Below are 57,671 nucleotides of genomic sequence, written 5' to 3'. Positions count from 1 at the left end.
GCAACGCCGTCTTTGCCCGCACGCGCAGTACGGCCAATACGGTGCACATATTGCTCTGGCACATTGGGCAGCTCGTAATTGATGACGTGGGATACGCCCGGAATATCAATCCCGCGCGCGGCCACATCGGTCGCAATCAGAACGCTGGTCTTGCCTCGGCGAAACTCGTCCAAGGCACGCTGGCGCTGTGGTTGGGATTTGTTGCCGTGGATGGCGTTTGATTCAATCCCGCTCTGGCGAAGTTTCTTCACTACGCGGTCTGCGCCGTGCTTCGTACGGGTGAAAATCAGGATACGCTCAAAATCGCCCGGGACCCTGTGACGGCCCGACAGGATCATATCGAGAAGCGCTTGCTTTTCATCCTTTTGGACCATGAAGATATATTGCTCGATCCGTTCAGCCGTCGTGCTTTCTGGAGTGACGGAAACCTGCACCGGATTGCGGCAATAGTTTCGCACAAGCTCCTTGATCGCCTTTGGCATAGTGGCAGAGAAGAACAGGGTCTGGCGCTCTTTGGGCACCAGTTCGTTGATCCGCTTCAGCGCATGGACAAAGCCTAAGTCCATCATCTGGTCTGCTTCATCCAGAACGAGCACTTCGACGGCGTTCAGGTTAAACGCTTTCTGGTCGATGAGATCGAGAAGACGCCCGGGTGTCGCGATCAGAATATCGGTGCCGCGGTGGAGTTTGTTGCGGTCCTTATTGACCGAGGTGCCGCCAACAATGTTCTGGACCTTCAGCCCTGCAAGCGAGCCATAATCTTTGGAAGCGGTGGCAATTTGCTGCACCAGTTCGCGCGTTGGGGCGAGCACCAGCATACGGCAGGATTTGAACGGGATCTGCTTGTCGCTTTCGCGCAGGCGATCAATCGCAGGCAGCATAAAGGCCGCCGTTTTACCGGTACCCGTCTGCGCAATACCGAGTAGATCGCGCCCTTCAAGAACCGGCGGAATGGCCTGTTCCTGGATCGGTGTAGGAGTGGAATAGCCCTTGAGATCAAGAGCTTGAAGAATGGGCTGTGACAGCCCGAGTTGGTCAAAAGTTGTCATTGTGACTCGCATAAAGTGCGATGCGCAACGCCAAAAACGGGCGTCACGAAGCGCGGGTTCAAGGAACCGCCCGCGTGAATTGGGAAGCTGTAAGAGGTCGGAATGAAACGCTTAGCCGGGGCAGTGCTCAAACGAGCGGCCGCTTCACGCTGGCTTAGGTGTGCGTTTCGTGTTCGGGGTTCAGATGGGGGTTCGCGCGCCGAAAGTCAAAGACTATTCTGCGGGTGTCTTTCCAAAGGTAACTTCTTTGGTGATTATCTTTAGCGGATTGTCAATGTTGGATTAGCAAGATAGATCCCAGTGCAAGTAAAAGTAAGGGCGAGTTTGTTGAAACGATTTTTCTGGGTACCGCTATTTTACACTGCATTGACCTCCTGTGGTGGAAGTGGAGGAAGCGGGTCACCACCGCCCTCGGTGATCTCTCCTACACCCACACCTTCTCCAACTCCAACTCCAACTCCAACTCCTGCTGCATGGACGTTTGAGCCGATTCATACATTCGGCGTCGATCTACCCGACGGAGGTCAGCCCGCATTCGAGTTATTTCAGGCAAGTGATGGCAACTTGTATGGCACCACTCTTTCTGGAGGCAGGGGAGACTGTGGTCCGGAGGCAAATCGCGGTTGCGGCGTCATCTACCGATACACCATTGGCGGTGAAGTAGAACTCGTGCACGTCTTCTCTCCCGATAACAGCGGAGGTTATAGCCCCTCTGGTCCAGTGATACAGGGTAAAGATGGTAAGCTGTACGGATTAACGAGCACTGGCGGAGCAGCCGGGGGTGGAGGCATTGTCTATCGGATCAATTTGGATGGATCAGAATTTGAGACTCTGCATGATTTCGGCGTGCAATCAGGAGACGGTTTCAATCCAATTGGCTCCTTGGTCGAGGGTCCTGACGGTTTCTTTTACGGCACTACTTCAAGCGGGGGAGACAATGTCTGCGTGCAGATACCCACTTCAACCCCCAATTGCGGAACGATCTTCAAAGTCGCACCAGATGGCAGATATGAAAAGCTCCATTCGTTTGGGAACTCGATAACTGACGGAGTTCAACCAGAAGGAGCTCTTTTGCTCGCAAGTGATGGCTTCTTTTATGGGATCACGGAAAGCGGTGGAGAGAACCTTTGCCTTGGTCGGAACATATGCGGGACACTATTCAGAATGTCTCAAAACGGCGAGGTTACAATCGTCCACTCATTTGGCGGTGGTGAAGGATTGCCGAGAGGCCCTTCTCGTGGACTTATCGAAGCGCGCGACGGCGTGATTATTGGGGTAGCAAGCGGTGAGAGAGGGAAAAATGGAACAGTCTACACTTTCACGCCAGAAACTGGCGTTGAGGTTTTATACCTGTTCGACAGTGCCACTGATGGAAGTGGGTTACTTCCAGTATTCGAAAGCGATAATGGTACGCTATATGGTGCAACTATTTCAGGTGGGGTCAATGCAACTACCGGTGGTGTGGTCTACGAACTAACACGTTCAGGTCAATTCACTGTGCTGCACTCCTTTGGGCCGTTTCCTGATTTCCCGTATGAGCCGTTAGGGGGCGTAACGCTGGCGAGCGATGGCGCATTGTATGGAGTAACTAGAAATAACGGAAACATCGGTTCGATTGGAGCACTTTCTGGCGCGGGTCTCTTGTACAAGCTGAGCCGTGAGCCATGAATGGAGCCGTTGGCTGATTTACCAAAACATCTACTAAGTCGCGTCTACCCCAACCCAGCCGCTTCCATCAGCGCTTTGGTACTTGCATCAAAGTTCCCCTCGCCGCTTTCCACCTCTTTCGCCATTTTCTTGCCCAGTTCGACGCCGAATTGGTCGAAGGGGTTGATGCCCATCAGGACGGCTCCGGCAAACACGCGGTGTTCGTGGAAGGCGATGAGGGCGCCCAAAGTTGCCGCATCCAAGTCATCGACCAAGATCGTCGCCGAGGGTCGGTCGCCTGCAAAGCCTCTCGCGGGGTCTTTCCCGTCCGCACTCATATTGCCGCCTGCCATTAGGGCCGCACCTTGGGCGAAACAATTCGCCAACAGCGCCTTGTGGTGCGCGGGGTCTAGCTCGTCGCCGGGCGCTATGCTGGCGATGAAGTCGACTGGGATCAAGTGCGTGCCTTGGTGGAGGAGCTGGAACACGGCGTGCTGTGCATCGGTCCCCACCCCGCCCCATGTGATGGAGGCTGTCGGCGCATCGACCGGCTCGCCCGTGGTAGTCACAGACTTGCCATTGCTCTCCATCTCCAACTGCTGGAGATAGTCAGGAAAGAGGCCCAGACGCTCATCATAGGCGAAAACCGCGCGGGTCTGGCATCCCCGCAGCCTCGAATAATAGAGGTCGCCGAACGCTGCGAGCAAAGGGCCGTTGGCGCGGCCCTCTGCCTCGCGGAAGTGCGTGTCGATCCCTTGCGCGCCTGCAAGAAACGCGGTGAATTCCTCCATGCCGACGGCCAGAGCAAGCGGGAAACCGATGCTGGACCAAAGCGAATACCGCCCGCCGACGCTTTCAGGGAATGGCAGAACGCGGGTCTCATCAACGCCCCATTCGACCGCTTTTTCCGGGTTCGCGGTCATAGCAATAACGCGGCCCGAGGGGTCATCGACCTTGTTATCGGACAGCCATTTGAGCGCTGAGGCAGCGTTGGTCATCGTCTCTGTTGTAGTAAAAGTCTTGGACGCGACCGCGATCAGGGTCGTCTCTGGATCACACGCGGCAAACGCCTGCTCCAAAGCCAAGCCATCGATATTGGAGACGACATGCACATCCACCAGCGCCAGGTCGCGGGTGAGCGCATCGACTGCCAGTTGAGGCCCGAGGGCTGAGCCGCCAATGCCGATATGGATAAGGTGCTTCACCTCTCCCAAAGCGCCCTGATGGATCGCCTCGACCAGCATGCCCATGCGGCGCAGCAATTGGTCAGCCTCTTCGACATCCGCCTCGGTCCCGCTGCCGCGCATTGCGCCGTGGGTGGCGGGACGCCCTTCGGTGGGGTTCACGATGCCGCCACCAAAAAGAGCCTCTCGCGCCGCGCCAAAACCCATCACATCGGCAAGTTCTTCAAAAGCGGAAAGCTCCGCATCTCCCAGATGCGTCTTCGACCAATCGAGCAAAATGCCCATGGGACCCGCTTCTCCAAGGTCAAACTCCAACCGCTGGCTCATCTTTTCAACGCGCGTTTCATCACCTTGAAACAGCTCGGCCAGTGTTTTGCGATCAAGCTGCGAGAGCTTCTGCCAAATCAGCTTTGCTGTAGTTAGTGAGCTTGGGGACGTTTTCATTGGGCAAAACCTCTATGCGCGAAGGAACCGTGCGAGTAAGGGGGTCGCGATGGATGGTAAAGCCCATAGACAACAAAGCGCAAGCGATGCTGCCCTTGGTTCCTCCGAGGACGGCGCGAATACGTCTGCAAACCCGCAAAAGAAGGAGACGCCCAAAAGCTTCACGCTCTTCTTGTTGCAGCTGCTTATCGCGGTTTTGTTCTTCCGCAGCTTTGTCTTTGCCCCCTTCTCCATACCATCCGAGAGCATGTTGCCGCGATTGATGAACGGCGATCTCTTGCTTGCGGCCAAATGGCCTTATGGTTTTTCCAAGCACTCCATGCCCTTTGACGCGCCTCTCATTCCGGGCCGTATCCTCACAAGCGAGCCGGAGCGCGGCGATATTGTGATCTTCAAACATCCGGTCGATGGGCTTGATTACGTAAAGCGGGTGATTGCTCTTCCCGGCGACCGCATCGGGATCGAGGACGGCACTGTCATCCTCAATGGTGAACCCCTGCCGCGCGAACCTTTATCCGATTTTGCGGTTGAGTTGTCGCCAAATACCGGATGCGCATGGGGCGGACGTGAAGAACGCGATGCAGATGGCGACGTCCTGTGCCGTTACTCCCAATATCGCGAGACGCTCCCTGGCGGACGCAGTTTCAACACGCTCGATTTTGGCATGACGCCGGGCGACAATTACCGCGCCGTCACCATTCCCGAAGGCCAAATGTTCGTCATGGGCGACAGCCGCGACAATTCACGCGACAGCCGCTTTCCAGCGCGCAGCGGCGACGCGGTGGGAATTGTTTCACAAGACCTGCTAGTAGGCGAGGCTGCGATCATCTTGTGGTCGAGCGATGGCAGCGCGGTTTGGTACAATCCCGTGAGCTGGTTTTCGACCGTTCGTTGGGGAAGAATTGGAACATTGCTATGAGTGATCTTGCAGCTGAAACTCTTGGCTGGCTCAAGTCCTCGGGCTTCACAGTCAAAACGCAAGCGATTTGGCTTGAGGCTCTCACCCACGGGAGTTTCAATTCCGGCAGTCCGGCGCAAGCAGACCATGCCCGCGATTACCAAAGGCTCGAATTTCTCGGCGACCGTGTGCTTGGGCTTGCGGTGGCAAGCTGGCTTTACCGCGAAAGTGACAGCCACGAAGGCCAGCTCTCCCAACGATTGAACGCTCTGGTAAGCGGACGAACCTGTGCCCGGATTGCCCGTAAAATCGGGATGCCCGACCACGTGCGCCTTGGCAAGCAGGCGCGCGAGGATGGCGGCGCGGATAGCGACAACATCCTTGGCGATGTTATGGAAGCGGTGATTGGCGCAAGCTTTCTCGACAACGGCTTTGACGTGACGCGCGATGTGATCCTGGCCCTTTGGGAAAGCGATCTTTCGGGCGATGCGGGCAAAGCCAAACACCCCAAAAGCGCTCTGCAAGAATGGGCCGCTCACAACAAACGCGCTATGCCGCATTATGATGTGACGGGGCGCAGCGGCCCTGACCATGCCTCGCGCTTTACGGTCAAGGTTCGCATCCACAATGTCGGCGAAGCAGAAGCAGAGGCCACGAGCAAAGGCGAAGCCGAAAAGCTTGCGGCCAGAGCCTTCCTCAAGAAATTTGGTTGAGACACTTTATGCTCCCAAGGCAGGGGCGAACGGAATTTATGACAAATACAAATCCTTCCAAGACTAAATGCGGCGTTGTTGCCGTCATTGGAGCGCCCAATGCGGGCAAATCGACACTGGTGAACCAGCTCGTCGGCCAAAAGGTCGCGATTACGAGCGCCAAGGCGCAGACGACGCGCGCCCGGATGCTGGGCATTGCGCTATTGGATCAGGTGCAGATGATCCTGGTCGATACGCCCGGTATCTTTGCGCCAAAGCGTCGCCTCGACCGCGCGATGGTTTCAGCCGCCTGGGAAGGTGCGGAAAGCGCCGATGCGATCCTGCTGATCGTTGATCCCATCAAGCAACGCCGACATGAGCTTTTGCCTTTGGTTGAGGCCTTGGAGCACCGCAAAGAGCGCAAGATCCTTGTCCTCAACAAGGTCGACAAGGCCAAGAAAGAGCCGCTTTTGGAACTCGCCCAAGAGCTTGGCGAACGCATCGCGTTTGAAGAGGTGTTCTTCGTGTCAGCCCTCACCGGCGACGGCGTGCCGGAGATGAAACAGGCGCTCGCAGACCTCATGCCCGAAGGCGTGTGGATGTATCCCGAAGACCAGGTTTCCGATGCCTCAGAACGCCTTCTCGCCGCCGAAGTGACCCGCGAACAGCTCTACAAACAGCTTCATGAAGAGCTTCCCTATGACAGCGCTGTGCGGCCCGAAAGCTATCAGCAACGCCCCGACGGGAGCGTGGAAATCCGCCAACAGATCGTTGTCGCCCGCGAAAGCCAGAAAGGCATCGTCCTTGGCAAAGGCGGCACGCGCATCAAGGAAATCGGCGCAGCAGCGCGCGCAGAGTTATCCGAAATTCTGGGCGTGAAAGTGCACCTGTTCCTCCATGTGAAGCACTCCGAAGGGTGGTCCGATGACAAGGAAGTGTTCGAGGAAATGGGGCTGGATTGGGTGAAATAGGCAGGCGTCCGAAAGAACTACCTATTACCCTTAGGCCAGCTGTCGAAGCTGGGCCCCCTCAGTGCTTCTTGGCGATCTTGATCTTTTGCTGTTTGGCAAAGGTTTTGGCCGACTCTTCGCTACGCCCCAGCGCTTTCGCAATCTGTTTGAGGCCCTGCCCCTTGGATGCGAGCAAGCGTAGGCGGCCCGCTTCTTCGGCGTTCCACGGTTGCTTGTGGCGTTCGAATTTCTCTTTGCCCATTGCGGCTTAAGTCTCGTCCGACTTTGCGGGCGCTTTCTTCTTCGCTGGTGCCTTCTTCTTGGCCGCAGGCTTCTTCGCCGCTGCCTTTTTGGCCGGAGCTTTCTTCTTAGCAGGAGCCTTCTTGCGGGTTTTCTTCTTCGCAGGCCCCTTAGCCGCACGCGCGTCGATCAGCTCGATGGCTTTTGCTGCTTCGATGTCCTCAGGCTTGATGTCCTTAGGGATCGTCGCGTTGGTGGTGCCATCGGTGACGTATGGGCCATAACGCCCCGGCATCACCTTGATTTCGCCCCCGCTTGTGGGGTGTTCGCCAAGCGTCTTGATCGGTTCGGCCTTCGCACGCCCACCTTTGCGGTTGGCAGCCTCAGCCAGCAGCGTCACCGCGGCATTCATGCCTGTTTCAAACACATCAATAGTGTTCTTCATATTGGCATATTTGCCATCGTGGCGCAGATACGGGCCATAGCGGCCAATCGCAGCCTCAATGTCCTTGCCGGTCTCCGGGTGCGGGCCGATAACGCGCGGCAGATCGAGCAGTTTCACCGCCCATTCGAGGTTGAAATCATCCAGATCCTTGGGGATCGAAGCGCGAGATTTCTTCTCTTCATGCTCCATCTCAACATAAGGTCCGAAACGACCACTTTTGCGATGAATTTCCGCGCCCGTTTCGGGGTGGACGCCCATAAGGCCATCATCTGATCCATCATCCCCGCCCGGCTGTGCAAAGCGGCGGGTGAATTTGCATTCGGGATAATTCTGACACGCGATAAACGCGCCGAATTTGCCGCCACGCAGCGAAAGGCGCCCGTTTTTGCGCCCTTCCGTCTCGCACAAGGGGCAATGGCGCGCATCTTTTCCATCTTCGCGCGGCGGAAAGAGGTAGTCGGAGAGATATTCGTCGAGCGCCTCGGTCACTTCCGAAGGCAGTTTTTCCATGACCTCATCGGCCTTGGGTTTGAAATCGGCCCAGAATTTCGCCAGCAGCGCCTTGTAATCTTCACGCCCGTCGGAAACCGTGTCGAGTTCATCCTCCATACCGGCCGTGAAGTCATAGGCGACATAGGTTGGGAAGAACCGCTCGAGGAAGGACGTCAAAAGCCGTCCGGATTCCTCGGCAAAGAACCGCTTGCTTTCCACCCGGACGTAGGCGCGATCGCGCAAGGTCTGGATGGTGGAGGCATAGGTCGAAGGGCGGCCAATTCCGAGCTCTTCGAGACGTTTGACCAGCGAGGCTTCGGAGAAACGCGGTGGCGGCTGAGTGAAGTGCTGGGTGGCTTCAACAGACTTTTTGGCCGGACAATCGCCTGCTTTCAAAGCGGGCAGCAGGCCATCCTCGTCCTCCTCCTTATCGTCAAAGCCTTCCTGATAGACGGCAAAGAAGCCTGGGAAGACCACAACCTGACCCGTGGCGCGCAGTTCATGCTGGCCAGTGGCGTCGAGCATGGAGACCGTGGTGCGCTCCAATTGCGCGGTTGCCATCTGGCTGGCCATGGCGCGTTTCCAGATCAGCGAGTAGAGCTTGCCCTCATCGCCGCTGCCAACGCGGTCTTTCGCGAAATTCGTGGGGCGAATGGCTTCGTGCGCTTCTTGAGCGTTCTTGGCCTTGGTCGCATAAAAGCGCGGTTTTTCAGGGCAGTATGCCGCATCATACCGATCACCGATTTCGTGGCGGCACGCAGCAATCGCGCCGCCGTCCATCTGCACGCCGTCGGTCCGCATGTAAGTGATCGCGCCTGCTTCATAGAGCCGCTGCGCCGCGCTCATGGTCTGGCTCGCGGAAAAGCCGAGCTTACGCGCGGCCTCTTGTTGCATGGTCGATGTCGTGAACGGAGGCGCTGGATTGCGTTTGAGCGGCTTTTTCTCAACGTCCTCAACCGTAAAGCGACCACCCTCGACAGCGGCCTTTGCCTCCATCGCAATGCCTTCTTGGCCAAGGCTGAGCTTTTCCAGCTTCTCGCCCTTGAAGCGCACCAGCCGGCCATCAAATTCGGTCCCGGCATGCTCCAGCTTGGCAAGCACCGACCAATATTCGTCAGGCTTGAACGCCTCAATCTCGCGCTCGCGCTCAACAATGAGGCGCAGCGCCACCGATTGCACCCGGCCAGCTGACTTTGCGCCAGGAAGCTTGCGCCACAGTACCGGCGACAATGTAAAGCCGAACAGATAGTCGAGCGCGCGGCGGCCCAAATAGGCGTCAATCAAAGGCTGATCGAGCTCGCGCGGCTTTGCCATCGCTTCGGTCACGGCCTTCTTGGTGATCGAGTTAAACGTCACCCGGTCGACTTTAGTGGGCAATGCTTTGCGCTTTTTCAGCACGTCCATCACATGCCAGCTGATCGCCTCGCCCTCGCGGTCAGGGTCGGTTGCAAGCACAAGGCGCGATGCGTCTTTGGCCGCGTCCGAGATTGCCTTGACCTGTTCGCGGTTGCGCTTGTCGGAATAAACCTCCCAGCTCATGGCGAAATCATCATCGGGCACCACGCTGCCGTCCTTAGGCGGCAGATCGCGGATGTGACCGTAGGAGGCGAGCACTTTGAAGTCGCCGCCGAGATATTTCTCAATAGTCTTCGCCTTCGCGGGCGATTCAACAATGACAAGCTGCATGAGAGAGGGTTCGTTTTCCTTACACGTGCCAAAGCACCTTACGCGTACGCGCGAGGGTGTGGCCTCGTTCGCTGCTGCGTCAAGTAGGTTTATGCAGGCCTAACGGCAAGAGCCCTCTTCGAAGGGTACCTTTGAAAACACCTTATTCGAATATGTCGGCAAGCTCTTCCTTGTTGCTCCCGAGCTGCCGGTACACGGTCACGGTAAAGCCAGCGAAGATCAACGATGACACATTCTCCAGCAGTGATGCTGACAAAGCCGTACCAAACGAGCTCAATCCGACGAGTATAAAACCGATCCCTTCCGTGATCGTCGCAAAAACAATCAAGGCGACAAACAAGATCAGCCCAGTGCCGAAGATTGACCAGCCATAGCCCTGGGTTAGCTGATTGCTTTCACCAAAGGCATCCATCGCCTTTTCTTCGCGAGTGAGCACCAGAGGCAGAACCGCGACCCAGCGCACGGCAAGGTATATGCCGGGAATAAGAAACAACACCATGCCAAAGCCAATGCCGATCCACGACAGGATCGAAATGCCAAGAAACGGGAAGATACGTTCAAAGCCGGGCGAAGGGGTCTGGCGGACCATTGCTGCTATCAACCAGTAATAGGCGACTAGACCCACCGCAAATGCCCCGATCACCGACATTACGGCAAAGGCACCTTGCGCGAGCAGTGCTTCATCAATCATCAGCCCAAAATCAAAAAATTCATTCGCGTCACCCGGATTAAAAAATCCCGCCAACGCGCCCATCGGAACCATGATCGCAAGATAAATTAGCGCTATTGCGCTGTTGGCGCGCAGCTCATCAACAGTGCCGTTGAGAAAGCTTGAAAGGCTTGCTTTGTCGTTCACGGTGTCCCCTTACGTTTTAGCCAAGCTGCTCGCGAGCTAGTCGCTCTGCAACCGGCTCACCCCGCCATCAGAATGCCGTTCTAGCTCACCTGAAAGCTCCAATTCGAGAAGGACCATATGCACGGCCGCTGCTTGAGCGCCAGATTGACGGATAAGCTCATCCACACCAATCGGAGCTTTGGTAAGGAGCCGTGCAATCGCATCTGCCTCATCCCCGCTTGGTACAGCTTCTCCCCATTCCAGCTTGCTGAGTTCCGCATAGTCAAAGTCGGACGCGTCCTCTGCCACGCGGTAGGTGGAGCGCGGCGCGCCGGTGAAGGTTTCTAGAAGTTCGATCACGTCTTCGGGGGTCGAGACAAGCACCGCCCCATCCCGGATCAGCTGGTTACATCCTTGCGAACGCGGGTCGAGCGGGGAGCCGGGGATCGCCATAACCTCGCGGCCCGCCTCTCCAGCCAGCCTTGCGGTGATGAGCGAACCGGAACGCGGCGCTGCCTCTACCACTACGGTGCCGCTGGCGAGCCCTGCGATGATGCGATTGCGACTGGGGAAGTGGCGTCCGCGCGGTTCTGTGCCGGGCGGTTGCTCCGCGATCAGCAATCCCTCGGTGGCGATCTGTTCTTGCAGTTTTGTGTGCTGGGGCGGGTAAGCAATGTCGATGCCGCTGGCGATGACGCCGATGGTCCTCGGCATAGCGCCTTCGTGCGCGGCCCCGTCTATCCCGCGTGCAAGGCCGCTGACCACTGTGAAGCCAGCTTGGGAGAGGCTCTGCGAGAATTCGCGTGCCAACTTCGTCGCCGCACCCGACGCATTGCGCGCGCCGACCATCGCGACACAAGGTTCACTCGCCAGCGACAGATCCCCGCGGCAGGTGATGATCGGAGGCGAACTGTCGATTTCGGCAAGCAGCGCCGGATAGTGATCCTGATCGTGAAAAAGATAACGCGCGCCCGCCGCGATTACGCCTTCGATCTCGCGCTCAATCCTATCCTTGGGCGCTGCACGATACGTCTTCTTCCCGCGCGATGCCATATCCGGCAGAGCCTCAATCGCAGCGACCGCATTGCCGAAACGGGCGAGCAGCTGGCGATAGGAAACCGGCCCAATATTGGGCGAGCGAAGAAGGCGAATGCGAGCGAAGGCCTCTGCCTGCGAAAGCCCCCCTGTATCGCTCACTTCTTGCCACCAATCCTCGGCTCTTCGCCTTTCATCAGGCGCCCGATGTTCTCGCGGTGGAGATAGATGATAAGCCCTGCAATCGCCGCCAGTACGGGGAAGAATTGCGGAAACCCAAACAGTGGCGCGGCCGCTGCTGCCGCCACAACCGCGCTCATCCCGGCGAGGCTGGAGATGCGGAAAATTCCGAGCATGGAAAGCCAGATCAAAGCATATGCGCCGCCAATGGCCCAGGCGAGCCCGAAGGAAACGCCTGCATTGGTCGCCACGCCCTTCCCGCCTTTGAAGCCCAGCCAAACGGGGTAGCAGTGCCCGATCACCGCGCCGCCTGCAGCAAAAGCCTTGGCGACGTCTCCAGTGTCACCGGCCCAGATGATGCCAGCTGCAAAAACAGGCGCGAAACCCTTGAGCAGGTCGAGGAGCAGCGTGCCCGCTGCAAGCCCTTTGTTACCGGTGCGCAGCACGTTGGTCGCACCGATATTGCCCGAACCGATATCGCGCACATCACCCATGCCTGCCGCCTTTGTCAGCAGCAGGCCGAAGGGAATTGATCCGCACAAATATCCGAAAACCGCGGCAAGTATTGGTTCCATGATCCACTTTCTGCCGCAGCGCGCGGCTTCCCTTTTCCAAATGCCTAAGTAATAGACCGCAGAACCTCAAGTTCGCAGACGAGAAAAAGCAATCGTTTCTGATCCCTCCTCCCCCATCCTCTTTCTCGACACTGGCGTAGGCGGCCTCAGCGTGCTCGGCGAAGTGCGCAGGGCCCTTCCCGATGCGCCGATCCTTTTCGCAGCGGACTATGCGGGCCAACCCTACGGTCAAAAGACCGAGGCTCAGGTCGCCGCGCGGGTCGCGGGTCTGCTGGGCCGGATGACGGAGCGATACCACCCCCGCCTTGCCTGTATCGCTTGCAACACGGCAAGCACAATTGCGCTCGGCATGGTACGTGAAGTTCTCGAAATCCCTATTGTAGGGACGGTCCCTGCGATCAAACCGGCGGCGGAAAACACGCGCACCGGGGTGATCGGATTGCTGGGTACTGCGGGTACAATCCGCCAACCTTACGTCGATGAGCTTGAGCGCGAATTTGCAGGTGGCACAACCCTGCTGCGCCATGCCGCCCCTGAACTTGTGGGCGAAGCGGAGACAAAGCTGCGCGGGGGTAACCCTGATCGCAAAGTGCTCGCAGCGGCTCTCGAAGCACTCACCCGAAACGATCATTCAGGCGCGCTCGATCATGTCATTCTTGGCTGCACCCACTTCCCGCTTTTGCGCGAAGAGTTGGCCGACGTGGCAGTGTTGGAGCTTGGGTGGTCTGCCGACGTTCAATTCATCGATGGCGCGGCGGGAATTGCGCGGCGAATTGCGCATCTTCTTGATGGAGAAACATTCCGGCGCAGCGGTCCGGACCGTGCGGTCACGACTGGTGATCTGGATCACTTTTTGACACTGAAACCTGTGTTAGCGACCTACGGAATCGATCAGATTGAACGATTTTAATCGCGAGCTATTCGCAAAGATCGCGGTTTTCATGCGCGGATCGCCTGCTAAATAGCGCTTGTGAAACCTTTGGGCCATTTGCGGGTTATATGGTCCGAGAAACGATGAAGATTAGACATCGCAAAGTCCGGGCAGAGTCCGGAAATGGGCCTTGCGGAGTTGGGATAAAGAACCTGTCATATGAATTACGACCAGATTTTTGATTCAGCGATTGACCGCCTTCACGAAGAAGGCCGTTACCGCGTCTTCATCGACATTATGCGCAACAAAGGCGCCTATCCCAATGCGCGGTGTTTCCACGGGCACAACGGGCCCAAGCCTATTACTGTATGGTGCTCAAACGACTACCTCGCCATGGGTCAGCATGATGTTGTCATCGGCGCGATGGAAGACGCGCTGCACGATGTGGGCGCAGGTTCGGGCGGCACACGCAATATCGGCGGTAACACGCATTACCATGTCGAGCTTGAGAAGGAACTCGCCGAGCTTCACGGCAAAGAAGGTGCACTGCTCTTCACCAGCGGTTATGTCTCGAACGATGCGACGCTTTCAACGCTTGCGAAATTGTTGCCAGGCTGTGTGATCTTCTCCGACGAATTGAACCACGCCAGCATGATCGCAGGCATTCGCAATTCCGGCTGTGAAAAGCGCGTTTTCCGCCACAACGACGTGGCGCATCTCGAAGAACTCCTCGCCGCAGAAGATCCCGAGACGCCCAAGCTGATCGCGTTTGAAAGCGTCTATTCCATGGAAGGCGATGTCGCGCCAATCCATGCGTTTTGTGACCTCGCAGAGAAATACAACGCCCTCACCTATATCGACGAAGTGCACGCGGTTGGTATGTATGGCGACCACGGCGGCGGCATTTCGGAGCGCGACAACGCCGCCCACCGTATCGACATTATCGAAGGCACTTTGGGCAAAGCGTTCGGCGTAATGGGCGGATATATCACCGCCAGCAACAAGGTGATCGACTGCGTGCGTTCCTATGCGCCCGGCTTCATTTTTACGACCTCGCTGTCGCCCGTTCTGGTCGCAGGTGTACTCGCATCGGTGAAGCACCTCAAGAAATCGAACGTGGAACGCAATGCGCAGCAGCAAGCTGCCGCAACGCTTAAGCTGAAGTTTGCAGAGGCAGGGCTGCCTGTCATGGACAGCGTAACGCACATCGTACCGCTGATGGTGGGTGATCCTGCCCGCGCCAAGAAGATCAGCGACATTCTGCTCGCCGAATACGGCGTCTATGTGCAGCCGATCAATTACCCCACCGTGCCACGCGGGACGGAGCGCCTGCGCTTTACCCCTGGCCCGCATCACACTGAAGAGATGATGAGCGAGCTTACCGATGCTCTGGTCGAAATCTGGGATCGGCTCGATATGGAGCTTGCCGAAGCGGCTTGATCCTTACCGATTTGATCGGCACACTCTTTCTTGAGGGAGGGAGAAACACATATGGCGACCACATTTGACCGGGCAAAACTGGATACCGGCGCGCTTGACATCAAGCCTGTGACGCCAGCGATTGGCGCTGAAATTCATGGCATTGATCTGGGCTCAGCGGACATCGAAGCCCGCATTCCCGAAATCCGCGCAGCGCTGCTCAAATACGGTGTGATCTTCTTTCGCGATCAGGATTTGACGCAAGAACAGCACATCGCCTTTGCAAGACATTTCGGCGATCTTGAGGTGCACCCGGCTACTCCCAAGGACCAACCCAACCCCGAAGTCCTCCGCATCGCCCATGGGCCTAAAAGCCGGGGGCAGGAGAATTACTGGCACTCCGATGTCACCTGGCGCGAGGAGCCATCGCTGGGCTCCATCCTGCTTGCACGCGAAGTGCCAGAATGCGGGGGCGACACTTGTTTTGCCAATATGCACCTTGCCTATGAGCGCCTGTCTGAACAGATGAAGCGCATGTGCGAAGGGCTCACGGCGGTCCACGATATCGCCCGAGTTTTTGCCTCGCGCATGGATAAAGCGCCCGCAGACCTCCACGAGAAGTTCCCGCCCATGCGCCATCCCGTAATCCGCACTCACCCCGAAACGGGCGAGCGGGTGGTCTATGTCAACACCGCCTTCACCAGCCACATCGAAGGCCTCTCAGCCAGAGAAAGCGCGTGGCTGCTCGACCAACTGTATAGCACTGCCAAAGATGCAGAGATCCAGTGCCGGTTCCGCTGGGAGGCGGGATCAATCGCCTTTTGGGACAACCGCGTGTGCCAGCACTTGGCCGTATCCGACTATTTCCCCGCCCGCCGTGTGATGGAACGGGTGACGATTGCGGGCGATAAGCCTTATTTCACGCCCTGAACATCGCCTCTGCCGTAACGTCCTTTGCGCAAAGGCAAAGCTGCGCTAGCTCTCACCATCAAACAGGAATCGGGAGAGCCTCACGTGGCCAATGAATACGGCGATGAAACACAAACCTTTGCGCAAGTTGTAAACGGGCGGCGCTCGATCCGGGGCTATCTGGACAAGCCTGTCCCCAAAAAGCTGCTGAAAGAAGTGCTGGCGATGGCCATGCGCTCACCCTCTTCGATGAACACACAGCCTTATCACTTCCACGTCATCACTGGAGAACCGCTCGACCGCATCCGCAAAGGCAATACCGAACGCATCCTCGCGGGCGAACCGGACTCACGCGAGTTTCGCAAGGGTCACCCCTTCGAAGGCAAGCACCGCGACCGTCAGGTCGGCTGCGCGATCCAGCTGTTCGAAGCCATGGGCATCGGCCGCGATGACAAGGAAAAACGCCAGGATTGGGTCCTGCGCGGCTTCCGCCAGTTCGATGCGCCGGTCTGCGTCATCATCACCTATGACAAAGAGCTCTCCGATGCCGATGACACCGTCTTCGACTGCGGAGCGGCCACCACGGCGCTGGTCAATGCCGCGTGGTCAAAGGGGCTGGGCTGCGTCATCAATTCACAAGGCATCATGCAAAGCCCCGTGGTGCGCGAACACGCCAATATCCCGGATGATCAGGTGATAATGAAGGCGGTGGCGCTTGGCTGGCCCGACCCTGACTTTCCGGCAAACCCTGTGAAGATCGTGAGGCGAAGTGTGGATGAAGCGGCGACGTTTGTGGGGTTTGATTGAGGCTGCTCACTCGACTGGGCTAGAAAGAGCGGCCGCTCGCTCGATATAGGGCAAAGCATCGACTAGCTCATATCCCGGCATTCGCCTGACAAAGTGCTTGAGCCAAGTCGCATGTCCGCTCCCCGCGATAACCAGCACTCTGTCACCGGGCTCAGCGATCATGTCGAGCTTCGCAAACATCTTTGCGTTTCGCATGTACCAATAGGCGTTGAGCTCTGCGCCGGGTTGCTGGTCACCATCGCCGATCCGAAGCATTGAGTAATAGACACGGTCATGCTGCGCTCCGATGATGTCTTCGCGGTTATGGTAGATGAGGGACTCGGCAACCGATTGCTGCGGAAGCTTCGCCTGTTCTTCGGCCACACTCGCCCCGAGCTCGGCAAACATCTGGCCCAATCGTTCTCCATCTCCGTTCGCTTCCGCAAAAGATTGGACGCGGCCAAACGGGAAGTAATCGGGCTCTCCCTCACCTGAACGCTCATCATAGCCGTACACAGCGCTGTGACCGAGCATTCGCGCGATACGAAAACCGATTTGAACGCTCTCATTGCGGTCGGTGGTCAGCAGCTGCGAAGTCTGCGCATAATCATCCACTTCCAAGCTAGGCAGCTCTGCCTGATTTTCCACGGCAATACGCGTGGGTTTCCACTCAGCCAAAGTATCGGCAAGGACTTGGATTTCTGTCTGCCGCCGAGGTGCCAGCATGTCGTCGACTTCCATATTGACGACATCCGCACCAGGGTTCGCGAAGTGGTAGACGCCAAGGATCATCACCTGGACGGGTTTTTCGGGCTCCGGTGTCTCCTGCGCGGCAAGAGGGCTCATCAAAGCGCCCGCCAGTGCTGCGAAGGTTGCGATTAGTCTCATCTTGGCTCTCCACGGTGACTTGCTGCAATAATACAGCAACTCGGAAGGAGTTCAACAGCCTGCTTGGAACCTACTTCTTCCAAGCCACCCGGTACAAATCAAACCGCCGATCCTTAAGGTTCTGCACCGCGCCTGATTGTCTGCTGGTAAGCAGGCTTGTCATCGATAGGTCGGCAAAGGCAACCGTCTCGGTATTGGGCGCTGTATCCGCCGCCACTCCGTCGCGTGCGAAGGGGAAATCCGACGGGGTCAGGATCGCGCTTTCGGCGTAGTGGATGTCCATGTTCTCGACGTTGGGAAGGTTGCCGACCACGCCCGACATGACAACGTAGCATTGGTTTTCGACCGCCCTCGCCTGACAGCAATAGCGGACCCGAAGATAGCCGCGCCGTTCATCAGTGCAGAACGGCACGAACAAGATCATCGCCCCCTGATCGACCAGATGCCGCGCCATTTCGGGGAATTCGCTGTCGTAGCAAATCATCACCCCGATGGGGCCGCAGTCGGTGGGGATGGCTTCCGCGCCATATCCGCCTTTAATGTTCCACCAGCGAACCTCGCTTGGCGTGGGGTGCAGCTTGTCCTGAGTGTAAACCGCGCCGCTGCGCAGGAAGACGTAGGAGATGTTGCGAATATCGCCATTTTCCATCCGCGTCGGGTGCGAACCGCCAATGATATTGATGTGATAGGAGACCGCCAGTTTCTCCATAAAGGCAACGAAGCGCTCGGTGTATTCGGCGATCTTTTCGATTGCTTTTGCAGGCTCCAGCTTTTCCTCTTCAAGCGACAGCAATTGCAAGGTGAACAGCTCGGGGAAAGTGACGAAGTCCGCGCCATAGTCGGCGGCGACATCGACGAAATATTCGACCTGTTCCTCGAATTCGGTCGGCGACGCGATCTTGCGCATCTGGAATTGGACGGTTGCAACGCGCACCGATTGGGGCAGGCGATCATGCGGGGTTTGCGATGAAAGTTTCGCCTCAGCCTGCAGCGGATTTTCCCAGTACATGTGAACGGCATGGCCGCCCGATGCCTTGTCGCTCGGCATATAGTCGGTGAGGATGCCGAGTGGGACAAAGCCTTGATTCAATTGAAAATTGATAACGGGGTCGCGAAACTCTTTTTCCATAACAGCGGCCAGATAATCGGCCGGGTCAGGAAATTTGCGCTTGCGCCGGGAGTAACCGGGAAGCCGCCCGCCAAAGACAATGCCTTTGAGCCCCAGATGCTGGCACAGCTCGCGGCGGACCTTGTAAAAGCGAAGGCCAATGCGAAGGCGGCGATAATCTGGGTCGACGCTGACTTCCATGCCGTAAAGAATCTCGCCATCAGGATCGTGGCGCGCGGCAAAGCCACCGCCGGTGATCTCTGCCCAGCTATGCGCTGCAAAGGCCGTTTTCTCGGAGATCTGGAACGTCGCGCAGTGTCCCACGATCTTGCCTTCGTATTCGGCCACCAACTGGCCGTCGGCAAAATTGTTGATCTGACCGCGCAACTCTTCAGCGGTGTAGCCTTCGTCCTTGCCGTAGATTTTGCGCGACAAGGCAGCGATGTTTCGCGCATCCCCCAGTTCCGCTTTTCTGATAACGAGCTTCGGCTTTTCCGGGTTCAGTTTCTTTGCGTTCATACGGGCTTTCTACAGCGATAATTAAGCACACGAAAGGTGTGCTCGCACTCTGCGCGTCAAAGGGCAGTTATCACCGCAAACTCACCACATTGTCCGCCTCGGGGCGCTCGCGTGAGCCGTCGAACAGGCTCATCATCGGCTCATCTGCCACAATCACAACCTGCGCATTGCCGAAGCCGTTGAAACCGGTCTTCATCGCAGCACCGTACGCGCCAAGCATACCCACTTCGATGTAGTCGCCCGCCTGAATGTCCGCTGGCAGCGCAAAGGGACCTGCCATAAAGTCGGCATCATCGCAGGTCGGGCCGTAGAAAGAGAAATCCTCAAGCGGCTCGATCAGATCATCTTCGAGCGCGGACACGGGGAAGCGCCAGCCCACATGTGCCGCATCATACAGAGCGCCGTATGCGCCATCATTGATGTAAAGCTCGTTGCCACGCCGTTTGTCGACGCTGACGATCATGCTCGAATATTCCGCACACAGCGCCCTGCCCGGCTCGCACCAAAGCTCTGCGTTATATGCGATGGGAAGCACTTCAAAGTGCTTGGCGATCAGCGCGAAGTAATCTTCGAGCGGGGGCGGCTCCATATCGGGATAGATGCTGGGGAAACCTCCGCCCACATCGATCATGTCGATCACAACGCTTGCCTCGGCAATCGCGGCGCGGGTGCGGTCCAATGCTTGCACAAAGGCAAACGGCGTCATCGCCTGGCTGCCGACGTGGAAACACACACCCAGCCAATCGCAATGCTGGCGGGCTTCTTGAAGGAGCGCCGGCGCTTCCGTCAGGTCACAGCCGAATTTGGCGGCCAGCGAGAGCTCTGCATATTCACTCGAAACCCGGATACGCACGCACAGGCGAAGGTCAGAAGCCGCCTCTCCCGTTTCCGGGTTCTTGCAAGCCTCGACGATCTTTTCGAGCTCTTCCATCGTGTCGAGGCTGAACGTGCGCACACCGTGCTGGTGATACGCCTCTGCAATGGCGCGGCGGCGCTTGATCGGGTGCATAAAGCACAGCTCGGCATCGGGAAGAGCCTTGCGCACAAGGCGCACCTCTGCAATCGAGGCGACATCGTAATGGGTCACGCCCGCTTCCCACAAAACCTGGATCAAATCAGGCGCGGGGTTTGCTTTGACAGCGTACAGCACTTTGCCGGGAAACTTCTCGACAAAGAACCGGGCAGAGCGGCGCGCTGCGTGTGGGCGGTTTAGGATGATGGGCTCGTCGGGCTCTAGGGCCCGCGCTACAGCCTTTGCGTCAGGATAAACGTACAACTCAAGGGACCCCCTTAAAACGGTTCGCAAACCGTAAGCGTTTCAACAGGGCTGCCTTGCGGTGAAGCGTATCCCTTGGGGCAGCGAGGCCGCGGCGTTTGCACAAAAACGCCGCGGCCTGCAATTAAATTCGTACTATCCCGGTAAGTTCCCGGGACAATCGGTTATTTACGAGAAAGCAACCTTCGGTGCCTGATCGACCGTCCCGCGCTCTGAATGGTCAAGCGTGTTGAAGTCGGCCTCTTTGAAACCAAGCATGCTTGCAAACAATACAGCCGGGAAAGCTTCGCGTGCTGAGTTGAACTGCGCAGCTGCTGCATTCAATGCGCGACGGGCTGCGGCCAGCTTGTCTTCAATGTCGGACAGTTCCGCTTGAAGCTCCTGAAAGTTCTCTGATGCACGCAGGTCAGGATAATCCTCACCCAGTGCAAGCAAATTGTCGAGCGCGATCTTGAGCCCTTGCTCGCTCGTGCTGTCAGGCTCACCCTTTGCGGCGGCGCTACGCGCTTTGATCACCTCTTCGAGCGTCGATTTCTCGTGGCCCGCATAACCCTTCACCGCCTCAACGAGGTTGGGGATCAGGTCGTGACGCTGACGCAGTTGTGCATCGATATCCGCGCGGCCCTGGTTCACATTCTGACGCAGGCGCACAAGTGTGTTGTAAATTGCGATGATGCCGAACACGCCAACAAACGCGATGACGAAAATCGCCGAAGTCCAGAACCAACCAAAAATATCAACCATCGTCCATTCCTCTTTTACTTTCTGAAGGTAACGTAACAGCCAATAGTTAAGAGATAGGGAATTTTAGGGACTATGCAGGCGGATGTTCAGGGATTGATGCGCGGGGAGCTCGGCAATTGGCTTGCTGAGCAGTCCGACATGCGCGGTGAAGCTCAAAAGAAAGCCTTTGACCGCTGGTTTTACGGCGCAATTGCGCTTCTGCCTCTGCTCGCGTTCCTATGGTTCGTGCCCATTTTCGGAGCCAGTCTCAAGCTGTTTGCGGCAGGCGCGGCGTGTGTCGGTGTCGCCTCTTGGGGTTATAAGCCGATCCAGGAGGCCAAGGCGACCATCAAAGTCGGCATCAACGAGGCCATCGCCCGCGATCTTGGGATTGAATACGATCCCGAAGTTGAACCCGGTGTCGAATTCCACAAGGCGCGCTCTTACGGTCTTGTCCCGAAATATGACCGCGATGAGTTCGAAGACTGCTGGTTCGGCGAACTGGGTGGTCAGGCATTCAACCTGTACGAGGCGCATCTCGAAGAGCGCAAAGGTTCAGGCAAGAACCGCCGCTGGGTCACAGTATTCCGCGGGGCGATTATCTCTGTACCGTTTGGCCGCGAATTCCGCTCTACCACGCTGCTCCAACGCAAGGGCAAGCATAACAGGTGGTTAGGCCTTGGCGGCGTCAAGGACGTGATCAATCTCGACGGTCACCGCATGCAATATGTCGATCAGGTTCACCCGCAGTTTGAAGACGTTTTCGAAGTTTTCAGCGACGATCAGGTAGAAGCGCGTGTTTTGATCCACCCATCCTATATCGAGCACCTGATTGCGCTTGAAAAAGCGTTCCACGGCAAGTCTATCCGCGCGCTTTTCGTCGACCAGCATTTGGTCGTGGTGGTCGAGAGCGAAAACATGTTCGAAAGCGGCTCGATGAAGGCCGAGGAAGACAACCGACGCGCACAGGAAACCGCAGACCAGTTTGCAGCGCTTGCCCGGCTGATTATGGCGATCAATCAGACCGAGCGCGGGAAAGCTGCGCCTATCATGACGAAACCTGAACACCCCGGCATTACGGAAGGTGTGCGCGAGGCGACCCCGCGCCGCGTTGGCGGATTTGGGCGCAAGGGGCTTTGATCAGCTCAGCCGATCACGGAAATCTTCGTATTCGAAGCGTTTGACGCATTCCAATGCGTCGGTGTCCGAATCCCAGAGGTAAATGCTGGGAAGCTGCACGCCGTTAAAGGTGTTGGTCTTCACCATCGAATAATGCGCCTGGTCGAGGAAGGCGAAGCGTGCGCCGGGCTCTGCGGGTACCGGCAGGCGATAGTCTCCGATCACGTCCCCTGCGAGGCATGACGGCCCGCCAAGGCGAATGGGGACACTGTCGTCCTGGAGCTCGCCCAGCATGGCGGGGCGGTACGGCGCTTCGAGCACGTCGGGCATGTGGCACGTGGCCGAGATATCCGCGATGCCAAAGGGTACTTCGTTGAAGCCCGTATCGAGCAGAGTGCCCACCAGAATACCGGCATCCAGCGCCACCGCTTCGCCAGGCTCCAGAATGATTTCAGCGCCCGTGTCATCGGCCGCGTCCTTCAGAAACTCAATCAGTTCATCGCGCTCATAATCGGCGCGGGTAATGTGGTGCCCGCCGCCCATATTGATCCATTTCAATTGCCCGAAATAAGGCTCAATCGCGTCGAACACCCGGTCCCATGTCTGGCGAAGCGGCTCGAATGTCTGCTCGCACAGGTTGTGGAAGTGGATGCCCTCGACGCCTTCCATATGCTCTTGCGTAAGCTGGTCGATGGGAAAGCCAAGACGCGAGCCGGGAGCGCTGGGGTCATACTTTGGCACTTCGCCGGTGGCGACCATGGGGTTCAGACGAAGGCCGACGCTCACATCGCCGCCTGTGACCGCTGCCTGATCAAGGATCAATGCAGCACGCTTCATTTGAGCGGGTGAGTTGAAGATCACATGGTCGGAGAGGCGGCAAATCTCGTCCAGTTCCTCTGGTTTGAACGCTGCGGAATAGGTCGCGATCTCGCCGTCGTAAAACTCGGACGCAAGCCGCGCTTCCCAAAGGCCGCTGGTGGAGACACCGTCGAGATATTCGCCCATGATATGAGCAACCGAGTGCATGGAGAACGCCTTGAGCGCTGCAAAGACCTTGCAGTCGGCTGCATCGCGAATGTCGGCGAGAATTTGGCAATTGGCGCGGATTTTTGCCGCATCCACGACGAACGAGGGGCTCTCGACGCGGGTAAGGTCGAATTGGGCGAATGCGCCCGGATTTCCAGCTTGGGTTTGCACTATACTGCTCTCATCTTAAAATGCTTGGGCAGATGCAGGCCTGCGTCGATCAACGCGCCCCGCATCTCGTCTGAGATGCACAATAGCCTCTCCATGATTGCTTTCTCCCGCCAAACATGCGCCCCACGGAAACCAGCCTCACGAAGCGCAAGACCTTCGATCTCCCGTTTGCTGTTGTGGAATGAGATATAATATCGGCCTTTGTCGTAGCCTCCGCTAAAAATCTCTCGATCACTGTCGTCAGGCGAAAAAGTATCGAGCCACTGACCAGTTACGAGCAAGTAGTACTGCCGTGGATAGATTTCACTCTCACCCATTCGAATTTCGAATGGGTAGAAATCATGCAAACCCGGCTCAAATCGTTCGAATATCTCTTTGACCGCATGATCGACAGCCCAAATCCTTGCGGGCAGTTTGATAATGGAGCCAAGTGCTCGAATGGGATTGATAGTCGTCACAAATCGCAGAGGTTCGTGGGGTTCAATGGGCGCGGACGGGATGCTATCTAACAATGGCCTGTTACCAGGCGCGACATGGAATTTCCCGACCACGTGACCAGCATAGTAAGGATAATCGTCATAGCCCTCCGGCAAGTCCAACAATCGCTTTTGTTCTTGCTCGGTTTGAACGTGATAATGATAGCTCAGCCTGTCGAACCATCCATCCCTACCCGTTTCGTCCGAGCCTTCTAGCTTGCAATCCAGCCCGTACTTTCCGTGCCCTGTTGGGAGGTGCATACCCCAAACCATCTCTATCTCCTTGATTTAGAGAAATGATTTAGGCTGCACACGTTAAAACCCAACCGGCCCATCAAGTTCCTTCACCTGCCACGGTAGGCCGTGCGCGTTCAGCATCTCCATAAAGGGGTCCGGATCCATCTCTTCCATGTTGAAGACGCCCTTCCCTTCCCAAGTGCCCTGCACCATCATCGCAGCGCCGATCATCGCGGGCACGCCGGTGGTGTAGCTCACCGCTTGGTTGCCGGTTTCCTCGAAGGCTGCTTCGTGAGAGCAGATGTTGTTGATGTAGAAAGTCTTTTCACCTGACCCATCGAGCGCCTCTCCGGTTGCGATGCAGCCGATGTTGGTGTTGCCCTTGGTGGTCTCGCCCAGCGTTTCAGGCTTGGGCAGAACAGCGGCGAGAAATTGCAGCGGGATGATGTCCTTGCCCTGATAGCGGATCGGCTCGATCCCGGTCATGCCAACGTTTTGGAGCACGGTGAGGTGTTTGATATACTCATCGCCAAAGGTCATCCAGAAGCGCGCGCGCTCCATTTCCGGGTTGAATTTGGCAAGGCTTTCAAGCTCTTCGTGATACATGAGGTAGGCGTTCTTGGGGCCCACCGCCTCAAAGTCGAACTCGGTTGAGACCTGCATCGCAGGTGTTTCCACCCAATCGCCGTTTTCCCAATGACGCGCAGGAGCAGTCACTTCGCGGATGTTGATTTCCGGATTGAAGTTGGTCGCAAACGCCTGTCCGTGGTCGCCGCCGTTGCAGTCCAAGATGTCCAGCGTGCGGATCGTCTTGAGCTTATGCTTTTTCAGCCACATGGTGAAAACGCTGGTTACGCCCGGGTCAAACCCGCTGCCGAGCAGTGCCATCAGGCCTGCCTCTTTGAAACGGTCGTGATAGGCCCATTGCCATTTATACTCGAACTTCGCCTCATCCTTGGGCTCGTAATTGGCCGTGTCGAGGTAGTGCGCGCCTGCCTCAAGACACGCATCCATGATCGGCAAATCCTGATAAGGCAGCGCCAGGTTCACAACATGGGTCGCGCCCAGACGTTTGATCAGGTTCACCATTGCCGGCACTTCTTCTGCGTCGATCTCGTAAGTCGGAACATCGACGCCGGTGCGTTCCTTCACGCTAGCGGCAATCGCATCGCACTTTGACTGGGTGCGGCTGGCTAGATGGATTTCGGGGAAAATCTCGACGTTCATCGCCATTTTGTGGACACAGACCGAGCTAACGCCCCCTGCCCCGATCACCAGCACCTTTGACATATTCACGAACCTTTCAAATTCGAATCTTGCGCGTCCTTTAGTGTAATGCGCTAAGGCGCACAAATGATCCGAACACCTACAAATGATGGCGTCATCGCCGCCGCACGCAGCATTGCAGACATTTTGCCCTCAACCCCGCTATTGCCGGTCGAGATTGGCGGCGTGCGCGCGCATATCAAGGCCGAGAACCTTCAACCTATCGGCGCATTCAAAATCCGCGGGGGATGGTGGCGCTTGTCCAATCTTTCGCCCGACGAACGCCAGCAAGGCGTGGTCGCAGTCTCTTCGGGGAACCACGCGCAAGGCGTTGCCTGGGCGGCCAGGCGGCTGGGCATAAAAGCGACCATTGTCATGCCGAGCGATGCTCCGCAGGTGAAGCTCGCCAATACCAAAGCGCTGGGAGCAGAGGTCGTTCTTTATCGACGCGCCCCAAAGGAAGAGGGAGGCGAAGACCGCGATGAAGTCGCTGCAAAACTCATCAAGGAGCGCGGCGGAACGCTGGTCCACGCCTTTGGTGACCCGTGGGTAATCGAGGGGCAAGGCTCAGCCGGGATTGAAGCGGTGCAACAGATTGGTTGCGTCCCGTCGCGCTTTATCGCGTGCTGCGGCGGAGGCGGGCTTGCAGCGGGGCTTGCGCTTTCATGCCCTGATGCAGCAGTTCATGTGGTGGAGCCCGAAGGATGGGACATGGTCGGACAGGCGATGCGCTCAGGCGAAATTGTTCATGCGAGCGCGAATGCACCAAAGACGATCTGCGATGCGCTCCAGCCAACGGCCACAAAAGCACTCAACCTTGGCCTTCTGAAAGGACGAGCGGAAGCAGGCGTCACGGTCACCGATGACGAAGTGCGAGAGGCCCAGCGCTGGGCCTTTGCCAACCTTCGGATGGTGGTTGAACCCGGCGGCGCAGCGGCTCTTGCAGCCGCGCTCTCTGGCAAAGTGCCGGTCGATGAAGGCACGATCATCATGATCACAGGAGGCAATGCCGACCCGGCTGCTTTCGCCAAAACAATCGATCAGGAGACTTGATAGGTGACAATCGGGTGTGAACGCTGGTCGAGCGGGCTGACGGGTTTGACAATCACCCACGCCTCACACAGGAATATGATCAAAACAGGGTAGAGGGATCGTTTCTATGCAAGCTCAAATGCTGGCGCCTGCCGCCGTTTTGGTGGTTTGGACACTCATCGTCATGTTGTGGATCATTCCGTCGCGCTTTGGCGCCATTGGAAAGCTGGAGGACAAATCAGCGCTTGCCGGCAAAGAAGGGGTTCGCGGTCAGGATTTGGAAGGGGTTCTCCCGGACAAAGCCAATTGGCCCGCCCACAACCACACGCACCTGCATGAACAGCCCACGCTGTTTTATGCAGTGAGCGCAATCCTTGCGATTGTGGGGGCAGGAGCGATTGATGTGACGCTCGCGTGGGTCTATGTCGCTTTGCGCATTATGCATTCGCTTTGGCAGATCCTGATCAACAAGATCCCGGCGCGCTTTGTGCTGTTTCTTGGAAGCTCGATTGTGCTGATCGTTTTGGCCATACGCGCGGTGATGGCAACCGCGTTTGCTGACCCAAGCCTAGCCCCGCAATAACAAAGAACCAAAGAACCAAAGGACCAATTATGATTGGCATGGAAATTCTCGCCCCAGCGGTCGCGCTGATGATTTGGACGATGGTGATGTGGGCATGGATGTATGCAACGCGCATCCCCGCGATGAGCAAATCGCCCGATATCGAAGCGCCAAGCAAGCTGGTGGGCTCAACCGGTGCTGGCCTTCGCGAAAAGCTGCCCGAAACCGTCAATTGGAAGGCCGACAATTACAACCACCTGCACGAAGCGCCCACAGTGTTCTATGCTGTTGCGATTGTGCTCGCGATCCTTGGTCAGGGTGACGGGATGAACGCGTTTCTGGCGTGGATTTATACCGGTCTGCGCATTGCTCACAGCCTGGTGCAGGTGACCGCGAACCGTGTGATGGTGCGGTTCGTGCTGTTTGCATTGTCGAGCGTGGTGCTGATTGTGCTGATCGCAAAGGCAGCGATGATCGTCTTCGTTTAAGAGGCGCTGGGGGCGGCCGGAAAGCCGCCCTCACCCATTACTCTGCGGCTTCGCGCGCATCTTCCATCGTTGCAAGGAAGCGTTCCGCATCGAGCGCTGCCATACAGCCCATGCCAGCAGCCGTGACCGCCTGGCGGTAAACGCTGTCCGTCACGTCGCCTGCTGCAAACACGCCGGGAATGGCGGTTTTCGGAGTGCCGGGTTCGACCTGAAGATATTTGCCCGAATGCATCGGAAGCTTGCCTTCAAACAATTCAGTCGCTGGCGCATGGCCGATCGCGACGAAGGCTCCGTCGACTTCGAGGGTTGAGGTCTCGCCTGTCACAGTATCGCGCAAGTTAAGGTGCCCGAGGGTGCCGTCTTCGCCCGCTTCAAAGCTCTCGACCGTCTTGTTCCACATGACGTTGATTTTGTCGGATTTGAACACGCGTTCCTGAAGGATCTTCTCGGCGCGGAATTCATCGCGGCGGTGAATGATGGTAACATCGTCCGAGTGGTTGGTAAGATACAGCGCCTCTTCAACCGCAGTGTTGCCGCCGCCGATGACCGCAACCTTTTTGCCGCGATAGAAAAAGCCGTCGCAGGTTGCACAGGCCGATACACCCTTGCCGCCCAGCGCCTCTTCACCCGGCACGCCTAGCCATTTCGCCTGAGCACCGGTTGCGATCACAATGGTGTCGGCGATATATTCATCACCGCTATCGGCAACCGCGCGAAAAGGTGAGCCGTTTTCAAGGTCCACTTCGGTGATGATGTCATACATCATGCGCGTGCCAACACTTTCGGCCTGCGCTTTCATCTCTTCCATCATCCACGGGCCCTGAACCACATCGCGGTAGCCAGGATAGTTTTCAACATCGGTTGTGATGGTCAGCTGACCACCGGGTTGAAGACCCTGAACCACGATCGGTTCAAGCATGGCCCGCGCTGCGTAAATCGCGGCGGAATAGCCAGCAGGGCCCGAACCGATGATGAGCATCTTTGTGCGATGAGTAGCCATATGTCGTCTCTTAAAGTTGTATCTTGGTTGATGCAGATATGGGGAGGAAGCGGGCCGATGTCACGCCAGCAGACGCTCTCTAAGGCGAGCTTTCCTTGTGCCATCCACACCTAATGTTTGTGCCAGATAATTATCGATAGAACCGTGGTCGCGGGTGACCTCTTTCCAATAGGTCCCGATATACTCCTCGCGAACCCCCATAAGGTTGCGGATCGCCTCGGGTTCAATCTCGCCATAGTGCGCTTTCATGCGGGGAAGCGATTGGTTCTCGAGGATGTGCTGTGTCGGCGCGTCATTGGTGAGCATAAACTCTGTCACGATATCATCGTAATGCACGCCAAGCACATGCAGGAGCAGGCTTGCACCAACCCCGGTGCGGTCCTTTCCGGCAAAGCAATGGATAAGGTTTGCGCCATCACGTGTCTCCAACGCTTTGAAATAGCGTGAAAACATATCGATCATCGCAGGGTTCACCGGCATGCGAGTGTAAACCGCAAGCATCCGCTGTCGCCCCTTTTCGGCGGTCATATCCGTTTTGTCGCTGCCCCCTTCATGGGGAGGAGAGCTGGCTGTCTCGCCGTCGAACGCGATCACATCTGCGGCAAAGTCGGGATGACGCGAACAGGGAAAAGTCGATCTCTCGCTTTCCCCGCGAAAGTCGACAATCGTGCGAATATCGAGGCTTTGGACAAGTTCGAGGTCGGTTTCGCTCGCGTCCCTATGCTGGCCCGACCGGTAGAGCAGCCCTTTGCGCACCTTTGCCCCGTCAGCGCCCTGATAGCCGCCATAATCGCGCAGATTGTGGATGCCATCGGTGGTCAGGAAGGGTTCTGGAAAAGGTTCGCGAATCATAGCGTCACGCTCTGACAGCGCGCTTGGCTCGCGGCAAGTCAGTCTGTCGCACAACCTTAGGTAGCAGTTCGGAGCCCCTGCCAAACGCCTCGTTTGCAGGCGGCGCTCTATTGGGAGAGCCTGAAAATGCGCCCTTCCCTCTAACTGGTATCAACAACATGTCTTTTATCCTTATTGCCGACGACGACGAACTGATCGCAGAACTCGCAAGCCAGGCCCTGATCGATGCAGGCCATGCTTGTGGCTGGGTGACGAGCGCGGAGGACTGTTGGACACTGCTTCAAACAAGGCGTCCAGATGCGCTTCTGCTTGATCAGGATATGCCCGGGATGAGCGGCCTGTCGATGCTGCGCAAACTGCGGCAAAGCGCGCAATTCTATGATCTTCCGGTCCTGATGTTCACCGCGATGAGCGGCGTTCAGGACGAAACGCAGGCGATCTATGCAGGCGCGCAAGGGTTTATTCGCAAGCCCTTCGACCCAAGAGGCCTGACCAACCGTGTCCAGCGTGTACTTGCAAAACGAACGGGTCGGCCGCGTCACAAGGACTTACAGACCTACCTTGAACAAAGCGCAGGCATCACAAACGATATCGCGGGCCCAAGGCGCGTTCTTTAGACGCTATCCCTCGGCCAGATCGTTGCAAAAATTCGTTGTCCATTCACGCACATTGTCATCGCGGATCGTCGATATCATCGCCTGATAACGGCTCTTGCGCTCCTCCAATGGCATATCAAGCGCCTTGCCGATTGCCATGGCCAGCGCATCGGGGCTGTGCGGGTTGACGAGCAGAGCGCCTTTGCCATCGCAGTCCAGTTGATACGCAGCACCGGCAAAATCGGACAGCACCAGAACGCCGGGATCCCCGGGGTCTTGCGCTGCGACATATTCCTTTGCGACCAAGTTCATTCCATCGCGCAAGGGTGTCACGCAGCCGATTTTGGCCGCGCGGAAAAAACCGAACAGCTCGGCATGGGAATAACCCCTGTTGACATAGCGGATGGGCACAAGGTCAACCTCGGAGCGCGCGCCGTTGATCTGCCCGGTTTTTTGTTCAAGCAGCCCGCGGATTTCCTGATAGCTTTGCACATCTTCGCGGCTCGGCGGGGCGATCTGGATAAAGACTAGATCGCGCACAAGCTCAGGGTGTTCGTCGAAGAAGCGGCCTATGCCGTCGATCCGTTCGGGCAGGCCTTTGGAATAATCGAGGCGGTCCACCCCGATCATGCCCGTCCGGCCGCGGATAGAGGCAAGGAAGCGCTTTTCTGCATCTTTCGCTTCGGGCTTGGCACCCTCGGCCTGAAAATGCTCCCAATCGATCCCGATCGGATAGGCGCGCGCCGTGGTTGTGCGGCCTTCGTGAGTGATCTTGCCCGTCTCGTGGTCAACCTTCGCGCCAAGCTCGTTTTCGCAATAATGCACAAAGCTGGACAGCCATTCGGGCGTCTGAAAGCCGATCAGATCATAGGACAGCATGGTCTTGACCAACCGCTCATGGAACGGGAGCGAGGTGAGCAATCGTGTGGGCGGCCACGGTGTGTGAAGGAAGAAGCCGATCCGGTTCTTGACCCCGCGCGAACGCAGGCGTTCACCCAGCGGGATCAGATGGTAATCGTGGACCCACACAAGGTCCTCTTCCTCGATCAGCGGCATCACGCTTTCCGCAAAGCGATCATTTACCCGTTCATAGCTTTCGCCGGTCTTGTTCTCGAAACGCGCCAAATCAATCCGGTAATGGAAAAGCGGCCAAAGCGTCGAATTCGCGTAGCCGTTGTAGTATTCGTCCAGCTCCTGCTTGGAGAGATCAATGGTGGCTGTGGTCACTCCATCGGTTCGCTGGAGGTCCATATTGCCGGTCCGATCGTCGCTTTCCTGACCTGACCATCCGAACCAAACGCCGCCGCGATCTTTAAGCGCTGCGTTAAGCGCGCCTGCAAGTCCACCTTGCGCACCGACAACGCCGCGCGCCTTTGGCACGGCAACACGGTTCGAGATGACGACTAGACGGCTTATCGCACTTCACTCCACGGCTTGGACAAGAGCCCGGCGCAGTTGATTACTCCAACCAAGGAATAAGTTTGCGGGAAGTTCCCCCAAAGTTCGCCGGTCTCATAGTCGAGGTCTTCGCTAAGCAAGCCGGATTTCGTGGTGTGACTGAGCATGGTTTCAAACAAGGTTCGCGCCTCGTCGCTGCGGCCTGCAAGATGCAATGCCTCAATCAGCCAGAATGTGCACACATTAAAAGCCGTCTCTGGCGCGCCGAAGTCGTCTTCGGCCGCATATCTCAGCATATGGTCGCCGCGCCGCAGGTGTTCTTCGACGGCGGCAAAGGTGTGCTTGAAACGCTCGTTATCAGGCGACAGGAACCGCAGCTCCACCATTTGGAGGAGCGATGCATCCAGATAATCGCTTTCAAAGCTGGCCCCGTAATGACCGCCCTCGCCGCTGCTATCCGGCTTCCATGCTTTTTCTTCGATGGTCGCTGCAATCTTGTCGGCGCGCTCTCGCCAGAGCCATGCACGGTCCGGCTTTTGCAGATGTTCTGCGACATTGGCGAGGCGATCACATGCCGCCCAGCTCATCACAGCAGAATAAGTGTGCACCTCTTCGCGCGTCCGGAATTCCCAGAGGCCGGCGTCGGGCTGGTCGTGCATGTTCCACGCCATTTCGCCAACCTCTTCAAGGCTTGCAAAATCGGCATCATCGGCAGGACGCATCAGGCGCTTGTCAAAGAAGCCTTGCGCGCTTGGCAGGACGATCTGGCCATAACAATCGTGCTGGATTTGTTTGTAGGCGGCATTCCCGCGCCTGACCGGCCCCATCCCGCGATAACCCGCCAGATAGCTGGCCGTGGTCTCATTCAACTCGCTTTGACCCATCACGGAATAAAGCGGCTGAATCTGCCCCCCGCGCGCGCCATCGACGATGTTGCGCAGGTATCCCAGATACTTCTCCATCACATCGAGCGCACCCAACCGGTTAAGCGCCTGGATGGTATAATAGCTGTCCCTGATCCAGCAGTAGCGGTAATCCCAATTGCGCTCTGAATGGGCAGCTTCCGGAATCGAGGTGGTAAGCGCGGCCACAATCGCGCCTGTTTCTTCGTGCTGGCAAAGTTTGAGCGTTATCGCGCAGCGGATCACCTCTTCCTGCCATTCGAGCGGGATAGAGAGCCCTCTGACCCAGCGTTGCCAATATTTGCGTGTCGCCTGCTCCATCGAACGGACCGTTTCGCGCAAGTTTCCAACGAAGGGTTCATCCGGGCCGAGGAAGAAATGTGTGTCTTCCTCAATCCGGAAGGTGCGCCCTTCCATGATATAGCCGACCGGCGCATCAGTGGAGAGGCGCAGCGCATGCTCGCCTGCAAGATAGCGGATATGGTTCGTACCGCTCGTCGTTTCAGCGAGGCCCGCACCGTAATTCTTGGTGGGTTTAAGGACCACTTTGATCCGCGGATGCCCTTTGATCGGGCGAACAATCCGGGCGTAGGAAACGGGCCGATACATCCGGCCTGAGCTTTCATAACGCGGCGCAAAATCGAGGATTTCGACCGCGGTCCCGTTATCGGCTTCCAATGTCGTCACAAGGATCGGCGTGTTGCGGATGTATTCCTGGTGCGCGCTGACCTGCCCTTCGAGTTCAAAGCGCCAGATGCCTGCCTCTCGCTGATCCCCGTTAAGCAGGGCCGAGAACACCGGATCCCCGTCAACCCGCGGGACACAGCCCCACACGATCGCGCCCGTATCGTCAATCAGGCCGGACACCTGACAATTGCCAATTGGCCATAACTCCAGATTTGAAGTGTGCGACAAGCGTTAAATCTCCAACCAGTTGTGGACGCAAGATACGTCGTAAAGGCGATAGCGCGCGCAAGTTTCCTCGCGCTCGCCGACAAGAATACCGGCCCCGCCAAGGGCCTCGCACGCGGCAAAGCCTCCCTCATCGGTCAGGTCATCGCCGATGAAAATTGGCCGCGCGCCTTTGAACGGGGGTGTCTGCATAAAGGTGCGCACCGCGCTTCCCTTGTCGCCGCCGCCCGACACGATCTCGATCACACATTTGCCACCTTGCGCGGTCCAACCGTGTTTTGCTGCGAGACCATTGGCAAAGGCAACCGCCCGCTCTTCCATCGCCGGATTGCTCCGGTAATGAAGTGCGCCGCCATGGGCCTTGTGCTCGTAATCAACGCTATTCTCGGCCGCAAAGCCTCTTAGCGCCGTTTCGATTTCCGGAGGCAGGTGCTTCGCCGCCTCACCCAAAACCTCGCCTGAAGCGCTGCGAATGTCTGTCCCGTGCGACCCGGCAATCGCAATGCCAACGGGTCCAAGGTGGCGCTCGATATCGGCAATCGAACGCCCGCTGATCAGGGCGCATCGCCCTTCGATGCGGACCGCCAGGCGGGCCAGTCGCTCTGCCAATTGGGCAATGGGTGAAATCGCGTCTGGCCCCTCGGCAAGCTCAACCAGAGTGCCGTCGAAATCGAGGAACAGGGCCAATGCCGTCTCTTGTGAAAAAGTGGCAAACGCCGGAGGCGCGCCCGGAGCGATTGGGGAGTGCATGTTCCCAAGGTGTAGTGGAAAGCTTCAAGTGGTCAATGCCTTTGCTGCACCGCAGCAATACGCATTGCAATGCGAGGTCGATTCGCGGGGCTGTTGCAGGGCAACGACAGCCTATTCGATTTCGTATCGTACCGTGATGGTAAAGGTTGCACCCGCTGCAAAAGCACCGTCCGGGTTCACTCGGAAATCAGTAATATTGGCATCGCAGCCTGTTCCATCGTCAACCGGCGTATAGACGAATGAAGCTCCATTATTGTTGGAAAACTCCACATCGTCGACGCCCGAACCCAGACTTGCAAAAGCGTAAGTCAGGTTAGAATTGCCGCCCGGATCGCTGAAAATTATTGGCCCACCAGGACGGCTGATCAGGCACATTCTTGCGTCCGCTGGACCATTGTCGAGGACTGACAAGGTGTCTGTGAAAGCTGCGCCATTGCCGATATTTGTGACGGTGATCAGATACTCAACAGTCGCACCGGGAATAGCCTTTGGATTGCTCGTGCCGTTAACAGGGTCGGCAATGATCGAGCTCACCTTGCTTACCGTGATATCGGCTTCCGAAGGGGTGCAGAACGAAATATCGTGGATTGCGATGCTCTGATTTGATGGATTGTTTGGCGCACCGGGCCCATTGCCATACTCGATGATGATGGTGTCGATCGGGTCGAGGAACGTGAAAACACCTGTACCATTCGCCGTTGAGTCACCAGCGCCACCGCTGCCGATCAGCGAAGGACCAACAATCTGGTTTGCAGAGCCATTGGTCAAAATCGCGTTGACCCTGACACCGTTCAGCAAGCCATAGACCGTCACACGGTCTTCAAAAGTACCCGACCGGTCGATATCGAAGACAGCGAATTGAGCACCCGTAAATACACGCGGCAAATCAATAGTGGTCACCGCTTGTTGTTGGCGGTTGTCATTGTTCTGGTTGAACGCAAGCGCAAGCTCTTGAGGGTTGAGGCCGCCGGAAACGGCTGTTGTGAGAGCAGGAACCGCTCCGCCAAAGCTACCGCGCGAGACAAAATTGCCATCGGTGACAATATCGAACGAAATGGTCCCGAAACTTGCCAGCGAATAGGAATTGTTGAGGCTGCCTCCGGGCCAGGTTACACTATCCCAGTCGAACAATGTTTCCCCAACAGGGCACGGAAGAACCGGCGGAGTGCCTCCAGAAGGCGTGGCCGCAACGACGAAAGAGCTGCTCGCGAAATCGTCTTCGGATGATACGGCGTTGTTCGGGGTGGAATCGGGGTCCTCGGCACTACTGGCGATAATTTCTGCGATGTTGGTGATCGTTGTCCCCTGCGACGCAGTGACTTCGCCTGTGATGTTAATCGTCGCGCTTTGACCAGGAGCCAAGGTGCCAACGTTCCACTGACCGTTCGTGCTGTTAAAGGTCCCATCGCCATCGGCGGTGTCAAAGGCGATGCCGCTGGGCAAGGTGTCTTGCACAACGATACCGTCGGCATTGATCTCAGACACAGCCGAGTTGGTGACGGTTAAGCGCCATGTGGCGAAACCGCCATTGCTAGGCGGTGAGCCGAGCAATTGTTTTGTGAGCGAAAGATCAGCGCCTGGCTCTGAATAGGCAAGATCAGAAAATCCAATAAACTGCGCAGAAGGATCGCCTGTCCCGGTGTAACTGAAATAGACAATCTGAATGCGCTGAACCGCCTGACTGCCAAAGTCGAAATTGATATTACCGGTTGTGTTCGCGGTTGAAGATCCTGCAATCCCGGTCCATCCGTTGACCGTCGCGTCATTGGTTCTCTGAAGCGACGTGCCTATCGTCCAAAGTGAAGTATCGACCGCCGCGTTGGTAAAAGCGCCCGTTGCATCGCCCGCGTAAAAGACTTCAATCGCATCGGTGAAACCGCCGGCATCAAGGTCGCCAATCGAGAAAGTAAGCCCGGTTACAGCCCTGCTTAGATCGATCGTCATCGTGATCTTGTCAGCTGGATCATATTCCTGATTGTCGAAGCTCAGCAGCAGCGGCGATGGTGCGCCGCCGATTGTGCCATTGAAATAGCTGACGAATGTTGTCGCAAAGCCTGGTACCACAGTACCGGGACCAGTTGTTTCGCTCGACCAGGTGATTGTTGCAACCGTGCCATCAGAACCGGTGACCTGTGTCCCTGATGGAAGTGAGCCTTGACTAGCAGCGCCAGCATCAGCCCAATCGATATCCTGACTTTGCGCGAAGGCTGTGCTTGGCTGAAGCACAAATAGCGCAAATACAAGGCTCGCCCAGACACCGAGTACTTTCGCAGCAGAAAAGGCGCGTTCAAACATCGCGCCTGCATAAGAGCGGATGGTAAACAGCGCGTTTACCCTGGCTGTATTGTTACAAGAATTGACGATCATCGGCCCGCTCATCGCCCTAACCCCAGAAACTCGAAGCTGCTGGTGTCGAACTTCAGACGGACGGCTGCGAATACGCCTTTGTCGGTGTTGCGCGCTTCTGAGAAATCGCCATCACGGAAACCTTCGACGTTGTAGCCGACAGTGACGAGCATGCCGTCCACAGGCGTAAAACCAACGGTCGGGCCGTATGAGAAGCTGGTCACATTGTCCTCAAGGTTTGCGCGAACGGTTGCGCTTGCACCGATCTCGAACTTTTCTCCGATACCGATGCGAGCGTCTGCGCCAACGAAAGCAGTGGTGCCCGAGAACTCAGTGCCCTCGAACTCGTCAAAGTTGTAACGGCCACCAAGGAACAGGCCGAATTCATTGCGGCGGCTTTCGCGCGCTACGCCGTTGCGGTCTTCGTCCCAATCGCGCGGGCTCCAATTGGTGGACCAGCTTGCGACCACGCGGCGTGAGGTTGCATCGCCGTCTACGATCAGGGCGCTTGCACCTGCACCGCCTGCTTCACCAGCGATACCGCCGGTGACCTTGTCGCTGCGATACTCAAGCTTACCAAGCATCGCGATTTCAGAGGCGTCCGGACGGTGAGCAAAGGCAATCGCTGCGTCCATAATCTCGACTTCCGGGCCAAGCTCGTCTTTGGCACGGGTCCAGGTGATGCCAGAGCCGACAATGCTGCCCTCGCCCAGTTGACGGATACCACCAAAGGTTGCGCCGTAGCGGTCTGCTTGCTCGCCATCGCGATATTCGCCGCGCGCCGTCAGGCTCCAACGGTCTTTGCGCCATGCGCCGCCGAAAGTGACAGCAGTAAAGTCTTCGAAGAGCTGGCCACCGGTCAACTGACCGCCAGAGGCAGCAGGTTGAAGTGGATTGATCAGGTCGGCGGTGTCTGGCGCACCGTTCAAAGTGCGGTTGCCGTCAATGGTCGCATCAAGCGAAAACTCAGGGGTAAGCTGAAGCGTTTGGGCAAGACCGAAGGCGGCAAATGTGCGGTTGCCAAGCTCGCCAACGCTCTCTTGACCAAGCGAAGTGATCACCTGACCACCCTGCCACGGAGTAAGCTCGATACCGCCACGCAAGGTGCGCGCGTCGATGTTTTCGCCGTCGGCAATCTCGTAAGTGCCCACAAGGCGGACGCCATTGGCAATCGCATAGCGAGCGCCAATGCGGTGACGCGCTGGCAGGTCGAGGCTTTCGGCTTCGTCCAGAGCAATTGCGGTGGATGCGGACAGTTCAAGTGAGTTGTTGAGCAAACGCTTGGTCACGCCGCCTTCGAGCACGGTCGAGGTGTTGGTTGTGCCGTCCGCCAGCCGGTCATTGAAATGCGTGAGGCCAACGCGGAAATCGGTATCGGCGCGCGTCAGGTTAAGCTGTGTCTGCGCAGCGCGGCGGCGCGAGCTGTCTGCAAGGCTTTCATCCTGCCAAACGCTGCCAAGAACGCTCAAATTGTCACCCAGGAACACGCGGCCATCGACACCAAAGCGGCGGCGGCCAAGGTCAACACCGTTTTGCTGACCAATGCCGTAATCCTGATCCAGCTCACGAGCGTAAGCGAGGATGTCGACCTTGCCGGTTTGGTGCTGCACTTCGGCAAGCCAGCCGGTTGCGGTTTCGCCTTCGCGGCGGCTTAGAGCCAGTTCGCCGCGCACTTCGGTGTTGTCACCCATGTTAGCGCGAAGGTCGAGCGTACCAAGGTCGGTGCGAGCGCCCTCACCCTTGTCGGTGATGGCATTGGCGCCGATGCGGATGCGGCCGTTTTCGCTGGTCCAGTCTGCGCGGACACCTGCGTTCAATTCACCCTCGCCAAAACCATCGGTTTCATATTCGACGATAATGAATTGCGGATTCAGATTTTCGTCGCGGCTCAAAACCGGGCGCGTGAAAGTGATTGTGCCGGTCAGCAGGTCGACATCATAGTCGAGGAAGCGCGTCAGAGTGGTCGTTGAAACGATCTGCTCTGGACGGAACCGGTCGCGCACTTCAAGCGTCACACGCTCCGAGTTTGCAAGCACGCGGCGGCTGCCGAGCTGATAAGGACCGGTGATGCCCTGCCCCTGGATCTCTTCGCGTTGAAGTCGGGTCGAGATGTCAGCGGCAAAACCGCTCGCCTTGAATTGGCCAACGCGCGCTTCCGCCTTCACACCGGTCGCGGTGCGGTTGTAGCGGGCAAGGCGGGTCTGATCGAAAGCGGTCTCAAAATCGCCATAGAGCGCGTAGAAGGTCGACGTTTCGATCCGGACGTAGAGTTTTTCACGGCTTGCAGCATCGAAACGGCGCGAGGATGCATCGGCGAAGACGCTGTAATAGGCATTCGGGTCAAGCTGACCCAATACGCGCTGGTCTTCGCGCTGCTTGGCGCTGTCGTATGCGATGGTGGTCAGGAACTTACCGAGAATGCGGCCCTTTGCGTAAAGCGCGACACGCGCATCATCGCCAAGATCGCTGTCAAAGCGGCCTTCCCGCTCCATATTCTCTGCAACCGAACGGGCGCCTACGGTGCCTTCTGCAAGGCCAACGATGGTCCACTCGATGTCGCCGGGAACAACCCAGGTTTCAAGCTGCTGCTCGCGCACCAACTCGCCATCGTTGAAGTCGAAATCGAGACGCAGCGAGCCGGACACCATGGTTGGTGCAAGCTCAATACGAGCGATACCGTCAGTGCCTTCAACAACCCAGCGTGCCTGGCTTGGCGTGAAGCCGGTGAGCTGGTTCAGCTGCTGGCGGTCCACCTGCTCGGCGCTTTCATAGGGCGCGTTGAGGGTGAAGTTGCCGCTGACACCTTCGCGAAGCGGGCGGTTGTTGCGGTCAAGGACGCGGATCGCGATCACAGGACGCGTGCGGCCATCGGCAACAAGATTGGAAAGCTCTGGCACCAACTCAACACGGGTCGGCGTCGTGGTGAAGAACACTTCGCGGGTGAAAGTTTCGTTCACGCCGCCAAACGAGTTCACAACGTCCGCTTCGAGCACGGTGCGCTCGCCTTCAAGGACGATACCGCGCCATGTGCTGACCGCGAAACGGCCTTGTGCAGGGGTCAAAGTGCCATCGAACGCAAGGCCGCTCACCTCTTCGCCATTGACGCGAAGCTTGATCGTTTGGCCGCGGCGGTGACGGATTGCCACGCGGATCGCGGGAGAACGCGGGTTCGCAGTGAGGCCAGGCGTCAGGAAGCCATCTTCGCCGTCGCCAAGCGCGATCCAGTCGGTGTTTGGCGCATAGGTAGGAATTGCTCCCTCAGCCGCATTGGCGGTGCTTTCAAGAACACCTGCACGGGTAAGGCTGCCTTCATCAATCAGTGGTGCAACGCCGTCGATATCGGCATTGCCAGAGCCGCCCGCGATTGCATTAATGGCGCGCGCACTCTCCCCATCCGGACGAGCCTGTCCAGCCAATGCGGCAAGAGCTTCGTCGACTTGGGCTTGCGTGCTTTCAGGGAAAGCAATGTGGAAATCGGCAACCGCCAGCGTACCGCCCTGCCCGATGACAAAGCGCGAGCTTGCGCTGCCGGCGCTGCGGGTGTTGCGGTGGCAATCAACAAGTTTGCCGCCTTCGGGCACAGTCATACCGGCAACCGCAACAACGTGCGTGCCGGGCACAACGCCTTCAAAGTGATAGCGGCCATCGGCATCGGTGATCGCGAAAGATCCATCTTCCATGACTACGCGGACACCGGGAACGCCGGGACGCGGATTGTCGCGGCTATCGCGCACTGAACACGGGCCAGCTGTAATGCGGCCGATGATCGTCATGCGGTCAGCGATCGTCTCGCGCTCGACATCCACGACCGCTCCAGCGCGGGTGACGCGGCCAACAGAGTCCACCGTCACAGCCTCGTTAATCGCTTGGCCCGGATTAGCATCAGGACGCACGGTCATTGCGTAAGTCACGCGGACACTTTCGCCCCCCGCCAGATCGCCAAGCGTAATAGTGAGCGTGCGGCCATCGGGCGCAAACTGCACTGTATCAGGCGATTCAGCGCCATTCACACGCACCGTATCAGGGCGGAAGCGAAGGCTTGAAGACGGCGTATCGGTAAGAACCACACCGCGCTTTGGACGCGAGGGATCAGTATTGGTCGCAGTGATCGAATAGAACACAACATCGCCGGGCTGCACGCGGTCACGTGACGCCGTTTTGACAAGGCCGATGTCGGTGCCCGGACGATCCAGCGGAATGTCCACCTGCACCGGAGTGGGATCAAGCAGCGTAAAGGCATCACCAAATGACGCGTCCAGAATGACGAAGGCGCGTCCGTCCGGTCGTCTCAGCTGTGCAAGGCTTGCCGGGCTCACAACCGAAGGCGCGGTGTAAGGCTCTGGCGGCTCGATCACGAGGCGGTAATCGCCAAGATTTGTCAGCGGGAACCAGAACTCGCCCGGTTCCTGTGTGTGGATGAGGCCATTGCCGTAAGGAATAGGCTCACCCGAAATCACCGTCGAAGGCCACGGCGTTACGCCGTCCTCGGCAAAAACAGTTGCAGGAGCGCCAGTAATCGCATCGACCAGCGAGACGCGTGCGCCAGATACTGGCTCGCCGGTTTCGCTGTCGAAGACAACTCCAAACGGATCGGCAAGAACTTCAACCTGTGTTTCAACCAGAACATTGGTTTCATTGGGAAGTGTTGCTTCGATAAAGATCGTCGCGCCGTCATTGATGCTAAGCTGACAATCGCCAGACGCCGGCAGAGGCGGAATGCGGGCTGTGCCGATTTGACCCACGAACACGCCGGTATTTGCGCCGGTCTCGAAGATTGTGAGCGTTTCTTCATCACCTGTGGAGGTGGTGATCGTCACTGAAAGCCGGTCCTCGGCATCCTTGTCGATATTGGCTGCAAGCGCAGTGATTTCGAACAGGAGAGTTTGCCCCGGCGAAATCGTGGACGTGACAGAAGCCATGCCTTCGCTAGGCGTCAGCTCAACATCACCAGAAGTTCCGCCGCCATTGCCCGATGCCGGGCCCTGAGCGCTTGCTGCACACAAAGGTGCGCGGAAGTTGAGGTCAACATCGCCCTGAGGGGTCGGACGAAACGCCCGAATCGAAGGTGGGGGCAATGTGACGTCAAACTCAACCGTATTCGAGGCCGTTTCGCGCTGGCGCCCCCCTACTAGCCAGCTGGCCTGAGCCGTATTTGTCACTGTGCCGATCACTTCGGCATCAGTGGTATTTGTTTGCGCAAATGCGTCTTCTCCAGGCATGCCGAATGGCAGCAGGACTACAGAGAGTCCTGCTGCCAAACGCTTCAAAGAAGAGCACACACGCATGGGTCTATTATCGTTTTAAATCAGCGATCTAGTTGATCGTGACTTCGAAATAGACCGAGCTGGTGGTCGCTGCTGGAATGTCAGCGAGCGTACCCGCAATCACACCAGCACCGTTAGCACCGCCAGCCGTGAAGGTGGCATCGCCGCCTTCTTCATCCGTGCCGCCGCTACAAGTCGCAACCGGGGTTGGACCCGAGCTGTCGACGGTGGCTGTGCCAAGGAAGATGCCCGAGCCCGGCGTGAAGGTCACATCGCCCGGAAGGTCATCGTTCACCGAAACGGCTGTTGCATCAGCAGCGCCGCCCGCGTTTGTTACTGCGATACAATATTCGATCACAGCGCCAGGGATGGCTTTCGGGTTGGTCGTGCCGTTCACCGGATCGCTGACGATACGGCTGGATTTGACGACTGACACAAGAGCGCCGGCAACCGAGAATGTACCCTCGGCTGAATCGTCACCTGCATTGGCGGCTTCTTCAGCAGTGCTCGTGCCATCGGCCAGAACCGTGTCGACACCAGCAGTGTCAGCACCGCTCGTTGCGTTGATTTCAGCGCCAAGGCCAGCTGCGCCAGCTTCGTGCGCATCTGCGATCAGAACAACGTCGAAGGTGTCGCCGTTAACTGCATCGGTAGTGATGTCAGCAACAACAATAACTTCGAGGGTTTGCGTGCCCGTGCCATCGTCAGCAGCGACTTCGTCGAGGAACGTGATCGCTCCAGCGTCGATTTCGGCCTGATCGAGAACGCCATCACCATTGAGGTCACGATAAATCGTGATGTTCTCGATGTTGGCAGCGGTTCCGCCGGTCAGGACAGTCGAGAGGTCAAGATCAACCGTGTCGTTCGACAGGTTGGTAACATCAAAGGCAAGAACAGCCTGAACCTGGCCCGGTGCCACCTGAACAGGAGTTGCACTGGTCAAAGTGACATTGACATCAATACGGCGGTCAACCGTAAACGTGTCGCTGTCTGTTACAGTCTGTGTTGTGTTGGGGTCATTCCCAACTTGATAGGAGACCGACACGGAGTTCGTGATCGTATCCCCTGCTGTTGTGCCGACTGCGAGAGCCGGCGTGCTGGTCATTGCAACAAGCGCGACTGCGCTCACTGCACCCAGCAATCGGGTAGATTGTCTCATTGCAAGTGGTCCTTTGCGAGTGTGTGCCCTGCGTCAAAACTTCCGCCCACAAGGCTTGGCGGCTTGCGTTCCCCCTGTTCAGAAGAACGAAGTTGGTTTCCGCGTCCGATCAGCGAATGATGGCGGGATATTCGAGGCGGCCGCTTTCGCCCGGCGCGATTTCGGCCAGAGTCCAGCGGACGTGAGTGACATCGGCATGCTGCGCGCTGCGCGAGCTGCCGTCTTCAAGGGTGACGGTGAGTGAGGCGAGCGGCCCCCAGGTCTTTCCGCCATCGACTGAAACATCGAGATCGGCATCGGCGTCCGACGCCAAACGCACAGGTGCCGGAAGCGGGTTGGTGACGACGAAATTCTTCACCGGCTCATCGCCCGAATTGGAATAGTCTGTGCCAAACACCAGGCGGTCACCCGGAACAATCGTGGTGGGCGTTACCATCTCGGTCGTCTGCGCGCCGGTTTCATCGACCGTGGTGACAACAGCTTTGACATCGCCCGACAACGTTACCGGGCTTTCCGTTTGTGCCAGCGCTGGACTAGCCAAAGCCGCTGACGCTGCGAAAGCTGCGGTGATGAGAGCTTGTTTGAAATTGCGCATTTGTCTGACCCTTCAGGTATATTTTCTTATTCAGTTGACCGTGACGTCGAAGGTGACTTCGAACGTGTCACCGCCATTGACGGTGCCGATGTCGACTGAAATTCCGGCTGTGTTGGAGGCCTCCCCTGCATCATCGCCCGACGCATCGGTGAGCGATGTACCGTCCAGAGCGAGGCTGCCGGCCACATAGGTTGTGTCGTCGGGAATGCCGTCCGAGATCACCAGGCTATCAAGCGAGCCGGTGCCCACGACTTCAGCGGTGATCGTAAAGGTTGCGACTGATCCGGGAACGGCGCTGGTGCCGCCAAACGGATCGACAAGGCTTACGGCCTTGGTGAGATTGACGTCTGTAAGGCCAATGACGAGCGAACCCGTTGATGTGCCCGACGCGCCCGTTGAACCGACAATTGCGTCGCCGCCGTCAACGCCTGCTCCGGCAATCGTTGTCCCCGGCGCGCCAGTACCTGTGACTGCTTCGGCGAGGAGTTCAACATCACTGTTGTCGCCATCGTTGACGCCTGCGGGCACTTCGACAATCACAAAGACGGTGATGGCTTCATCAGCGGCAAGTGTAGGAGTTGTCTCTGGCCCGGTCAGGATCTCGTCGACCCCTTCGTCGTAAACGCCATTGCCATTGGTATCGATCGCGATCGACGTGATGGTTGTTTCAAAATCATTGCCCGCGACCGCAGGGTTGGCGGTCAAAGTGAATTCCTCTGGCCCATTGCCCTGGTTGGTCACTTCAAATGTCAAAACGCCTTGACCCGGCTCTGATGGCACGGGCCCGCTGTCTTGCGAGGTCACCGTCACGTCGAGCAGTTCGTCAACCCGCACGGTCACCGTATTGGAGTCGACGGTCCGCGTACCCTCGCCATCGTCGAATGTGGCGGTCGCCGTGTTTTCAATGAGTGACCCTGCGTCAACGCCTTCTGCCATGGCAGGTGCGGAAAGGGTAAATGCCGCCAAAACACTTGTGGCGAACAGCGTGCTGATGAGTTTCTGCGTATCCATACCTACGGGCATGTACGAAGGAATGGTTAGCAACCTCTTACTGGCACTTGTAAAACGAGGTAATTTCCCAGCGTTTGCGCGACCTTGGCGCGATCCGGTTTAGGGTTAATCCGGCATTGAACCTTGCGCAGAAAAACAGGTGTCGAAACTGGGTTGCTATCGCGTTTCTAAGGGGTTTCCAGAAGCGCCAGCAAAGCGAAGCTCGCAAGCCAGTGTTCGCCCATATAGTCACCCGCTATATGAGGGATTGCCGCAGTCAGGTGGTCCATGGCACGGGCCTTGAGCAGGTCCGAAGCCTCTGACCTGCCGAGCGCGCGTTCGATCCGGAGGAGGCACCAGGCACGGCTGAGGTTAAGCCCGTCGAGATGAGCGATCTTGCCATCGCTACGGTCTGAGACGGTCACGGGCACGCATTCACGCTCCACCCATCCGTTGTCGATGACCAGACCCTCAAACCAGGGAGCAAACCCCTCTGGCGGCATGACGTCACTCATCAGGCACGCTGAGGTGAGGACAGGCGACAGAAACTCATCACCCCCTGGCTCCCACCCTGCGTAGCCAGACCGCTGGGCGAAGTTACGCATCGCCCAATCGTCAATGAGAGCAAGGAGTTCAGGATCGCGTGTCTGCGCCCATTCGCGGGCCAGTGTCAGCGCAAAGGCGGTGTTGAAATGGGTTCCCACCGTGATCGGATAGGTCAGCAGCGGCAGGAATTCTTTGAGCCGCTTGGCAAATGCGCGCGCCAATGGCTCCAACCGCTTGCCCCATTCCTGATCCGAATGCCGCTCTGCCTCGTGGTGGAGGTAAAGCAGCCAGCCCCAGCCATAAGGCCGTTCCCACCCGCGCGCCGTCGGGCGATCAAGGTAGGCACGTTCAACAGCAAGCTTCTCCTGCGTCAGAGTGGTTTGCGCTAAAGCGGTTATCCCTGATACTTCAGAAATATTGGGAAATATCCGCCGTAAACTCAACAAAAGCCACCATGAATGCACGCAGGAATGCCAATCATAGCTCCCGAAGAACGCCGGATGCAGTTCGCGCGGTGTCTTTGCATCGGCATCCTCAGCCATCGCGTGCATAGGCTGGTTGGGATATTCCTGCGCCACATGGCCAAGCGCAATTCTGGCAAATTTGCTTGCGGTATCCTTGGTAAGGCTCAGTTCCATAAAAGAAATGCCCCCACATAGATGATGACAACATTGCAGACCCACAACGGAACCGCGGTACCTACCTGCTGACGGATGACGGCGTTCTGGTCTTTAAGCTCAAGCAGCGCTGCGGGCACAATGTTAAAGTTGGCCGCCATGGGCGTGAGCAATGTGCCGCAGAAGCCTGCGAGCATCCCGACCGCGCCAATCACCGCCGGATTGCCGCCGTATCCTTCCACCAGGAGCGGAATACCAATCGCCGCCGCCATCACCGGGAAGGCGGCAAAGGCGTTGCCCATTATTATTGTGAACAGAGCCATGCCAAGCGCGAAGACAACAACGGTCAGGAAAATGCTTCCTTCGGGGATCATATCGCCTGCAAAACCGCCGATGATCTCACCCACACCTGCCAATGCAAACACCGCGCCGAGCGCGGCGAGCATCTGCGGCAGGATTGCTGCCCACCCGATGGAGTCAAGCAAACGTCGCCCCTCTTGAGCAGGCGCGAGCAATGGCGGACGCAGCCACACCATCGCAGCAACAAGCGCGATCACCACTCCGACCCCAAACAGGATGAGCGTCTCGCGCCGTTCTTCAAACAGGCCAGTCCCGTTGAGCGGGGTGTAATTGTAGAGCAGCGTTCCTGCGACTGCGGTGATCGGCACAATCAGAGCCGGGACAAACAACCTGTTGCCGAGTGCCTCGGAAAAGGCCGAGCGTTCTTCGGGCGTTGTCGTCTCAGGGTCGGAGCGTTTCAATCCGCCCAATCCCGCAATCGCCACCAGTGCCAGCACCAGCACACCATTGGCAAGATCGCCAAGATGCGTACCAGCCAAGAAACTGATAGACAAAAGTCCCCAAAATGCAGCGTTTCCAATGCGTTTGTCACCAATGCTGAGAATTGACCAGAAGGCAAAGAACGCGCCTGCGAGCCAGTATAGCCATTCATAGGTAATCATGGCGCGCGCCTCCCCAAGGACCGGTCAAGGGCGTTGATGCGCCACGAATGAATGAGGAAGGCACAGATCGCAGTAGGGATCGCCCAGACTGAAAGCTCAAGCGGAGTAAGCGGGTATCCGGAACTCTCAAAAACACCTTGAATCAGTAGGATAGAAGCGATTGCGAAGAAAATATCTTCACCAAAGAACAATCCGACATTGTCGGTCGCCGCCGACATGGCGAGGACTTTCTCGCGATCTTCGGACCGCAATTGGCCATGCGACTTTTCCGCCGCTGCTTCGGCCATTGGAGCGACCAGCGGACGCACAGCCTGAGGATGACCACCGATGTCCTTCATCCCTAAAGCTGCGGTGATCTGGCGAAAGCCGAGATAGATGACAAGAAGCTTGCCCATTGTCGCGCCGCGCACGCTTTCGATCACCGAACGCGCGCGCTGCTGCAGGCCATGGCGTTCAAGCAGGCCGATAACTGGCAAAATGATCCAGGTTACAGAGATGTAGCGGTTGTCGTTAAAAGCCTTTCCCAAGGCTTCAACAACACCAATGAGATCAATGCCCGCCAAAAGCCCTGTCACAACCGCAGCGCCGACCACAACCATGAGCGGGTTGAACCGCAGCGCAAAGCCGATCACCACCAAGGCGATGCCCAGCAATGGCCAGTAATTGGTTGCCATTTCAGCCTCATTCATGGCCGTATCCCCCTCCTCCCGGTGTCAGAATAACGAATGTATCGCCCACGCCCATCTCGGCGCTGTCAGTGGCGGTCAATTCCTCGCGCGATCCATCGACGCGCTCGACCCAGTTGCGGCCCGGCTGTGCGTCCTCGCCCCCGGCAAGGCCACGCGGCGGCACGGCCCTGCGATTGGCGAGCATGTTTGCGCGCATCTCTTCAAGGAAGGTCACGCGCCGCACAGTCCCGTCACCGCCACTGTGAGCGCCCTTGCCCCCTGACCCGCGCCGGATCGAAAACTCCTCCAGCCGCACCGGCAAGCGTGTTTCAAGGATTTCAGGATCAGTGAGACGCGAATTGGTCATGTGGGTTTGCACCGCGCTCGTCCCGTCATGGTCAGGCCCCGCCCCGGACCCGCCGCAGATCGTCTCGTAATATTGGTGGTGCGCGTTACCGAAGGTGAAATTGTTCATCGTCCCTTGGGAAGGCGCGAGCCTTCCCGTGGCGGCGAACAGCGTGTCGGTCACCGCTTGGCTCGTCTCAACATTGCCCGCGACCACCGCCGCACCGGGCTTCGGATTGAGCATGGAGCCTTCCGGCACGATCAGCTCAACCGGCTTCAAACACCCATCATTCATCGGGGTCACATCGTCGATCAGCGTGCGCAGGACGTACAATGCCGCTGCGCGCGTAATCGACTTGGGAGCGTTGAAATTGTCGGGGAGCTGGTCCGAGGTGCCGGTAAAATCGAACACCGCCGAACGCGCCTCGCGGTCGATGCGGATCGCGACTTGAACCTGCGCGCCGCTGTCGAGATGGGTGGTGAAGGCCCCATCCTCCAGCTCGCCCAGCAAGCGCCGCACGCTTTCCTCAGCATTGGCGATGACGTGGCCCATATAGGCTGCGACAACCTCAGCCCCTTGGTCCCGCGCCGCTCCGGTGAGCAATTCAGCTCCTCTCGTGCAGGCGGCCAATTTCGCGCGAAGGTCGGAAATGTTGCGATCAGGGCTGCGTGCCGGGTATTTGGCCGAGGCAAGAACCTTACGCACAGCATCCTCTCGAAAAACGCCTTGGTCCACCATCAGAAGGTTGTCGATCATCACTCCCTCCTCTTCGATAGCGCGGCTTTCCGGCGGCATGGAGCCCGGAGCGATCCCGCCGATGTCCGCATGGTGCCCGCGCGCCGCCACGAATGCGTCCGGTGCCTTGCTGGCGTCATTATAGAAGACGGGCACGATGACGGTGATATCAGGCAAATGCGTGCCGCCGCGATAGGGATCGTTCAGAACATAAGCATCGCCGCGAAGGAAACCCCTTCCGTCCCGCTTTTCACCGCGAGCCTCAATCACGCGGGCAATGGAATCGCCCATGCTGCCCAGATGCACAGGGATATGCGGCGCATTGGCGATCAGCGCACCCTCGGCGTCAAACAACGCGCAGGAGAAATCGAGCCGCTCCTTGATGTTAACCGAGGTTGCCGTGGACTGGAGCACCACGCCCATTTCCTCGGCGATGGCCATGAAATGGTTGTTGAAAATCTCGAGACGCACGGGGTCGACCTTGGTGCCCACAGCGCGCTCACGTTCGAGAGGAACGGCTCTGGTCAGCACGAGGCTTGCATCCTTGGCCAGAACCGCTTGCCAGCCCTCCTCCACCACAGTGGTTGAACCCGGGTCGATGATAAGCGCTGGTCCTTCGACCCGCTCGCCCTCGCCCATGCTTGCACGCTCGATTGTGCGCCAGCTGCCCGAAGCCTCCGCTCCCACAGCAACAGGAGCCGCCTCTGCGCTTCCGAGCCCGCCGGAATTGCCGCTTGCCTCAACGCTAAGCGCTTCAAGGATGATGCCCGCGCCATCGTCAGAATAGCCGAACTGCGCCAAGTGCGCTTTGCGGAACGACGCGTCCATCGCGGCTGTATCGCCGCAGTCCACTGTCAGCATGGAATCGCTGCCTTCAAACCGCAGCCTTGCCTTGGCCGATATATTAATCGCGCCCTCCTCGATACCTTGATCAAGCAGAGCGGTTCGCGCCTCGGCTTCAAGCTCTGCGAGCGGTGCGGCGAAATCCTCGTCCAATGGCTGCACAAGGCTGACCTCGCGGATCGCCTTGACCGGCGCGAGCCCGATTCCGAAAGCCGACAGAATACCCGCGAGCGGGTGCACCAACACCGTCTCCATCCCCAGCTCATCGGCGACCTTGCAGGCGTGCTGCCCCCCTGCCCCGCCAAAACAGGCAAGCGCATATTCGGTGACGTCATGGCCCCGCGCGACGGAGATTTTGCGGATGGCGTTGGCCATATTGTCGACTGCGATGGCAAGGAAACCTGCCGCAATCTCCTCCAGTGGCTTTGGCTCAGGCAGCGATGCAGCAACCGCCTCCAACGCGGCGCGCGCGGCCTGCGAATCGAGCGGTTCGTCGCCTTTGGGGCCAAACACGCTTGGGAAGAAAGCGGGGTCAATGCGGCCTAAAAACAGATTGCAATCGGTGACGGTCAGCGGCCCGCCTTTGCGATAGCACGCAGGCCCGGGATCAGCGCCAGCGCTGTGTGGGCCGACGCGGAAGCGCGCGCCGTCGAACTCGCAAATCGAGCCCCCGCCAGCCGCAACCGTGTGGATTTGCATCATCGGCGCAGCCACGCGCACCCCTGCTACCACGCTATCGCCGGTAAGCTCATATTCGCCAGCATAGTGCGCAACATCAGTGCTCGTCCCGCCCATGTCGAAGCCGATAAGCTTAGTGTGGCCAATCGGTTCGCACGCCGCGACCATGCCGACAACGCCGCCTGCGGGCCCTGAGAGGATGGCGTCCTTCCCGCGAAACGCGCCGACCTCGGCAAGACCTCCGTTGGACTGCATAAAGCGAAGCGCGCCTGAGCCGGGGAGTTCAGCCTGCAGTGTATCCGTGTAGCGGCGCAGCACGGGCGAGAGATAGGCATCCACCACGGTCGTGTCCCCGCGCGGGATGAGCTTGATGAGGGGCGCGACCTCGTGGCTGGTGCTCACCTGCGCAAAGCCGACTTCGCTTGCGATGGCCGCAAGGCGCGCTTCGTGGTCGCGGTATTTCCAGCCATGCATCAGGACGATGGCGATGGCGTCAAAGCCGTCTTTGCGCAGTGTCTCAAATTCTGCGCGCGCAGCAGTCTCATCAAGCGGGGTGAGTATGTCGCCATCAACGCCCACGCGCTCCTCCACCTCGATCACGCGCTCTGTCAGTTGCTCCGGCAGGATGATGTGGCGCGCAAAGATATGCGGGCGCGCCTGCGTCCCGATCCTTAGCGCATCACCAAATCCGCGCGTGATCGCCAGTGCCAGCCGCTCGCCCTTGCGTTCGAGCAGAGCATTGGTCGCGACCGTCGTCCCTATCCTTAGCTCTGCGATAGGGGCCTCGCCGTATTCCGCCATCAAGCGGCGCACGGCCTCGCTTGCCGCGTCATTATAATGTCCGGGATTTTCGGAAAGCAGCTTGTCCGTCACCAACTCCCCGCCCGGCGTCAGCGCGACCACATCGGTAAAGGTTCCTCCGCGATCAATCGCAAAGCGCCAGGCTGTCATGGTCCGCTGCATCCTTTGCGCATCCTTTGCGTATTCTTTGGATTGTTCGGGGCCCGATCACGCCCGGACGACCCTCTTCGCAAGCGATGCGCGCAAGGTCAAACCCCTGAGCAGGCGCTGTCCGCAGCCGGTCGTCCCGGGTTTTTCCCTAAGGCCCTTTCCTCAGGGCTGCCCCGCAGGTCTCAATCAGCGATCCGTTTGTTAGTTTTCGGGTAACCCTGTTCTTAAGCAATGCGTTCACCACATTTTTTCGGCTGATGCGCGGCGCCCAGACAGAGCCTTTTACCAGCGAGGACACTATGGCCAACGCTTTCCAGTTCCGATCCCTCCTTGGCATGAGCCAGGCGAAGGATGAAATCAGGTCCGATGATCTGACAGACCAGCATGAGGTCAACGATCCTCTACCCGCTGCGCCCCGCACTTCGCGCCCGATGCAGGTGCGCGAAAATCTTGATGTTCTGATGCGCCAGATCGAGCATGCGCGCCGCGATGCCGATCAGATGATCGAGGATATCAGCGCTCTCGAAGTGGACGCAGGGCAAGCGGCCGCGCTTCGCCGGGAGAACGATACATTGCGCGACCGGCTGGAAGATGCCACCCGCGATACAATCGCAGAGGCCGCCAAGACCAAAGAAGCATCGCGCGAAATCGGACGCCTGAAAGATGACCTTGCGCGCATTTATAGCGATTATGAGAAAAGCCAGCGCGAGGCGAGCGCCAATGCGCTTGAGGCCGAGCGCATCAGTGACCGCCTTCGCACTGCTGTTGCATCGCTGAATGATGCGCGCCGCGATATTGATACGCTGCGCGAGGCCAAGGACAAAGCCGAGGTCGAAGCCTCTTGCCTGCGCGCCAATCTGGTTGAACGCGACCGGGCGCAAGCGACCCTAATGCGGCAGGAACAGGACCTGCGGATGCAAGTGGTGCAACTTAAAGACCAGAACGATGAAATCACCGATGCGTTATCGCGCAAAGAGCGGGTTTTTCTGGAGAAGTCGGCAGAAGTCGATGCAGCGCGCGACCGGATTGCCGAGCTGGAAACGAATGCCGAAGCATCGCGGGAAGAAATCCGCGTTCTGGGCAACAAATATTCCGACCTCAAAGTCTCGCAAGAAGCGCGCATCTTCGCCTTGAACGACGGCCTTGGCCAGGAACGCGACAGTCACCGGATGACTCTCAAACTGCTTGAAGAAGCGCGGGCAAACAATGACTCCTTAAGCGACGATAATGCGCTCCTGAAAGACCAGCACGTTATTGCGGTTAGAGACGCCCAAAAACTAAAGCGCGAACTTGCTGCAACCCGGACACAGGTACACGAATATGGCGACAAGCTCAAAGAAGCGCACCTTCGGGTCGATTGTGCGCATGCCGATATTCAGCGTCTCGAGACACAATTGGAGGAAACGAAGAAGGACGCGGCCACTTTTCAGCGGAAGGCAAGCAAGTCTGATCAGCTCCTTCGGGAAAATACCGAGTTGCAGGAAAAACTGGCGCGGATGCAGCAAAGTCTGGATCGTCACCGCGATCAGGACCTGATGGGTGATCAGCCGATCATGCTGGCAAGTGTAAAGACGCCAGAAATGACTCCAGAAATGAACGGGGCAATGAGTGGGGCAAAGCCGGCTCCGCAAAAGGAGCCCGCAAGAGCGGCCGCCGCGACGGGCCCGAATGTTGCGCGCATCAGGCGGCGATAATTAGAGTTTAGCCAGGGGTGGCCATGGATGAGCGCGCGTTAGGGAAACCTTGAAGAACGCGCGCTCTACTCCCTTGCGAGGCACCGTGACCCTCATTCCATGTGCTTGAGGCCAACGCGCAGGTAATCCCAACCGGTGATGCATGTCAGCGCTGCTGCAAGCCACAGGCTCGCAAGGCCCACGACATGCACCCAGCTTTCCGCCAGCGTCTCACACGCCGGTGCATCAGGTAACTGACACGGCTGACCGTGGACCGCGCCGCCCAGAATAAGCGCACCGAGCGCCACGAGCTGGAATGTGGTCTTCCATTTCGCAAGCTTGGTGACGGGTACAGAGACCTGAATCCCGCCCAAAAATTCACGCAAGCCCGAAACCGTAATCTCGCGGACCAGAATAATGCCGCCTGCAATCACGTGCAGATCGCCCACATAGGGCCCGCGCAAATACCCTTGCGCCGTCAGAATCAGGATAACCGCGGCCACCATGATCTTGTCTGCGATTGGATCAAGGAACACACCCAGTTTCGAAACCGTTCCTTGCGCCCTTGCCAGATAACCGTCGAAAAAGTCGGTGATTGCGATCACGCAATAAAGCGCAAATCCGATGAGATAGCCCAGCTTCCAATCCGGCCACCACAAGAAGAAGCCGAGCAAGGGCACTGCAAAAATGCGCGACAAAGTGAGGATGTTTGGAAGAGTCAACATGGCAGGCATGGGTCCTTAGCGGCCATTTGCCATAAGCAAAATAGCCAAGTTTTGCTCTGCATGAAGTCGGGGCACCTTCTAACCCTCGCTCTTGTGCAAGCGGGCGATTGCATTACATGAGGCCGCGCAAGAAGCCTCCGGGACGCAACGTAACGCATGACCACATCGACGCATCTTATGCGCCAGAAGCGCTTCCTGCCGCTTATGGTGACGCAGTTTTTCAACGCGTTTAACGACAATCTCTACAAAACGGCGATGACCCTTTTTGTGGTCTATTCGGTCTATTCGTCCGAGCAGGATGAAGCGCTGTTTAGCGGCGTGGGATCGCTCATATTCGTCCTGCCTTTTGTGCTTTTTTCCGCCCTCGCCGGGCAACTTGCCGACACCCGCGACAAGGCGGCGATCATTCGCATTGTGAAACTGTGCGAGATCGGTTGGGCAAGCCTTGGCGTGATTGGTCTGTACCTCGTCTGGCAGGGCATTGCGGTCCACACTGTCGCTATCCCCTTGCTGCTTGTGGTCTTGTTTCTCGCATCGACCCAATCGGCGTTTCTGGGCCCGATCAAATACGCGATCCTTCCCCAACAGCTAAAACCCGACGAGGTTTTGTCGGGCACAGGATTGGTCGAGGCAGGCACCTATATCGCGATCCTTGGCGGCACCATTCTGGCAGGCTTTGTCGAGGTCGAAACCTCCATGATCATCATCATGATCACCGCGATCCTTGGCTATGTTTCTGCGCGTTTTGTCCCGCAGGCTCTGCCGCAAAGCAATTACGAGATGCACTTCCCGCTGCTTGAACCTTATGCAGCCAGGACCAAGAACGTGGTGAAGCGCTGGCTTGGCTATCCGGTTGTTGCCATCGCTGACCAGGCGGTGATGAGCTGGCGCCTTATCAAAGAGGTGAAGCAAAACCGCCAGATCTGGCTTGCCATCATCGCGATCAGCTTTTTCTGGACCATGGGCGCTGTCCTGTTCATCCAGTTCCCGCCTTTGGCCAAGAACCAGCTGCTTGCCACACCCGAAGTCGCCAGCCTGTTTCTGGTGATCTTTTCGCTAGGCATCGCTATCGGCTCGGTCAGCATCAATGCGCTTTTAAAAGGCGTCGTATCGGCCCGTTATTCGCCCATTTCCGTTGTCATCATGGGCGTTTTTCTGATCGGCTTTTACATCGTTGCAAAGGCGTGGACGCCCAATGCCGCCGGGGCATTGCTGCCGATTGAGGACTGGATTCTCGAACCGCTTGCGGTGCCTTTGTCGGCCATGTTGCTTGGCGTCTCGACAGCGGGAGGCATGTTTGTCGTGCCGCTTTACGCTTTCCTCACCACGCGCTGTGCCAAGGATGCAGCCAGCCGCACGATTGCGGTGAACAACATCGTCAATTGCATCAGCATGGTGCTGGGATCAGCGCTCGCGATTGGTTTGACCAGCATCGGGCTTCCGGTGGTTGACCAATTGCTGGTCGCAGCGGCCATGACGGTCGTGTCCGCCTGGCTCGGGTGGAAGTTGTATAATGCGGAGAAAGAGGCCGGCGGCCTCATTGATGCAGGCTGATCCGGCTTAAAGAATAAACACCAGCACAGCTGCAAAGGTCGCGAAATAGACGCTCGCAAACCCGCGCACATCATCCCTCGTCAAACGCCACAGGCTTTGCGCAGCGGTTTCGGCATGCGCATCGACCCAATCGGCAACCTCGGTCACGTGCCGGGGCAAACCGGCCCGAAACGGGTGACGTGCAGTTTCATCGGTCAGCACCAAAGCGCGGCGTTTGCGACCGGCAAGACGCCTGCTCTCGATCTCTGGAGCGGGGGATGCATTGAGGAAACCGTCGGCGGTCAATGATGCAATAGTCATGCGCCAAGCATTAAGACTTTCTTAACCTTTGAGCGAGCGCTCATTTCCGGTTGGCCAGAAGCGGGACAGTCAGCCGCTGTTGTGGTTAATTCCCACAATTGCCGAGGCCCGGCGCAAAACCGGTTCACAACGTTTGCTCTTGCCCCCTGCCCCCGCTAATCCAGCGGCAAGGCGAGAGGTAACAACGTGACGCAATTGACGAAATCCGCAGCAGAGCTTTTGGTCGAATGCCTTGAAGCGCAAGGGACCGACCGGATCTTTACTGTGCCGGGCGAAAGCTTTCTTGCAGTGCTCGATGCGCTTCATGGGCAAAGCGACATTGAAACCGTGATCTGCCGTCAGGAAGGCGGCGCGGCGTTCATGGCCTGCGCTGATGGCGCGATGAGCGCGGCAGGCGATAGTTTGCGCCCCGGCATCGCCTTTGTCACGCGTGGTCCCGGTGCAACCAATGCCTCAATCGGTGTGCATGTCGCGATGCAGGATTCGCAGCCGATGATCCTCTTCGTGGGCGATGTCGCCCGCCCCATGCGCGACCGCGAAGGGTTTCAGGAGGTCAATTTCGAAGCCTTTTTCGGGCCAATTGCCAAATGGGCGGCGCGCATTGATGATCCGGCACGCGTGCCCGAATACGTTGCCCGCGCCTATTCGGTTGCCGTAAGCGGGCGTCCCGGTCCCGTCGTCCTCGCCTTGCCGGAGGATATGCTGTGCGATCCTGTGTCAGCAGATATCGCTCCCCGCCCTGCCATCACCCGCCCTGCGCAGGCCGTTTGCCCTGACGCAATGCAGGCGATGTTTGCCATGATCGCAGACGCTGCCAGCCCGATTGCGATTATTGGCGGTGCCGGATGGAACACCAAAGCACGGCTAGGGTTTCAGCAGTTTGCAGAGCGCATCGGCCTTCCCGTTGCCACCGCATTCCGCAGGCAGGATGCGATTGACCCGACCTCTCCCGTTTATGCAGGCAATCTTGGCTATGGCCCCAACCCGAAACTGATCGAGCGGGTGAAGAACGCCGATCTTGTGCTGACGGTTGGCGCAAGGCTGGGCGAGGCGACCACTGACGGGTACGAAGTCATCACCCTGGAACATCCCGATCAATTGCTCATCCATGTGCATCCGGACCCTGACGAGCTGGGCCGTGTATACCGCACCGATCTTGGAATTGCGGCGTCTGTCGATGAATTCGCAGAGGCTGCCAGCCTTTGGGAAGATGCCTCCATCATCCCGTTTGATGCAGGGGCACAGGCGAATGCCGAGTGGCAAGCATGGGCAACCCATTCACCAACCGAAACACCTCCGGCTCTCGATATGGCCGCCTGTGTTGCCGCCATGCGCGAGGCGCTGCCCGATGACAGCATTATCTGCAATGGAGCGGGCAATTTTGCCGGATGGTGGCACCGCTATTGGCGCTATGCCGGATACCCCAGCCAATTGGCACCGACCGCTGGCGCGATGGGATATGGCGTTCCTGCAAGCGTCGCTGCCGCCCTGCGCCACTCCGACCGCACAGTTGTTGCCGTAGCAGGCGACGGCGACTTTCTGATGAACGGGCAAGAGCTTGCTACAGCCGCCCAATATGGCGCAAACTTGCTCGTTCTGGTGGTCGACAACGGCGCTTATGGTACGATCCGTATGCACCAGGAGCGTGAATACCCGGGCCGTGTTTCAGGCACAGGCCTTTCCAATCCCGATTTCGCCATGCTGGGCGCCAGTTTCGGCGGATGGAGCGCGACTGCGACCACGACGCAGGAGTTTGTGCAAGCTCTCAAAGAAGCAAAGGATCGCAAAGGACTGCGCCTCATCCATATGAAAATCGACGTGGAGCAACTCGCCGCAAGCGGTGCAACGGTAAGCGGGCTCAGATCAAAAGCTTAATCTTCCGCCATATCGCAGATGATTTGCCACTCATCGGGCGTAATCTTGGCTACCGAAAGCCGTGACAATCGCACCAGTTCGCACTGGGCTAGCTTTGGCTCTGCCTTGATCTGTTTAAGGCTCACAGGATTGTCGAACTGGCGCAAAGGTTTGACTTTGACCGCTGCCCATTTGCCGGTTTCATCTGTTGGATCGAGTATGCCCGCAACGCTCACCTCGCAAATGCCGACAATCTCCAATCCCTCGCGCGAGTGATAGAAGAAACACTGGTCGCCCACCTCCATCGCCCTCAGGTTCAGCTTGGCAGAGTGGTTGCGCACCCCGTCCCAAACGCCCTCTTTTTCAGCCACCAGATCATCCCAGCCATATTTGAACGGCTCGGACTTTATCAGCCAGTATTGCGGCATCGGCGTATTCTCCAATTCGGGCATTCGACTGCAATGCCAAAAACTAGCGCAGCTTGGTTCTGCGGGCCACCCTCAAGTGCAACCGCTCACCTCAAGCAGCGCCCTACCTCGTGGCTCGTTTTCAAGTTAACTCAATCTTTAAGACGTTTCTGATAATTACCCTCGCCTCACGTTAGGAAAAGGTCGAATTTCGACACGTCGATAATGATCAATCGCGACAAACCAGAAAAGCTCAAAGGAAGCGCCGATCGTGACTTGGTCGCGCTTGGGATCGCAACAGCGGCGATCATCCTGTTCGTCGGAACCGGCGGGGCGGTCCTGCCTGCTGCAGTGAATTCTCTTCGCGGCGTTGGCGCTGGACCTGATGCGCTTCTCGTCAATGCCCTGTTGCTCAATGTGGTCCTCGTGATCTTTGGCTGGCGTCGGTATCGCGAGCTAAAGATCGAAATCAACGAGCGTCGCAATGCAGAAGAACGGGCGCGTGAATTGGCCGAAACGGACCCTTTGACCGGTTGTTTGAACAGGCGCAGCATTACCCGGGTAACGAGGGAATTACAGGCAGACACCGATGCCAAAGGCATGGCTATCGTCTTCGGTCTGATTGACCTCGATAACTTTAAGCAAATCAACGATATGAACGGTCACTCATCGGGCGATACCGCTTTGATCGAGCTTGCCGGGCGCATGTCGGCAGCGCTTCCGAAAGACGCCTGTCTTGCGCGCATTGGCGGCGATGAGTTTGCTTTTGTGTGGTCTTATGACCCGGTGCATCCAGAACGCGTGGATGATCTGGTCATCC

48 protein-coding genes (2 of these 48 running past the window's edge) are annotated in these 57,671 nt (G+C 57.8%); 17 read left to right on the top strand and 31 right to left on the bottom strand.

Annotated features, from left to right (window positions below; translation table 11 throughout):
• Window positions 1-1,049, bottom strand: partial view of a DEAD/DEAH box helicase gene (locus tag AC0V6Q_RS02940; RefSeq protein ID WP_486166933.1) — the 5' portion only. 457 nt of this gene lie to the left of the window's left edge; the window shows 1,049 of its 1,506 coding nt (coding positions 1-1,049); it begins with the start codon at window positions 1,047-1,049; its stop codon lies off the left edge, out of view.
• A 327-nt stretch (window positions 1,050-1,376) separates the two neighbouring features.
• Between AC0V6Q_RS02940 and AC0V6Q_RS02935 the strand changes: the two genes are divergently transcribed.
• Window positions 1,377-2,717, top strand: coding sequence for a choice-of-anchor tandem repeat GloVer-containing protein (locus tag AC0V6Q_RS02935; protein WP_486166932.1), 1,341 nt, complete (start codon window positions 1,377-1,379; stop codon window positions 2,715-2,717).
• A gap of 44 nt (window positions 2,718-2,761) precedes the next feature.
• Here the strand turns inward: AC0V6Q_RS02935 and pgi are convergent, their stop codons facing one another.
• A complete protein-coding gene (gene pgi / locus AC0V6Q_RS02930) occupies window positions 2,762-4,324 on the bottom strand; it encodes a glucose-6-phosphate isomerase (protein ID WP_486166931.1) in 1,563 nt (520 codons plus the stop codon).
• Window positions 4,325-4,373: 49 nt separating this feature from the next.
• Here pgi and lepB point away from each other — a divergent pair, with 49 nt between their 5' ends.
• From lepB to era, 3 genes are read left to right on the top strand one after another with little or no spacing between them, the layout of a single operon-like run.
• Window positions 4,374-5,243: a signal peptidase I gene (gene lepB / locus AC0V6Q_RS02925; RefSeq protein ID WP_486166930.1), complete on the top strand. Its 870-nt coding sequence runs from the start codon at window positions 4,374-4,376 to the stop codon at window positions 5,241-5,243.
• Complete coding sequence (gene rnc / locus AC0V6Q_RS02920; protein WP_486166929.1) at window positions 5,240-5,935, top strand: ribonuclease III; 696 nt, start codon at window positions 5,240-5,242, stop codon at window positions 5,933-5,935. The genes lepB and rnc overlap by 4 nt, the downstream gene beginning before the upstream one ends.
• 38 nt (window positions 5,936-5,973) lie before the next feature.
• Window positions 5,974-6,885: a GTPase Era gene (gene era, locus AC0V6Q_RS02915; RefSeq protein WP_486166928.1), complete on the top strand. Its 912-nt coding sequence runs from the start codon at window positions 5,974-5,976 to the stop codon at window positions 6,883-6,885.
• A 58-nt stretch (window positions 6,886-6,943) separates the two neighbouring features.
• Here the strand turns inward: era and AC0V6Q_RS02910 are convergent, their stop codons facing one another.
• The 5 genes from AC0V6Q_RS02910 to plsY all read right to left on the bottom strand — a co-directional run bounded on the left by AC0V6Q_RS02910 (window position 6,944) and on the right by plsY (window position 12,352).
• Window positions 6,944-7,126, bottom strand: coding sequence for a hypothetical protein (locus AC0V6Q_RS02910; protein ID WP_486166927.1), 183 nt, complete (start codon window positions 7,124-7,126; stop codon window positions 6,944-6,946).
• Window positions 7,127-7,132: 6 nt separating this feature from the next.
• A complete protein-coding gene (topA, locus tag AC0V6Q_RS02905; protein ID WP_486166926.1) occupies window positions 7,133-9,727 on the bottom strand; it encodes a type I DNA topoisomerase in 2,595 nt (864 codons plus the stop codon).
• A gap of 142 nt (window positions 9,728-9,869) precedes the next feature.
• Window positions 9,870-10,583, bottom strand: a complete 714-nt coding sequence (locus tag AC0V6Q_RS02900) for a glycerophosphoryl diester phosphodiesterase membrane domain-containing protein (protein WP_486166925.1) — start codon at window positions 10,581-10,583, stop codon at window positions 9,870-9,872.
• Between the two features lie 36 nt (window positions 10,584-10,619).
• Window positions 10,620-11,759, bottom strand: coding sequence for a DNA-processing protein DprA (dprA, locus tag AC0V6Q_RS02895; RefSeq protein WP_486166924.1), 1,140 nt, complete (start codon window positions 11,757-11,759; stop codon window positions 10,620-10,622).
• Window positions 11,756-12,352 carry a glycerol-3-phosphate 1-O-acyltransferase PlsY gene (plsY, locus tag AC0V6Q_RS02890; protein WP_486166923.1) on the bottom strand — a complete coding sequence of 199 codons (597 nt, stop codon included), beginning with the start codon at window positions 12,350-12,352 and terminating at the stop codon, window positions 11,756-11,758. Before plsY ends, dprA begins: the two co-directional genes overlap by 4 nt.
• A gap of 91 nt (window positions 12,353-12,443) precedes the next feature.
• Between plsY and murI the strand changes: the two genes are divergently transcribed.
• The 4 genes from murI to AC0V6Q_RS02870 all read left to right on the top strand — a co-directional run bounded on the left by murI (window position 12,444) and on the right by AC0V6Q_RS02870 (window position 16,358).
• Window positions 12,444-13,262, top strand: coding sequence for a glutamate racemase (gene murI / locus AC0V6Q_RS02885; RefSeq protein ID WP_486169236.1), 819 nt, complete (start codon window positions 12,444-12,446; stop codon window positions 13,260-13,262).
• A gap of 180 nt (window positions 13,263-13,442) precedes the next feature.
• The gene (gene hemA, locus AC0V6Q_RS02880) at window positions 13,443-14,663 is read left to right on the top strand and encodes a 5-aminolevulinate synthase (RefSeq protein ID WP_486166922.1); all 1,221 of its coding nucleotides are present in this window, start codon (window positions 13,443-13,445) and stop codon (window positions 14,661-14,663) included.
• 51 nt (window positions 14,664-14,714) lie between these two features.
• On the top strand, window positions 14,715-15,572 hold the full coding sequence (locus tag AC0V6Q_RS02875) for a TauD/TfdA dioxygenase family protein (RefSeq protein WP_486166921.1): 858 nt from the start codon (window positions 14,715-14,717) through the stop codon (window positions 15,570-15,572).
• 84 nt (window positions 15,573-15,656) lie between these two features.
• Window positions 15,657-16,358, top strand: a complete 702-nt coding sequence (locus tag AC0V6Q_RS02870; RefSeq protein ID WP_486166920.1) for a nitroreductase — start codon at window positions 15,657-15,659, stop codon at window positions 16,356-16,358.
• A gap of 6 nt (window positions 16,359-16,364) precedes the next feature.
• On the opposite strand, the gene AC0V6Q_RS02865 is transcribed toward AC0V6Q_RS02870, so the two are convergent.
• The 4 genes from AC0V6Q_RS02865 to AC0V6Q_RS02850 all read right to left on the bottom strand — a co-directional run bounded on the left by AC0V6Q_RS02865 (window position 16,365) and on the right by AC0V6Q_RS02850 (window position 20,872).
• Window positions 16,365-17,225 (bottom strand): DUF5694 domain-containing protein, encoded by an 861-nt coding sequence (locus tag AC0V6Q_RS02865; RefSeq protein WP_486166919.1) that lies wholly within the window; start codon window positions 17,223-17,225, stop codon window positions 16,365-16,367.
• 70 nt (window positions 17,226-17,295) lie between these two features.
• Window positions 17,296-18,852: a nitrilase-related carbon-nitrogen hydrolase gene (locus AC0V6Q_RS02860; protein ID WP_486166918.1), complete on the bottom strand. Its 1,557-nt coding sequence runs from the start codon at window positions 18,850-18,852 to the stop codon at window positions 17,296-17,298.
• Window positions 18,853-18,922: 70 nt separating this feature from the next.
• Window positions 18,923-20,128, bottom strand: coding sequence for a type III PLP-dependent enzyme (locus AC0V6Q_RS02855; RefSeq protein WP_486166917.1), 1,206 nt, complete (start codon window positions 20,126-20,128; stop codon window positions 18,923-18,925).
• 168 nt (window positions 20,129-20,296) lie between these two features.
• On the bottom strand, window positions 20,297-20,872 hold the full coding sequence (locus AC0V6Q_RS02850; protein WP_486166916.1) for a LemA family protein: 576 nt from the start codon (window positions 20,870-20,872) through the stop codon (window positions 20,297-20,299).
• A 72-nt stretch (window positions 20,873-20,944) separates the two neighbouring features.
• Here AC0V6Q_RS02850 and AC0V6Q_RS02845 point away from each other — a divergent pair, with 72 nt between their 5' ends.
• Window positions 20,945-21,991, top strand: coding sequence for a DUF3137 domain-containing protein (locus tag AC0V6Q_RS02845; protein WP_486166915.1), 1,047 nt, complete (start codon window positions 20,945-20,947; stop codon window positions 21,989-21,991).
• Here AC0V6Q_RS02845 and AC0V6Q_RS02840 read toward each other — a convergent pair whose 3' ends face one another.
• The 3 genes from AC0V6Q_RS02840 to AC0V6Q_RS02830 are packed head-to-tail and all read right to left on the bottom strand — an operon-like array spanning window position 21,992 to window position 25,170.
• Entirely contained in the window at window positions 21,992-23,167 is a 1,176-nt protein-coding gene (locus AC0V6Q_RS02840; RefSeq protein WP_486166914.1) for a carboxynorspermidine decarboxylase, read from the bottom strand.
• Window positions 23,167-23,916 carry an imm11 family protein gene (locus AC0V6Q_RS02835; protein ID WP_486166913.1) on the bottom strand — a complete coding sequence of 250 codons (750 nt, stop codon included), beginning with the start codon at window positions 23,914-23,916 and terminating at the stop codon, window positions 23,167-23,169. The genes AC0V6Q_RS02840 and AC0V6Q_RS02835 overlap by 1 nt, the downstream gene beginning before the upstream one ends.
• A gap of 42 nt (window positions 23,917-23,958) precedes the next feature.
• A complete protein-coding gene (locus AC0V6Q_RS02830; RefSeq protein WP_486166912.1) occupies window positions 23,959-25,170 on the bottom strand; it encodes a saccharopine dehydrogenase family protein in 1,212 nt (403 codons plus the stop codon).
• A 63-nt stretch (window positions 25,171-25,233) separates the two neighbouring features.
• Between AC0V6Q_RS02830 and AC0V6Q_RS02825 the strand changes: the two genes are divergently transcribed.
• The 3 genes from AC0V6Q_RS02825 to AC0V6Q_RS02815 all read left to right on the top strand — a co-directional run bounded on the left by AC0V6Q_RS02825 (window position 25,234) and on the right by AC0V6Q_RS02815 (window position 27,228).
• Complete coding sequence (locus AC0V6Q_RS02825; RefSeq protein WP_486166911.1) at window positions 25,234-26,199, top strand: threonine ammonia-lyase; 966 nt, start codon at window positions 25,234-25,236, stop codon at window positions 26,197-26,199.
• Window positions 26,200-26,305: 106 nt separating this feature from the next.
• Window positions 26,306-26,761, top strand: a complete 456-nt coding sequence (locus tag AC0V6Q_RS02820) for an MAPEG family protein (RefSeq protein ID WP_486166910.1) — start codon at window positions 26,306-26,308, stop codon at window positions 26,759-26,761.
• Between the two features lie 29 nt (window positions 26,762-26,790).
• Window positions 26,791-27,228 carry an MAPEG family protein gene (locus AC0V6Q_RS02815; protein ID WP_486166909.1) on the top strand — a complete coding sequence of 146 codons (438 nt, stop codon included), beginning with the start codon at window positions 26,791-26,793 and terminating at the stop codon, window positions 27,226-27,228.
• Window positions 27,229-27,265: 37 nt separating this feature from the next.
• Here the strand turns inward: AC0V6Q_RS02815 and trxB are convergent, their stop codons facing one another.
• Window positions 27,266-28,228 carry a thioredoxin-disulfide reductase gene (gene trxB / locus AC0V6Q_RS02810; RefSeq protein WP_486166908.1) on the bottom strand — a complete coding sequence of 321 codons (963 nt, stop codon included), beginning with the start codon at window positions 28,226-28,228 and terminating at the stop codon, window positions 27,266-27,268.
• Window positions 28,229-28,288: 60 nt separating this feature from the next.
• Window positions 28,289-29,080 (bottom strand): tyrosine-protein phosphatase, encoded by a 792-nt coding sequence (locus AC0V6Q_RS02805; protein WP_486166907.1) that lies wholly within the window; start codon window positions 29,078-29,080, stop codon window positions 28,289-28,291.
• Window positions 29,081-29,238: 158 nt separating this feature from the next.
• Between AC0V6Q_RS02805 and AC0V6Q_RS02800 the strand changes: the two genes are divergently transcribed.
• Window positions 29,239-29,697 carry a response regulator gene (locus tag AC0V6Q_RS02800; protein ID WP_486166906.1) on the top strand — a complete coding sequence of 153 codons (459 nt, stop codon included), beginning with the start codon at window positions 29,239-29,241 and terminating at the stop codon, window positions 29,695-29,697.
• A gap of 3 nt (window positions 29,698-29,700) precedes the next feature.
• On the opposite strand, the gene AC0V6Q_RS02795 is transcribed toward AC0V6Q_RS02800, so the two are convergent.
• From AC0V6Q_RS02795 to AC0V6Q_RS02740, 12 genes are all read right to left on the bottom strand, one after another.
• Entirely contained in the window at window positions 29,701-31,092 is a 1,392-nt protein-coding gene (locus tag AC0V6Q_RS02795) for an alpha,alpha-trehalose-phosphate synthase (UDP-forming) (protein WP_486169235.1), read from the bottom strand.
• Window positions 31,089-32,891: a glycoside hydrolase family 15 protein gene (locus tag AC0V6Q_RS02790; protein WP_486166905.1), complete on the bottom strand. Its 1,803-nt coding sequence runs from the start codon at window positions 32,889-32,891 to the stop codon at window positions 31,089-31,091. Before AC0V6Q_RS02790 ends, AC0V6Q_RS02795 begins: the two co-directional genes overlap by 4 nt.
• 3 nt (window positions 32,892-32,894) lie before the next feature.
• Window positions 32,895-33,638 carry a trehalose-phosphatase gene (otsB, locus tag AC0V6Q_RS02785; RefSeq protein ID WP_486166904.1) on the bottom strand — a complete coding sequence of 248 codons (744 nt, stop codon included), beginning with the start codon at window positions 33,636-33,638 and terminating at the stop codon, window positions 32,895-32,897.
• Window positions 33,639-33,749: 111 nt separating this feature from the next.
• Complete coding sequence (locus AC0V6Q_RS02780) at window positions 33,750-36,017, bottom strand: DUF11 domain-containing protein (protein ID WP_486166903.1); 2,268 nt, start codon at window positions 36,015-36,017, stop codon at window positions 33,750-33,752.
• Window positions 36,014-41,269 (bottom strand): isopeptide-forming domain-containing fimbrial protein, encoded by a 5,256-nt coding sequence (locus AC0V6Q_RS02775; RefSeq protein ID WP_486166902.1) that lies wholly within the window; start codon window positions 41,267-41,269, stop codon window positions 36,014-36,016. Before AC0V6Q_RS02775 ends, AC0V6Q_RS02780 begins: the two co-directional genes overlap by 4 nt.
• A 28-nt stretch (window positions 41,270-41,297) precedes the next feature.
• Window positions 41,298-42,407: a hypothetical protein gene (locus AC0V6Q_RS02770; RefSeq protein ID WP_486166901.1), complete on the bottom strand. Its 1,110-nt coding sequence runs from the start codon at window positions 42,405-42,407 to the stop codon at window positions 41,298-41,300.
• Between the two features lie 109 nt (window positions 42,408-42,516).
• Window positions 42,517-43,002 carry a hypothetical protein gene (locus AC0V6Q_RS02765; protein WP_486166900.1) on the bottom strand — a complete coding sequence of 162 codons (486 nt, stop codon included), beginning with the start codon at window positions 43,000-43,002 and terminating at the stop codon, window positions 42,517-42,519.
• A gap of 30 nt (window positions 43,003-43,032) precedes the next feature.
• Complete coding sequence (locus tag AC0V6Q_RS02760; protein ID WP_486166899.1) at window positions 43,033-44,013, bottom strand: hypothetical protein; 981 nt, start codon at window positions 44,011-44,013, stop codon at window positions 43,033-43,035.
• Between the two features lie 167 nt (window positions 44,014-44,180).
• Window positions 44,181-45,176, bottom strand: coding sequence for a DUF2891 domain-containing protein (locus tag AC0V6Q_RS02755; RefSeq protein ID WP_486166898.1), 996 nt, complete (start codon window positions 45,174-45,176; stop codon window positions 44,181-44,183).
• Window positions 45,167-46,117, bottom strand: coding sequence for a DUF979 domain-containing protein (locus tag AC0V6Q_RS02750; RefSeq protein WP_486166897.1), 951 nt, complete (start codon window positions 46,115-46,117; stop codon window positions 45,167-45,169). Before AC0V6Q_RS02750 ends, AC0V6Q_RS02755 begins: the two co-directional genes overlap by 10 nt.
• Window positions 46,114-46,806 (bottom strand): DUF969 domain-containing protein, encoded by a 693-nt coding sequence (locus tag AC0V6Q_RS02745; protein WP_486166896.1) that lies wholly within the window; start codon window positions 46,804-46,806, stop codon window positions 46,114-46,116. Before AC0V6Q_RS02745 ends, AC0V6Q_RS02750 begins: the two co-directional genes overlap by 4 nt.
• On the bottom strand, window positions 46,799-50,338 hold the full coding sequence (locus AC0V6Q_RS02740; protein WP_486166895.1) for a hydantoinase B/oxoprolinase family protein: 3,540 nt from the start codon (window positions 50,336-50,338) through the stop codon (window positions 46,799-46,801). The genes AC0V6Q_RS02745 and AC0V6Q_RS02740 overlap by 8 nt, the downstream gene beginning before the upstream one ends.
• A 299-nt stretch (window positions 50,339-50,637) precedes the next feature.
• On the opposite strand from AC0V6Q_RS02740, the gene AC0V6Q_RS02735 reads away from it, so the two are divergent.
• Entirely contained in the window at window positions 50,638-52,032 is a 1,395-nt protein-coding gene (locus AC0V6Q_RS02735; protein ID WP_486166894.1) for a hypothetical protein, read from the top strand.
• 92 nt (window positions 52,033-52,124) lie between these two features.
• Here AC0V6Q_RS02735 and pgsA read toward each other — a convergent pair whose 3' ends face one another.
• The gene (gene pgsA, locus AC0V6Q_RS02730) at window positions 52,125-52,736 is read right to left on the bottom strand and encodes a CDP-diacylglycerol--glycerol-3-phosphate 3-phosphatidyltransferase (protein ID WP_486166893.1); all 612 of its coding nucleotides are present in this window, start codon (window positions 52,734-52,736) and stop codon (window positions 52,125-52,127) included.
• Window positions 52,737-52,892: 156 nt separating this feature from the next.
• On the opposite strand from pgsA, the gene AC0V6Q_RS02725 reads away from it, so the two are divergent.
• The gene (locus AC0V6Q_RS02725) at window positions 52,893-54,290 is read left to right on the top strand and encodes an MFS transporter (protein WP_486166892.1); all 1,398 of its coding nucleotides are present in this window, start codon (window positions 52,893-52,895) and stop codon (window positions 54,288-54,290) included.
• A 6-nt stretch (window positions 54,291-54,296) separates the two neighbouring features.
• Here the strand turns inward: AC0V6Q_RS02725 and AC0V6Q_RS02720 are convergent, their stop codons facing one another.
• Window positions 54,297-54,590 (bottom strand): hypothetical protein, encoded by a 294-nt coding sequence (locus tag AC0V6Q_RS02720; RefSeq protein ID WP_486166891.1) that lies wholly within the window; start codon window positions 54,588-54,590, stop codon window positions 54,297-54,299.
• Window positions 54,591-54,776: 186 nt separating this feature from the next.
• Here AC0V6Q_RS02720 and AC0V6Q_RS02715 point away from each other — a divergent pair, with 186 nt between their 5' ends.
• On the top strand, window positions 54,777-56,465 hold the full coding sequence (locus tag AC0V6Q_RS02715; protein ID WP_486166890.1) for a thiamine pyrophosphate-binding protein: 1,689 nt from the start codon (window positions 54,777-54,779) through the stop codon (window positions 56,463-56,465).
• On the opposite strand, the gene AC0V6Q_RS02710 is transcribed toward AC0V6Q_RS02715, so the two are convergent.
• Entirely contained in the window at window positions 56,462-56,872 is a 411-nt protein-coding gene (locus AC0V6Q_RS02710; protein WP_486169234.1) for an EVE domain-containing protein, read from the bottom strand. The two genes, AC0V6Q_RS02715 and AC0V6Q_RS02710, sit on opposite strands and share 4 nt — an antisense overlap.
• Before the next feature lie 204 nt (window positions 56,873-57,076).
• Here AC0V6Q_RS02710 and AC0V6Q_RS02705 point away from each other — a divergent pair, with 204 nt between their 5' ends.
• On the top strand, window positions 57,077-57,671 hold the start of the coding sequence (locus tag AC0V6Q_RS02705) for a putative bifunctional diguanylate cyclase/phosphodiesterase (RefSeq protein ID WP_486166889.1). The gene runs 1,079 nt beyond the window's last position; 595 of the gene's 1,674 nt are visible here — the first part of the coding sequence; it begins with the start codon at window positions 57,077-57,079; its stop codon lies beyond the right edge, outside the window.

The sequence above is a fragment of the Erythrobacter sp. S227 genome (assembly GCF_057364925.1).
This window is presented reverse-complemented; position numbering and strand designations above follow the sequence as displayed.

Coding starts and splice junctions, on each gene's coding strand:
- lepB (WP_486166930.1), top strand. CDS start 4,374: ATGGATGGTAAAGCCCATAGACAACAAAGCGCAAGCGATGCTGCCCTT.
- AC0V6Q_RS02765 (WP_486166900.1), bottom strand. CDS start 43,002: ATGCGCAATTTCAAACAAGCTCTCATCACCGCAGCTTTCGCAGCGTCA.
- AC0V6Q_RS02830 (WP_486166912.1), bottom strand. CDS start 25,170: ATGTCAAAGGTGCTGGTGATCGGGGCAGGGGGCGTTAGCTCGGTCTGT.
- AC0V6Q_RS02740 (WP_486166895.1), bottom strand. CDS start 50,338: ATGACAGCCTGGCGCTTTGCGATTGATCGCGGAGGAACCTTTACCGAT.
- pgsA (WP_486166893.1), bottom strand. CDS start 52,736: ATGTTGACTCTTCCAAACATCCTCACTTTGTCGCGCATTTTTGCAGTG.
- rnc (WP_486166929.1), top strand. CDS start 5,240: ATGAGTGATCTTGCAGCTGAAACTCTTGGCTGGCTCAAGTCCTCGGGC.
- topA (WP_486166926.1), bottom strand. CDS start 9,727: ATGCAGCTTGTCATTGTTGAATCGCCCGCGAAGGCGAAGACTATTGAG.
- AC0V6Q_RS02850 (WP_486166916.1), bottom strand. CDS start 20,872: ATGGTTGATATTTTTGGTTGGTTCTGGACTTCGGCGATTTTCGTCATC.
- AC0V6Q_RS02865 (WP_486166919.1), bottom strand. CDS start 17,225: ATGAGACTAATCGCAACCTTCGCAGCACTGGCGGGCGCTTTGATGAGC.
- AC0V6Q_RS02775 (WP_486166902.1), bottom strand. CDS start 41,269: ATGCGTGTGTGCTCTTCTTTGAAGCGTTTGGCAGCAGGACTCTCTGTA.
- AC0V6Q_RS02755 (WP_486166898.1), bottom strand. CDS start 45,176: ATGGAACTGAGCCTTACCAAGGATACCGCAAGCAAATTTGCCAGAATT.
- AC0V6Q_RS02845 (WP_486166915.1), top strand. CDS start 20,945: ATGCAGGCGGATGTTCAGGGATTGATGCGCGGGGAGCTCGGCAATTGG.
- pgi (WP_486166931.1), bottom strand. CDS start 4,324: ATGAAAACGTCCCCAAGCTCACTAACTACAGCAAAGCTGATTTGGCAG.
- AC0V6Q_RS02770 (WP_486166901.1), bottom strand. CDS start 42,407: ATGAGACAATCTACCCGATTGCTGGGTGCAGTGAGCGCAGTCGCGCTT.
- era (WP_486166928.1), top strand. CDS start 5,974: ATGACAAATACAAATCCTTCCAAGACTAAATGCGGCGTTGTTGCCGTC.
- AC0V6Q_RS02720 (WP_486166891.1), bottom strand. CDS start 54,590: ATGACTATTGCATCATTGACCGCCGACGGTTTCCTCAATGCATCCCCC.
- AC0V6Q_RS02825 (WP_486166911.1), top strand. CDS start 25,234: ATGATCCGAACACCTACAAATGATGGCGTCATCGCCGCCGCACGCAGC.
- AC0V6Q_RS02835 (WP_486166913.1), bottom strand. CDS start 23,916: ATGGTTTGGGGTATGCACCTCCCAACAGGGCACGGAAAGTACGGGCTG.
- trxB (WP_486166908.1), bottom strand. CDS start 28,228: ATGGCTACTCATCGCACAAAGATGCTCATCATCGGTTCGGGCCCTGCT.
- AC0V6Q_RS02860 (WP_486166918.1), bottom strand. CDS start 18,852: ATGAACGCAAAGAAACTGAACCCGGAAAAGCCGAAGCTCGTTATCAGA.
- AC0V6Q_RS02760 (WP_486166899.1), bottom strand. CDS start 44,013: ATGGATACGCAGAAACTCATCAGCACGCTGTTCGCCACAAGTGTTTTG.
- otsB (WP_486166904.1), bottom strand. CDS start 33,638: ATGCACTCCCCAATCGCTCCGGGCGCGCCTCCGGCGTTTGCCACTTTT.
- AC0V6Q_RS02710 (WP_486169234.1), bottom strand. CDS start 56,872: ATGCCGCAATACTGGCTGATAAAGTCCGAGCCGTTCAAATATGGCTGG.
- AC0V6Q_RS02745 (WP_486166896.1), bottom strand. CDS start 46,806: ATGAATGAGGCTGAAATGGCAACCAATTACTGGCCATTGCTGGGCATC.
- AC0V6Q_RS02815 (WP_486166909.1), top strand. CDS start 26,791: ATGATTGGCATGGAAATTCTCGCCCCAGCGGTCGCGCTGATGATTTGG.
- AC0V6Q_RS02910 (WP_486166927.1), bottom strand. CDS start 7,126: ATGGGCAAAGAGAAATTCGAACGCCACAAGCAACCGTGGAACGCCGAA.
- AC0V6Q_RS02800 (WP_486166906.1), top strand. CDS start 29,239: ATGTCTTTTATCCTTATTGCCGACGACGACGAACTGATCGCAGAACTC.
- AC0V6Q_RS02780 (WP_486166903.1), bottom strand. CDS start 36,017: ATGAGCGGGCCGATGATCGTCAATTCTTGTAACAATACAGCCAGGGTA.
- AC0V6Q_RS02875 (WP_486166921.1), top strand. CDS start 14,715: ATGGCGACCACATTTGACCGGGCAAAACTGGATACCGGCGCGCTTGAC.
- plsY (WP_486166923.1), bottom strand. CDS start 12,352: ATGGAACCAATACTTGCCGCGGTTTTCGGATATTTGTGCGGATCAATT.
- AC0V6Q_RS02735 (WP_486166894.1), top strand. CDS start 50,638: ATGGCCAACGCTTTCCAGTTCCGATCCCTCCTTGGCATGAGCCAGGCG.
- AC0V6Q_RS02725 (WP_486166892.1), top strand. CDS start 52,893: ATGACCACATCGACGCATCTTATGCGCCAGAAGCGCTTCCTGCCGCTT.
- AC0V6Q_RS02805 (WP_486166907.1), bottom strand. CDS start 29,080: ATGATTCGCGAACCTTTTCCAGAACCCTTCCTGACCACCGATGGCATC.
- AC0V6Q_RS02820 (WP_486166910.1), top strand. CDS start 26,306: ATGCAAGCTCAAATGCTGGCGCCTGCCGCCGTTTTGGTGGTTTGGACA.
- hemA (WP_486166922.1), top strand. CDS start 13,443: ATGAATTACGACCAGATTTTTGATTCAGCGATTGACCGCCTTCACGAA.
- AC0V6Q_RS02750 (WP_486166897.1), bottom strand. CDS start 46,117: ATGATTACCTATGAATGGCTATACTGGCTCGCAGGCGCGTTCTTTGCC.